The 57671-nt window shown below is 66.2% G+C and carries 43 protein-coding genes, 2 rRNA genes and 2 pseudogenes (1 of these 47 running past the window's edge); 26 read left to right on the forward strand and 21 right to left on the reverse strand.

Features of this window, described 5'->3' with window-relative positions; all coding sequences use genetic code 11:
• Positions 1 to 192: ribosomal RNA gene (locus tag ACIGKL_RS23890) — 23S ribosomal RNA — on the forward strand; the annotation flags it as partial.
• A 169-nt stretch (positions 193 to 361) separates the two neighbouring features.
• Positions 362 to 477: ribosomal RNA gene (rrf, locus tag ACIGKL_RS23895) — 5S ribosomal RNA — on the forward strand.
• Between the two features lie 183 nt (positions 478 to 660).
• On the opposite strand, the gene queD is transcribed toward rrf, so the two are convergent.
• The 3 genes from queD to ACIGKL_RS23910 are packed head-to-tail and all read right to left on the reverse strand — an operon-like array spanning position 661 to position 3038.
• The gene (gene queD, locus ACIGKL_RS23900; protein WP_021444059.1) at positions 661 to 1017 is read right to left on the reverse strand and encodes a 6-carboxytetrahydropterin synthase QueD; all 357 of its coding nucleotides are present in this window, start codon (positions 1015 to 1017) and stop codon (positions 661 to 663) included.
• Between the two features lie 54 nt (positions 1018 to 1071).
• Positions 1072 to 1908, reverse strand: coding sequence for a hypothetical protein (locus ACIGKL_RS23905; RefSeq protein ID WP_397488842.1), 837 nt, complete (start codon positions 1906 to 1908; stop codon positions 1072 to 1074).
• Between the two features lie 50 nt (positions 1909 to 1958).
• Positions 1959 to 3038, reverse strand: a complete 1080-nt coding sequence (locus ACIGKL_RS23910) for a patatin-like phospholipase family protein (protein WP_397488843.1) — start codon at positions 3036 to 3038, stop codon at positions 1959 to 1961.
• Positions 3039 to 3188: 150 nt separating this feature from the next.
• Between ACIGKL_RS23910 and ACIGKL_RS23915 the strand changes: the two genes are divergently transcribed.
• From ACIGKL_RS23915 to ACIGKL_RS23930, 4 genes are read left to right on the forward strand one after another with little or no spacing between them, the layout of a single operon-like run.
• A complete protein-coding gene (locus ACIGKL_RS23915) occupies positions 3189 to 3497 on the forward strand; it encodes a PepSY domain-containing protein (RefSeq protein ID WP_397488844.1) in 309 nt (102 codons plus the stop codon).
• Positions 3497 to 3811 (forward strand): PepSY domain-containing protein, encoded by a 315-nt coding sequence (locus ACIGKL_RS23920; protein ID WP_122110239.1) that lies wholly within the window; start codon positions 3497 to 3499, stop codon positions 3809 to 3811. Before ACIGKL_RS23915 ends, ACIGKL_RS23920 begins: the two co-directional genes overlap by 1 nt.
• Entirely contained in the window at positions 3811 to 4479 is a 669-nt protein-coding gene (locus tag ACIGKL_RS23925) for a response regulator transcription factor (RefSeq protein ID WP_397488845.1), read from the forward strand. Before ACIGKL_RS23920 ends, ACIGKL_RS23925 begins: the two co-directional genes overlap by 1 nt.
• A complete protein-coding gene (locus ACIGKL_RS23930) occupies positions 4476 to 5789 on the forward strand; it encodes a sensor histidine kinase (protein ID WP_397488846.1) in 1314 nt (437 codons plus the stop codon). The genes ACIGKL_RS23925 and ACIGKL_RS23930 overlap by 4 nt, the downstream gene beginning before the upstream one ends.
• A gap of 207 nt (positions 5790 to 5996) precedes the next feature.
• Here the strand turns inward: ACIGKL_RS23930 and ACIGKL_RS23935 are convergent, their stop codons facing one another.
• The 3 genes and pseudogenes from ACIGKL_RS23935 to ACIGKL_RS23945 all read right to left on the reverse strand — a co-directional run.
• On the reverse strand, positions 5997 to 6593 hold the full coding sequence (locus ACIGKL_RS23935) for an NADPH-dependent FMN reductase (protein ID WP_397488847.1): 597 nt from the start codon (positions 6591 to 6593) through the stop codon (positions 5997 to 5999).
• Between the two features lie 174 nt (positions 6594 to 6767).
• A complete protein-coding gene (locus ACIGKL_RS23940; protein WP_397488883.1) occupies positions 6768 to 7523 on the reverse strand; it encodes a methyl-accepting chemotaxis protein in 756 nt (251 codons plus the stop codon).
• Between the two features lie 150 nt (positions 7524 to 7673).
• Positions 7674 to 8912 (reverse strand): annotated as a pseudogene (locus ACIGKL_RS23945) (cache domain-containing protein); the annotation flags it as partial.
• 207 nt (positions 8913 to 9119) lie between these two features.
• On the opposite strand from ACIGKL_RS23945, the gene ACIGKL_RS23950 reads away from it, so the two are divergent.
• From ACIGKL_RS23950 to ACIGKL_RS23960, 3 genes and pseudogenes are all read left to right on the forward strand, one after another.
• Positions 9120 to 10439: a Na+/H+ antiporter family protein gene (locus ACIGKL_RS23950; protein ID WP_397488848.1), complete on the forward strand. Its 1320-nt coding sequence runs from the start codon at positions 9120 to 9122 to the stop codon at positions 10437 to 10439.
• Positions 10440 to 10558: 119 nt separating this feature from the next.
• Positions 10559 to 11080, forward strand: a pseudogene (locus ACIGKL_RS23955) (cache domain-containing protein); the annotation flags it as partial.
• A gap of 63 nt (positions 11081 to 11143) precedes the next feature.
• A complete protein-coding gene (locus ACIGKL_RS23960) occupies positions 11144 to 12238 on the forward strand; it encodes a methyl-accepting chemotaxis protein (protein ID WP_397488884.1) in 1095 nt (364 codons plus the stop codon).
• Positions 12239 to 12290: 52 nt separating this feature from the next.
• Here ACIGKL_RS23960 and ACIGKL_RS23965 read toward each other — a convergent pair whose 3' ends face one another.
• Complete coding sequence (locus tag ACIGKL_RS23965; RefSeq protein ID WP_397488849.1) at positions 12291 to 13877, reverse strand: ABC-F family ATPase; 1587 nt, start codon at positions 13875 to 13877, stop codon at positions 12291 to 12293.
• Positions 13878 to 14523: 646 nt separating this feature from the next.
• Between ACIGKL_RS23965 and ACIGKL_RS23970 the strand changes: the two genes are divergently transcribed.
• Complete coding sequence (locus ACIGKL_RS23970; protein WP_397488850.1) at positions 14524 to 15930, forward strand: DUF1254 domain-containing protein; 1407 nt, start codon at positions 14524 to 14526, stop codon at positions 15928 to 15930.
• A 194-nt stretch (positions 15931 to 16124) separates the two neighbouring features.
• Here ACIGKL_RS23970 and ACIGKL_RS23975 read toward each other — a convergent pair whose 3' ends face one another.
• The 5 genes from ACIGKL_RS23975 to ACIGKL_RS23995 form a co-directional block, all read right to left on the reverse strand.
• Complete coding sequence (locus ACIGKL_RS23975; protein ID WP_397488851.1) at positions 16125 to 17357, reverse strand: AraC family transcriptional regulator; 1233 nt, start codon at positions 17355 to 17357, stop codon at positions 16125 to 16127.
• 86 nt (positions 17358 to 17443) lie between these two features.
• Positions 17444 to 19828, reverse strand: a complete 2385-nt coding sequence (locus tag ACIGKL_RS23980) for an arylsulfatase (RefSeq protein ID WP_397488852.1) — start codon at positions 19826 to 19828, stop codon at positions 17444 to 17446.
• An 11-nt stretch (positions 19829 to 19839) separates the two neighbouring features.
• Positions 19840 to 20802 carry a formylglycine-generating enzyme family protein gene (locus ACIGKL_RS23985; protein ID WP_397488853.1) on the reverse strand — a complete coding sequence of 321 codons (963 nt, stop codon included), beginning with the start codon at positions 20800 to 20802 and terminating at the stop codon, positions 19840 to 19842.
• A gap of 125 nt (positions 20803 to 20927) precedes the next feature.
• Positions 20928 to 21587, reverse strand: a complete 660-nt coding sequence (locus ACIGKL_RS23990) for a DUF3313 domain-containing protein (RefSeq protein ID WP_397488854.1) — start codon at positions 21585 to 21587, stop codon at positions 20928 to 20930.
• A gap of 101 nt (positions 21588 to 21688) precedes the next feature.
• Positions 21689 to 22975, reverse strand: coding sequence for an OmpP1/FadL family transporter (locus tag ACIGKL_RS23995; RefSeq protein WP_397488855.1), 1287 nt, complete (start codon positions 22973 to 22975; stop codon positions 21689 to 21691).
• 429 nt (positions 22976 to 23404) lie between these two features.
• Here ACIGKL_RS23995 and ACIGKL_RS24000 point away from each other — a divergent pair, with 429 nt between their 5' ends.
• Both ACIGKL_RS24000 and ACIGKL_RS24005 read left to right on the forward strand, forming a co-directional pair.
• Positions 23405 to 23662 (forward strand): helix-turn-helix transcriptional regulator, encoded by a 258-nt coding sequence (locus ACIGKL_RS24000; RefSeq protein WP_397488885.1) that lies wholly within the window; start codon positions 23405 to 23407, stop codon positions 23660 to 23662.
• Between the two features lie 231 nt (positions 23663 to 23893).
• A complete protein-coding gene (locus tag ACIGKL_RS24005) occupies positions 23894 to 25591 on the forward strand; it encodes a DUF1254 domain-containing protein (RefSeq protein WP_397488886.1) in 1698 nt (565 codons plus the stop codon).
• 119 nt (positions 25592 to 25710) lie between these two features.
• On the opposite strand, the gene ACIGKL_RS24010 is transcribed toward ACIGKL_RS24005, so the two are convergent.
• Entirely contained in the window at positions 25711 to 26583 is an 873-nt protein-coding gene (locus tag ACIGKL_RS24010; RefSeq protein WP_397488856.1) for a helix-turn-helix domain-containing protein, read from the reverse strand.
• A gap of 120 nt (positions 26584 to 26703) precedes the next feature.
• Here ACIGKL_RS24010 and ACIGKL_RS24015 point away from each other — a divergent pair, with 120 nt between their 5' ends.
• From ACIGKL_RS24015 to ACIGKL_RS24080, 14 genes are all read left to right on the forward strand, one after another.
• Entirely contained in the window at positions 26704 to 27984 is a 1281-nt protein-coding gene (locus tag ACIGKL_RS24015) for an acyl-CoA dehydrogenase family protein (protein WP_397488857.1), read from the forward strand.
• A 36-nt stretch (positions 27985 to 28020) separates the two neighbouring features.
• Positions 28021 to 29154 (forward strand): saccharopine dehydrogenase family protein, encoded by a 1134-nt coding sequence (locus ACIGKL_RS24020; protein ID WP_397488858.1) that lies wholly within the window; start codon positions 28021 to 28023, stop codon positions 29152 to 29154.
• Positions 29155 to 29210: 56 nt separating this feature from the next.
• Positions 29211 to 30782 (forward strand): class I adenylate-forming enzyme family protein, encoded by a 1572-nt coding sequence (locus ACIGKL_RS24025; RefSeq protein WP_397488859.1) that lies wholly within the window; start codon positions 29211 to 29213, stop codon positions 30780 to 30782.
• Between the two features lie 9 nt (positions 30783 to 30791).
• Complete coding sequence (locus ACIGKL_RS24030; protein WP_397488860.1) at positions 30792 to 32030, forward strand: thiolase family protein; 1239 nt, start codon at positions 30792 to 30794, stop codon at positions 32028 to 32030.
• 14 nt (positions 32031 to 32044) lie between these two features.
• Entirely contained in the window at positions 32045 to 32293 is a 249-nt protein-coding gene (locus ACIGKL_RS24035) for a hypothetical protein (RefSeq protein WP_397488861.1), read from the forward strand.
• Positions 32294 to 32330: 37 nt separating this feature from the next.
• A complete protein-coding gene (locus ACIGKL_RS24040; RefSeq protein WP_397488862.1) occupies positions 32331 to 33125 on the forward strand; it encodes an SDR family NAD(P)-dependent oxidoreductase in 795 nt (264 codons plus the stop codon).
• Between the two features lie 152 nt (positions 33126 to 33277).
• Positions 33278 to 34912 carry a 3-(methylthio)propionyl-CoA ligase gene (locus tag ACIGKL_RS24045; protein ID WP_397488863.1) on the forward strand — a complete coding sequence of 545 codons (1635 nt, stop codon included), beginning with the start codon at positions 33278 to 33280 and terminating at the stop codon, positions 34910 to 34912.
• 91 nt (positions 34913 to 35003) lie between these two features.
• A complete protein-coding gene (locus ACIGKL_RS24050) occupies positions 35004 to 37658 on the forward strand; it encodes a LuxR C-terminal-related transcriptional regulator (protein WP_397488864.1) in 2655 nt (884 codons plus the stop codon).
• A gap of 165 nt (positions 37659 to 37823) precedes the next feature.
• Entirely contained in the window at positions 37824 to 38972 is a 1149-nt protein-coding gene (locus tag ACIGKL_RS24055; protein WP_397488865.1) for a thiolase C-terminal domain-containing protein, read from the forward strand.
• A gap of 42 nt (positions 38973 to 39014) precedes the next feature.
• Positions 39015 to 40823: a DUF1302 domain-containing protein gene (locus ACIGKL_RS24060; protein WP_397488866.1), complete on the forward strand. Its 1809-nt coding sequence runs from the start codon at positions 39015 to 39017 to the stop codon at positions 40821 to 40823.
• Positions 40824 to 40845: 22 nt separating this feature from the next.
• The gene (locus ACIGKL_RS24065; RefSeq protein ID WP_397488867.1) at positions 40846 to 42210 is read left to right on the forward strand and encodes a DUF1329 domain-containing protein; all 1365 of its coding nucleotides are present in this window, start codon (positions 40846 to 40848) and stop codon (positions 42208 to 42210) included.
• A gap of 57 nt (positions 42211 to 42267) precedes the next feature.
• Positions 42268 to 43344, forward strand: coding sequence for a YCF48-related protein (locus tag ACIGKL_RS24070; RefSeq protein WP_397488868.1), 1077 nt, complete (start codon positions 42268 to 42270; stop codon positions 43342 to 43344).
• A 15-nt stretch (positions 43345 to 43359) separates the two neighbouring features.
• Positions 43360 to 45762, forward strand: coding sequence for an RND family transporter (locus tag ACIGKL_RS24075; RefSeq protein WP_397488869.1), 2403 nt, complete (start codon positions 43360 to 43362; stop codon positions 45760 to 45762).
• 184 nt (positions 45763 to 45946) lie between these two features.
• On the forward strand, positions 45947 to 46696 hold the full coding sequence (locus ACIGKL_RS24080) for a hypothetical protein (protein ID WP_397488870.1): 750 nt from the start codon (positions 45947 to 45949) through the stop codon (positions 46694 to 46696).
• Positions 46697 to 46773: 77 nt separating this feature from the next.
• Here ACIGKL_RS24080 and ACIGKL_RS24085 read toward each other — a convergent pair whose 3' ends face one another.
• From ACIGKL_RS24085 to ACIGKL_RS24120, 8 genes are all read right to left on the reverse strand, one after another.
• Positions 46774 to 47499 (reverse strand): substrate-binding periplasmic protein, encoded by a 726-nt coding sequence (locus tag ACIGKL_RS24085; protein WP_397488871.1) that lies wholly within the window; start codon positions 47497 to 47499, stop codon positions 46774 to 46776.
• Between the two features lie 13 nt (positions 47500 to 47512).
• Positions 47513 to 49135 (reverse strand): methyl-accepting chemotaxis protein, encoded by a 1623-nt coding sequence (locus ACIGKL_RS24090; RefSeq protein WP_397488872.1) that lies wholly within the window; start codon positions 49133 to 49135, stop codon positions 47513 to 47515.
• 25 nt (positions 49136 to 49160) lie between these two features.
• A complete protein-coding gene (locus tag ACIGKL_RS24095; protein ID WP_397488873.1) occupies positions 49161 to 50420 on the reverse strand; it encodes an anaerobic sulfatase maturase in 1260 nt (419 codons plus the stop codon).
• A 9-nt stretch (positions 50421 to 50429) separates the two neighbouring features.
• Positions 50430 to 51263, reverse strand: coding sequence for an SDR family NAD(P)-dependent oxidoreductase (locus ACIGKL_RS24100; RefSeq protein ID WP_397488874.1), 834 nt, complete (start codon positions 51261 to 51263; stop codon positions 50430 to 50432).
• Between the two features lie 43 nt (positions 51264 to 51306).
• Complete coding sequence (locus ACIGKL_RS24105) at positions 51307 to 53667, reverse strand: arylsulfatase (RefSeq protein ID WP_397488875.1); 2361 nt, start codon at positions 53665 to 53667, stop codon at positions 51307 to 51309.
• A 62-nt stretch (positions 53668 to 53729) separates the two neighbouring features.
• Complete coding sequence (locus ACIGKL_RS24110; RefSeq protein WP_397488876.1) at positions 53730 to 54206, reverse strand: 2,4'-dihydroxyacetophenone dioxygenase family protein; 477 nt, start codon at positions 54204 to 54206, stop codon at positions 53730 to 53732.
• Positions 54207 to 54356: 150 nt separating this feature from the next.
• Positions 54357 to 57437, reverse strand: a complete 3081-nt coding sequence (locus ACIGKL_RS24115; RefSeq protein ID WP_397488877.1) for an error-prone DNA polymerase — start codon at positions 57435 to 57437, stop codon at positions 54357 to 54359.
• Positions 57434 to 57671, reverse strand: partial view of a Y-family DNA polymerase gene (locus tag ACIGKL_RS24120; RefSeq protein WP_397488878.1) — the final stretch only. 1181 nt of this gene lie beyond the right edge of the window; the window shows 238 of its 1419 coding nt (coding positions 1182-1419); its start codon lies off the right edge, out of view; it ends in the stop codon at positions 57434 to 57436. Before ACIGKL_RS24120 ends, ACIGKL_RS24115 begins: the two co-directional genes overlap by 4 nt.

Raw genomic sequence — 57671 nt, forward strand, 5'->3', positions numbered from 1 at the left:
TGCCGGGTAGCTATGTTCGGAAAAGATAACCGCTGAAAGCATCTAAGCGGGAAACTTGCCTCAAGATGAGATCTCACTGGAGCCTTGAGCTCCCTAAAGGGCCGTCGAAGACTACGACGTTGATAGGCAGGGTGTGTAAGCGCTGTGAGGCGTTGAGCTAACCTGTACTAATTGCCCGTGAGGCTTGACCATATAACACCCAAACAATCTGCGAAGGCATAGGCCGGAGACAGAGGGTGTCGATGGTGAAGTCGACAGAAAGCCGAAGATTTGCGAGAGCTACAGGCCCAAGGGCCAGCCAAACGACTGTCACATACCCAATATGGGGTCGCGTCTAAACCACGATACCCCAACCGAATTGCTTGACGACCATAGAGCGTTGGAACCACCTGATCCCATCCCGAACTCAGTAGTGAAACGACGCATCGCCGATGGTAGTGTGGTGCTTCACCATGTGAGAGTAGGTCATCGTCAAGCTCCTATACGAAACCCCAGATCGCATCAGCGGTCTGGGGTTTCTTCTTTGTGCCGGGAAAAACAGTGGCGAGGGCATCGCGGCGCCTGCCGGGGCATCGTCAAGCTTCTCTTCCATCAACGTATCCTCACAGGCATCAATAAAAAGGCCACCTTGAGGTGGCCTTTGGTGTTTATGGACAACCATCAATCGCCGCGGTACTCGCAGCCGCTGGTGCAGGTCTCGTGGATGCGCACGCGCGACAACTCCGGCAGCAGCGGTTTGACCTGTTGCCAGATCCACTTGGCCAGCACTTCGCTGGTGGGGTTTTCCAGGCCGGGGATGTCGTTCAGGTAGTTGTGGTCGAGTTGCTCGTAGATCGGTTTGAAGATCGCCTTGATCTCGGAGAAGTCACGAATCCAGCCGGTATAGGGGTCGACCTCGCCCTCGATATGCAGGGCGACGCGGAAGGAGTGGCCGTGCAGGCGGCCGCATTTGTGGCCTTCTGGCACATGGGGCAGGCGGTGGGCCGCCTCGAAGATGAACTCTTTGAACAATTCCACAGTACAGCGCTCGCGTGAGATGGCCTGCGATCAGGCCCTGAGCCGCGCAGTTTATCAGGTCTGTCCAGACGCCTGGGCGTTCAGCAGTCGGCGTATCTGCTGCACCAGGTAACGGTGGAAGCGCCGATCATGCCAGTAGGCCATATGGCTCAGTGGCGTATGGCGCTTGTACCAGGGGCCGACGGGCAGGGCGCGATCTTCATGCACCAGGGCGGCGTAGGCGGGGATGGCGCGCAGCGGGTAACCGAGCGGGTCGGCCGGTGCGTAGACATTCAACCAGCGCGCCTGCTGGCGTACCGCGTCGCTCAGGCAGTGGCCGGGAAAGCGGATCGGCTGTACCGGGTCGTAAGCGAAGGTGAACAACGGGATGTTGCAGCCGAAGGTGACGATGCCGGCCAGGGTTTCCAGGGCCAGAAAGGGGTCGTGCGGGCAGCTGGGGGTGGCGTTGAGCTTCTGCTGGTCCCAGGTGAAGTTGGAGAAGATGTGCCCGCCCAGGGAGTGGGTCAGCACCAGCAGCGGGGTCTGCGGATCGACCTGGGCGCGCAGGGCATTGAGGCCGCTGCGCAGGCACTGGTGCACTTCCTGATAGGTGGTGTCGTAGGCCTCGCTGACCTTGCGGTAGCCGGCAGCGTCGCCGAGAAACAGGGTGACGATACGGCGCAACCAGCGCCAGCGCACGGGTTCGCGCTCGATGCGGGCGAGGAAGGCGTGTTCGCGTTTATCCAGCACGCTGGCCCAGTACAGGGTCTGAAAGGCGACATGCCGGGCGTCGTCGCCCAACTGGCGGCGCAGGCCGCGGATCAAGCCCTGGGCGAACTGGTGTTGCCCCTCGTGGTCGCGGCTGTCGGGCTGGTTGCCGATGCCGTGGATGATTGCGACTGCCAGCTTCATACATCCTCCCTGATGTGCAGCAGCCTACCCAGTGGTGCTGGCCGCGTCCATCACAAGGGCAGCAGGCGTTCGCCCAGGCGACCTTTGTCGACCAGTTCGAGGAATTCGTCGCCGAGTCGCACGCTTTCCGCCATCGCCTGACGCCAGTAGCGTTCGCGGCCGGCATCGTCGCCCAGATAACGCTTGAAGTCGCTGCGGTCGGGCAGCTTGCCGTTGGGCAGGCGCGCCAGGTACTCGCGTGAGGGCGCGAGCAGCAGCACGTCCTGCAGGCGGGTGCGGTCGCCGCGGCGCCAGGGCATGCTCTTGTCGAACCAGCCAGGGATCACCCGGTCGGTGAAGTGCGGGTAGAGGACGATGTCCTCGCCGCTGTAGGGCAGGTCGAGGTGGTAGTCGAGCAGCCCGCCGTCGCGGTAGGCGCCGGGCGCAAGCCCGGGAATCTCGCGGATTGCCTCCATCACCATGGGGATCGAACCGGACGCCAGCAGGGCGTGGCGCAGGTTCTCCGCGCTGAGGGCGTGGAAGTGCGAGCGGAAGTCGTGCAGTGGCGCCAGCGGCGGCAATTGCCGGGCGTCGTGTAGGATCACCCGGTCGAAGTGGCGGGCCAGGCGCTGGCGGGCCAGCAGGTTGTTGCCTATCACCGAGGACAATCCCAGGCTCAGCTTGCCGCGGTGGTCGTGCTGCAGCAGGCCGTGGCTCTTCACCACCACGATATGCAGGCGATGGTGCGGGTTGGCGACGATGGCGGCGTCCTGACCGGCGAGCAGTTCGTGCAGCATCTGGCGGCAGCTGCCGGACACCTCGGCCATGCTCACGCCCTTGGCGAAGCGCTGTGCGGTGTACAACTCGCCGAGGCGCCGGATGCCGGCGGCGGCGTCCGGCAGGCAGGCGCTGGCGAAACGCCAGGAACCGATGGAGGCGCCGATCAGCGCGCGTTCGCGCGGCGCGCGCGGCAGCCAGTCGCCGAACAGCGCCAGATCCAGGCCCTGGATGCCGAGGCCCTTGGGCCCACCCGCGGCGCCGGGCAGGATGCCGACATCCGCCGGGCTCAGGCCCTGCTGGCGAATCCGCGCCAGGGCTCTGGGGCCTGCCCTGAGGGTCAGGGCAGGGGACTTGATATGGATCGCGCTCATCGCTGCCTCCGTCACGCAAGCTGGCGATTATAGGGCCATGGACGCGCAGGCCAAGTGACTTCAGCGGCTGAATGACGCCGGCAATTCAGCTTGAATTAAGTGCCTGGGCCTAGAGTGGCAGGCATCGAATCACTCGCCGGAGGATGCCCCATGAACCTGTTGACCCGCCTGCTGGCCATCACTGCACTTGCTAGTGCCAGCCTCATTGCCCATGCTCGCGACCTGGGCCCGGACGAAGCGCTGCGCTTGCGCGACGCCGGCACCATCAAATCCTTCGAGCTGCTCAACCAAGCCGCGTTGGCCCAGCACCCGGGTTCGCGCATCGAGGAAACCGAGCTGGAGGACGAATACGGTCGCTACATTTACCAGATCGAGCTGCGCGATCCGCAAGGCGTGCAGTGGGACCTGGAACTGGATGCCAGCACCGGCGAAATTCTCAAGAACCACCAGGACGATTGATGAGCTTGCGTAGCACCACGGCATTTTTGTTGCTCCTGGCCGCCAGCCTTGCCGCCGCCCCGGGCGTGGCCCGCGATCTCGATCAGGACGAGGCCCTGCGCCTGCGCCGCGAGGGCGTGATCATGCCCTTCGAGCAGCTGATGCAGCGCCTGGAACAGCAGTATCCGGGCGCCACCCTGCTCGAGGCGGAGCTGGAGGAGGAGGACGGCGTGCTGGTCTACGAGGTGGAAATCCTCACCACCCAGGGCGTGGTACGCGAGCTGGAGCTGGATGCCCGCGACGGCAACATTCTGAAGGACGAGGAAGACGACTGATGCGCCTGTTGCTGGTGGAAGATCATGTGCCCCTGGCCGACGAATTGACGGCCAGCCTGAGTCGCCAGGGCTATGCCGTGGATTGGCTGGCCGACGGCCGCGACGCCGCCTACCAGGGCGCCAGCGAGCCCTACGACCTGATCATTCTCGACCTCGGTCTGCCGGGCAAGCCGGGGCTGGAGGTATTGCAGGAGTGGCGCGCCGGCGGCCTGGCCACGCCGGTGCTGGTGCTGACCGCGCGCGGCTCCTGGGCCGAGCGCATCGAAGGCCTCAAGGCCGGCGCCGATGATTACCTGACTAAACCTTTTCATCCTGAGGAATTGGCCCTGCGTATCCAGGCGCTGCTGCGTCGCGCCCATGGCCTGGCCAACCAGCCGCAACTGGAGGCCGCCGGCCTGCAACTGGACGAGAGCCGCCAGTGCGTCACGGTCGGCGGCGAGGCCGTCGATCTGACCGCCGCCGAGTTCCGCCTGCTGCGTTATTTCATGCTGCATCCGGGGCAGATCCTGTCCAAGAGCCATCTGGCCGATCACCTGTACGACGGCGAGACCGAGCGCGACTCCAACGTCATCGAGGTGCACGTCAACCGCCTGCGCGGCAAGCTGGGGCGCAACGTGATCGAGACGCGCCGCGGCCAGGGCTACCGTTTCACCGGGGAACAGGCTTGAGGTCGATCCAGCGCCGGCTCAGCCTCGGCCTGGCCGGCGCCCTGCTGCTGGTGGGGCTGATGTTGGCGCAGGCCAGCCTCTGGGTGTTCGACCGCGGCCTGCGCGCCTACCTGGAGGAGGATCTGCGCGACGAGGCGCAGGGCCTGCTCGCCGCTCTGGTGCGCGGTCCGGCCGGCTTGCAACTGGACGAGCGGCGCCTCGATCCGTCGTTCCAGCGGCAGTTTTCCGGGCATTACTTTCGCATCGACTTTGCCGACCGCAGCTGGCGCTCGCGCTCGCTGTGGGACCGCGAACTGCTCAAGCCGCACGGCCCGGGCATGCAGGCGGAACTCGGCGATGGCCCGCAGGGCCAGCGCCTGCTGGTCTACCGCGCCGATTACCGACGTTATGGCGAAGACCTGTCGATCAGCGTGGGGCAGGACTACGAGCCGGTGCTGCAGAGCTTCCGGCGCATGCAGTGGCTGGGCCTGGGCATGGGCGGGGCGGCGCTGCTGCTGATCCTGGTTGCCCAGCGCTACACCGTGCGCCGCGCGCTGCGCCCGCTGGAACAGGTGCGCCGGCAGATTGCCCAACTGCAACAGGGCCAGCGCAGCGAACTGGACGCCGAGGTGCCGGAGGAGCTGGAGCCGCTGGTGGCGCAGATCAACCACCTGCTGGCGCATACCGAAGACACCCTGAAACGCTCGCGCAACGCCCTGGGCAACCTAGGTCATGCGCTGAAGACGCCGCTGGCGGTGCTGATCAGCCTGGCCGGACGCGACGAACTGGCGGCCTACCCGGCGTTGCGCGCCAGCCTGCGCGAGCAACTCACGCAGATCGAACAACGCCTGAGCCGCGAGCTCGGCCGCGCCCGCCTGGCCGGCGAGGCGCTGCCGGGGGCGCGTTTCGACTGCGCGCAGGAGCTGCCCGGGCTGTTCGCTACCCTGGCGATGATCCACGACCGCGGCCTCGACCTGGATTGGCAGGCGCCCGCCGGTCTGGTGCTACCGCGCGATCGCGAGGACCTGCTGGAGCTGCTCGGCAACCTGCTGGACAACGCCTGCAAATGGGCCGAGCGGCGGGTACGGCTGTCGATCGAAGAGGGCGCCGCGGGCTATCTGCTGTGCGTCGACGACGACGGCCCGGGCATCGACGCCGAACGCCGCGAGGCGGTGCTCGGCCGTGGCACCCGCCTGGACGAGCAGGTCGCCGGGCACGGCCTGGGCCTGGGCATAGTGCGCGACATAGTCGAGGCCTGGGATGGCCGCATCGAGCTGCAGGACAGCCCGCTGGGCGGGCTGCGGGTGGCGGTCAGTCTGCAGAAGCGCTAGGGCCGGGTGGATGACGCTTTTTTCATCCACCACAGACCCCGTGGGAGGCGCTTCAGCGGCGACAGTTCGCGGCTAAAGCCCCTCCCACAAGCGCTGCGGTCGGTGCTGCGGCGTATGACCATGGTGATGGGGTATGGCACAACGCGATCCAGCGTCTGCAAGGGCTGCGTCCAGCGCTGCTAACCCACGCAAGCGCACCTCTGCCCATCACATACCGTTGGCGAAGGCCGGGTTGTCGAAGCCGATGGCCTCGCGTACCGGTTGCAGGGCGCGGGCGTAACGCACCAGTACGTCGAGGGCGTAGTCGATGCGGGCGCGGATGCGCTCGTCGGCCTCATCGACCGGCTGCGGGCCGTTCAACAGCTTCTCCACCTGGCGCACGATCAGGTGCTCCGGCAGGTAGCACAGGCGGCAGTTCTTGTAGCTGGAGGCGCGCAGCTCGCTGATCGGGTAGGCGCCGCCGACGCCGGAGGACACGCCCACCAGCAGCCCCGGCTTGTGCGCCAGTTCGGCCTTGCTGGCGTAGATGAAGAAGTTCTTGATCGCCGGGCAGGCCATGCCGTTCCACTCCGGGGCGAGGATCACCACCGCGTCGGCGGCGGCCAGTTGCTGCCGGTACAGATCCCAGGGACCGGTATCCTCGGCCGGCCACAACGGCAGCGGGGCCAGGCCCAGGTCGATGACGTTGCTGCGCTCCGGCGTGGTCTGCTCCAGTTCGATCAGGCGCTGGCGCAGAAAGCGCGCGACCTTGCCCGACTGGCTGTTGTTGCGGCTGGAGCCGGCGACTAAGGCGATATTGAGCATGCTGTTTCTCCCTTGGTAAGCATGGATGAGGCGATGCACCGCGCGCGGCGCGAATAGATCCGCCGCTGCAGGTGCGCACGATTGGCGGCGGCATGGCGCAAAAGAACGCGCAGGCTAGGCCATTGCCCGCCTGCGCGGCAAGGGAGCGGCCGCCAGAATGACGGCCGTTTCGCGTCACACGCGGAACTGGTCCATCAGGCCCTGCTGGTGGTTGGCCAGGCGATTGAGGTTCTGGCTGACCTGCGCCGATTCCGCGGCCTGGCTGCTGATGGCCTCGGTGACGTCGCGGATCGAGGCGACGTTGCGGTTGATTTCCTCGGCCACCGAACTCTGCTCCTCGGCGGCGCTGGCGATCTGCAGGTTCATGTCGGTGATCAGGCCGACCGCCTGGCCGATGCGCTGCAGCGCCGCCACCGCCTGCTGCACCTGCTCGACACTGCCCTGGGCCTGGCGATGGCTGCTGTGCATGCTGCTGACCACTTCGCGGGTGCCGTTTTGCAGGCCCTCGATCACCTGGCGAATTTCCTCCACCGAGTCCTGGGTGCGCTTGGCCAGGTTGCGCACTTCGTCGGCGACCACGGCGAAACCGCGCCCGGCTTCGCCGGCGCGAGCGGCCTCGATGGCGGCGTTGAGCGCCAGCAGGTTGGTCTGCTCGGCGATGGAACGGATCACCTCGAGCACCGAGCCGATCTGCTCGCTGCTGCTGGCCAGGCCTTCGACCTCCTGCATGGCCAGGTTCATCTCGTTGGCCAGCAGCTCGATGGTGCTGGTGGTCTTGTCGATCACCTGCAGGCCCTCGCGGCTGGCCTGGTCGGCGTTGCGCGCGGCCTCGGCAGCTTGCGCTGCGTTGTGCGCGACGTCCTGGGCGGTGGCGCTCATTTCCTGGAAGGCGGTGGCCACCTGATCCACCTCGCGGTATTGCTGCTGCATGCCGGCACTGGTCTGGCTGGCGATGGCGGCGGACTGGTCGGCGGTGCTGCGGGCGTCGAGTACGCTGCTTTTGACGTCGGCGATGATCGGCTGCAGCTTGTCGAGGAAGCGGTTGAACCAGCCGGCCAGCTCGCCCAGTTCGTCCTGCTTGGCATATTGCAGGCGGCGGGTGAGGTCGCCTTCGCCGCTGGCGATGTCCTTGAGCATGGCGGCCACGCCGAGGATCGGCCGGGTCACGCCGCGGGCGGTCAGCCACATCAGCAGCAGGCCGGCGAGCACCGCCAGCAGGCCGAGCAGCAGCGCCGCCAGGCTGTCGCCGGCGCGGCGTTGGTCGAGCTGCTCACCGAGCTCGATGGCACGCTCCAGCAGCACCTGCTCCGGCACCTCCACCAGCACGCTCCAGGGTTGCGCCTCGGGGATCGGCTGGAACGGGCTGAGCACCCGCAACATCTCGCCGTGGTCCAGCTCCGCGGCGCGGCCGGCCTGGATCAGTCCGCGCAGCTCGCCGGCATGCTCGGCGTAGGCCTTGTCCACCGCCTGGCTGAGCAGCGCGCCGTCGCGGCTGTGGCCGGCGAGCAGGGCCGCGGGGCTGAAGATGCTGATATGGCCCTGGCCGTCGTAGAGCTCGCGATTGGCCTCCTGGCTGATCTGCTGCAGGCTGGCCAGGCTGATGTCGACGCCCATCACGCCGATCACCTTGCCGTCCAGCTCCAGCGGGAAGGCGATGCTGGTCATCAGCGTCTGCTGGCCGCCGACCTCGTCGTAATAGGGCTCCAGCACGCAGGCCTGGCGAGTGTCGCGCGGGCAGGTGTACCAGGCGTTGTAGGGCACGCCGTTGGCGCCGGGCGTGGTGTCGCCGAGCAGCTCCTCGGTCATCGACTCGGACTCGAGCGCGCCTGGGGTGGGCTGCGCCCAGTACAGCGAGAAGCGCCCGGCGTCGTTGCTGCCCAGTTCGGCCTGGTCGGCGAACAGTTCGTCCTTGCCGTCCAGCGCGTTGGGCTCGAACACCAGGTACAGGCCGAGCAGCGCGGGGTTGGCCTCCAGGCTGGTGCGCACCTGGCGGGTCAGGTCCTCGCGCAGGTCGAAGGCATCGAGAAAGCGCTGTTCCGCCTGCTCACGGAGGAACAGGATCTGTCGCGAGAAGCCCTTGCCGTACTGATAGGCGTCCATGAAGTAGCGCTGGATGCGGATCGCCTGCAGTTCGCCGCGCGCCTGCAGGCGCAGCTTGGCGCTTTCCTCCAGCATGCCGTACGAGGCCTCGCGCACCAGGCCGGCGCTGCGGCTGGACTGGTACTGCGAGGCGCCCACCAGCAGGGTGACGATGGCGAGCAGGCAGAGGCCGGCGAGCAGGGTGATCTTCCACTGGATCGAAAGACGGCTGAACAGCATGGTGCGTTCCTTTCTTCGATGGACTAAAGCTGGTTATCGGTACGCCGGCGGCTTTCTTGATCGGCGCGCGTGCGGGATCGGGATTATGCACGTTTTGCTCGAAATTCTGAACGTTTGCATTTTTGACAGCCTTGGCCGCATGCGGCAGAGTACGCGGCTTTTTTCGGCCCGGCGCCCGCGCCGGCATTTCTGTAGGTGGAGCGGTTTATGAACGCAGTAATAGCGGCGGTCGGCATCATGCTGATCCTCAGCCTGTGCCGGGTGCACGTGGTGGTGGCGCTGATCGTCGGCGCGCTGGCCGGCGGCCTGCTCGGCGGCCTGGGCGTGGAGGGCACGCTGAGCGCCTTCAACCAGGGCCTCGGCGGCGGCGCCACGGTGGCGCTGTCCTATGCGCTGCTCGGCGCCTTCGCCGTGGCCATCGCCAAGTCCGGCCTGGCCCATGCCCTGGCGGACAAGGCGTTGGCGTTGGTCGGCCAGCAGGACGCGGCCGGCGGCGGCCTGCTCAAGTGGCTGCTGATCGCCCTGCTGCTGGCGGTGGCGATTTCCTCGCAGAACATCCTGCCGATCCATATCGCCTTCATCCCGCTGCTGGTGCCGCCGCTGCTCTACGTGCTGAGCAAGCTGCAGCTGGATCGCCGGCTGATCGCCTGCGTGCTGACCTTCGGCCTGATCACCCCCTACATGTTCCTGCCGGTGGGCTTCGGCGGCATCTTCCTCAACGACATCCTGCTGGCCAACGTGGCCAAGTCCGGGGTGGACGTCAGCGGCGTGAACATCACCCAGGCCATGGCCATTCCGGCGCTGGGCATGCTCTTCGGCCTGCTCGTGGCGGTGCTGTTCAGCTACCGCGGCAAGCGCGTCTACGACCTGGCGAAGATCGAGCAGGCCGAGCGCGTCGACGTGCAGTACAACCCGCTGAGCCTGCTGGTGGCCGGCGTGGCCATCGCCGCGGCGTTCGTCGTGCAGCTGTGGCTGGACTCGATGATCATCGGCGCCCTGGCCGGCTTCGTGATCTTCTCGGTGTCCGGCGTGGTGCGCTGGAAGGAGGCCGACGGGCTGTTCACCGAGGGCATGAAGATGATGGCGATGATCGGCTTCATCATGATCGCCGCCGCCGGTTTCGCCGAGGTGATGAAGGCCACCGGCGAGGTCAAGACCCTGGTCGATGGCGCCGCCGCGCTGATCGGCCACGACAAGGCGATCGGCGCGCTGCTGATGCTGCTGGTCGGCCTGCTGGTGACCATGGGCATCGGCTCGTCCTTCTCCACCATCCCGATCATCGCGGCGATCTTCGTGCCGCTGGGCGTGCAGCTGGGCTTCAGCCCGCTGGCCATCGTCTGCATCGTCGGCACCGCCGGCGCTCTCGGCGATGCCGGCTCGCCGGCCTCCGACTCGACCCTCGGGCCGACCGCCGGGCTCAACGTCGACGGCCAGCACAACCATATCTGGGACAGCGTGGTACCCACCTTCCTGCATTACAACCTGCCGCTGCTGGCGTTCGGTTGGGCCGCCGCCATGCTGCTGTGACGGTTTGAGTGCGCGCCGGCTTAAGTGTTCGGCGTCACGGGTCGCTTAACTCCTGCACGGGGCTGCCGATACATCGGTAGCCCCGTTTTCGTTCAGCCCGGCCCTCGAGGACAATAACAATGCGCCTGACATTGAAAACCAAGGTGATACTGCTGGCCCTGATTCCGGTGATCCTGTTCGCCCTGGTGCTCAGCGGCACCGCTGCCCGGGTGCTGCAAAACCTGGCAGCGGACGAGGTAGCCGAGACCCGCGAGCGCCTGCTGCAGGAAAAGCGCAGCGAACTGCAGCATTACATCCAGATCGCCCAGGGGGCGGTGCAGCACCTCTACGACGGCGCCAGCCAGGGCGATATGGCCAGCCGCGAGCAGGCCATCGCCATCCTCTCGAAGATCAAGTTCGGCGCCGACGGCTACTTCTTCGGCCACGACTCCAACGTGGTGCGCCTGTTCCGCGGCGACAGCCCGGTGGACGTCGGCAAGAGCCTGGCCGACCGGCGCGATCCCAACGGCGTGTATATCAACCGCGAACTGGTCAACGTGGCGAAGAACAACAGCTACTTCGTCAACTACTCCTCGCCGCTGCCGGGCAACGAGACGGTGCTGGTGCCCAAGCTGGCCTACAGCTATTACCTGCCGAAGTGGGACATGGCCCTGGGCACCGCGCTCAATCTCGACGGCGTCGAGACGCAGATTGCCGAGGTCGAGGTGGAGATAGAGCGGCGCATCGGCACCATCATCACCAGCATCCTGGTGGTGGCGGCGGTGCTGCTGGTGTTCGGCGTGGTCGGGGTGTGGCTGGGTAACGCCTTCCTGCGCCCGCTGCAGCAGATCAAGGCCAACCTCGACGACATCGCCGCGGGCGAGGGCGACCTGACCCGCCGCCTGCCGATCACCAGCGAGGACGAGCTGGGCCAGCTGGCGGGCTCGTTCAACCGCTTCGTCGAGAAAGTCCACGGCCTGGTGCGGCAGATCGTCGAGATGACCGGCCAGCTCACCGAACTGGTCGGCCAGGTCTCGGCCCAGGCGCAGCGTTCCGAACAGGCCATGGAACAGCAGCGTCACGAGACCGATCAGGTGGCCACGGCGATCAACGAAATGTCGGCGGCCGCCCACGAGGTAGCCAAGAGTGCGCAGAACGCCGCCGAGGCGGCGCAGCAGACCGACCACGAGGGCCAGGCGGCGAAGCGCGTGGTGGACGGCAGCATCCAGCGCATCCACGCCCTGGTCGAGGACATCCGCAGCAGCGGCGTGTCGCTCGACAGCCTGCAGCAGGACGTGCAGTCCATCGTCAGCGTGCTCGACGTGATCCGCTCCATCGCCGAGCAGACCAACCTGCTGGCGCTCAACGCGGCCATCGAGGCGGCCCGTGCCGGCGAGGCCGGGCGCGGTTTCGCCGTGGTCGCCGACGAGGTGCGCGCGCTGGCCAGTCGCACCCAGCAGAGCACCCAGGAAATCCAGGGCATGATCGACCGCCTGCAGCAGGGCACCCAGGATTCGGTGACCGCCATGCGCCGCTCCAGCGACGCCGGCGAAGTCACCAGCGAGCAGGCCAACAAGGCCGGCGCCTCGCTGGATGCCATCGCCCAGTTGATCGCCACCATCAACGCGATGAACGCGCAGATCGCCAGCGCCGCCGAGGAGCAGACCGCGGTGGCCGAGGAGATCAACCGCAGCGTGCACCAGATCGCCGTGGCGGTGGACAGCGTCGCCGACGAGACCCAGCAGGGCGCGCAGACCGCTCGCAGCCTGGCCGGCCTCGGCGAGCGTCTGGGCGCACTGGTGCGGCAGTTCCGGATCTGAGGCGCCCCGCGCATCGAGCGATGCGCGGGCCGGGTTCAGCTGCGGCTGGGGTTCAGACGATCACGCCCTGGCTGCGCAGGTAATCGTCGTAGGTGCCGCTGAAGTCGGTCACGCCGTTGTCGCTCAGTTCGATGATGCGGGTGGCCAGGGAGCCGACGAACTCGCGGTCGTGGCTGACGAAGATCAGCGTGCCCGGGTAGTTCTCCAGCGCGAGGTTGAGCGCCTCGATGGATTCCATGTCGAGGTGGTTGGTCGGCTCGTCCATTACCAGCACGTTGGGCTTTTGCAGGATCAGCTTGCCGAACAGCATGCGGCCCTGCTCGCCGCCGGAGATGACCTTGACCGATTTGAGGATCTCGTCGTTGGAGAACAGCATGCGCCCCAGGGTGCCGCGGATGGTCTGCTCGCCGGTGGTCCACTGGCCCATCCAGTCGAACAGGCTGACGTCGTCCTCGAAGTCGTGGGCGTGATCCTGGGCGTAGTAGCCGACGTCGGCGCTCTCGGTCCACTTCACCGCGCCGGCATCCGGCGCCATCTCGCCGACCAGGGTGCGCAGCAGGGTGGTCTTGCCGATGCCGTTGGGGCCGATGATGGCCACGCGCTCGCCGGCTTCGACGGTGAAGCTGAAGTTCTTGAACAGCACCTTGTCGTCGAAGGCCTTGGACAGCTTCTCGACGGTCACCGCCTGGCGGTGCAGCTTCTTGGTCTGATCGAAACGGATGAACGGGCTGACCCGGCTGGACGGCTTGACCTCGGCCAGCTGGATCTTGTCGATCTGCTTGGCGCGGCTGGTGGCCTGCTTGGCCTTGGAAGCGTTGGCCGAGAAGCGGCTGACGAAGGTCTGCAGTTCGGCGATCTGTGCCTTCTTCTTGGCGTTGTCGGCCAACAGCTGCTCGCGCGACTGGGTCGCGGCGGTCATGTACTCGTCGTAGTTGCCGGGGAACAGGCGCAGTTCGCCGTAATCCAGGTCGGCCATATGGGTGCAGACCGAGTTGAGGAAGTGACGGTCGTGGGAAATGATGATCATGGTGCTGTTACGCGCCGTGAGGATGTTTTCCAGCCAGCGGATGGTGTTGATATCCAGGTGGTTGGTCGGCTCGTCGAGCAGCAGCACGTCCGGATCGGAGAACAGCGCCTGGGCCAGCAGCACGCGCAGTTTCCAGCCCGGCGCCACTTCGCTCATCGGGCCGAAGTGCTGCTCCAGCGGAATGCCCAGGCCCAGCAGCAGTTCGCCGGCGCGGGATTCGGCGGTGTAGCCGTCCATCTCGGCGAACTCGCCCTCCAACTCGCCGACCTTCATGCCGTCTTCTTCGCTCATTTCCGCCAGCGAGTAGATACGGTCGCGCTCGGCCTTGACCTTCCACAGCTCCTCGTGGCCCATGATCACCGTGTCGATCACGTTGAATTCTTCGTAGGCGAACTGGTCCTGGCGCAGCTTGCCCAGGCGCACGTTGGGTTCGAGCATCACCTGGCCGGCGGACGGCTCCAGATCGCCGCCGAGGATCTTCATGAAGGTCGACTTGCCGCAGCCGTTGGCGCCGATCAGGCCGTAGCGGTTGCCGTTGCCGAACTTGACGGAAACGTTCTCGAACAGCGGCTTGGCGCCGAACTGCATGGTGATATTAGCGGTGGAGATCAATTGCTTGTCCTGCGGGGGCTGCGGTGGTTAATCGCCTTTCCCGGTTCCTGCACCCCGTGCCTGCGACGTCGATTGTGGCAGGCAGCTGGGCGAACTCGTTCCTGTCGAAGGCCGAGTTCAGCCGCTGGGTATGGGTCGAGGGCAACATCCACACGCGCTGCCCCGGGCCGGCTTGCGCTGAAGCCATGGGGGCCGGCCTGTCGTCAGGCATGTGTTGGCGTGGTCTGTCGGGCGTCGTATCGCCGGCGCTTGGGGATGCCCTGGGCAGCCAGCGCGGCGTGAAAGCGCGCAATGGTACCACTTGGCGGCATGATCCACAGCCCGCGCTTGCGCCACGGGAAGACGAAAGGGCGTTCGCGTCTGGTCGGCATCCAGTGCCGAATCATGTACCCGCTGCCTATTGTGAGTTCTGTGACGTCGTCCCACCCGCTGTGGGGGGGGATAGGGTGCGCTCGCCAGCCTAGGATTAGGTTTGGCTGGCTGCCCGGCACGCAGATCAGCCACGGCGCTTGGGGGCACGGCCATCTCGAGTTCGAGGCCGAGCCGCCTATGTCGCCGATGCCTATGGCGGCTATGCGATGGGGTGGCGCCCAGTGGCAGCCGTTCTTACCACTTGCCGAGCGCACACCCACACTGGAGAACGCATATGAGAGTCGCGCCAACGGCCTTGCTGGCCGCCATCGGTCTGGGGCTGGCAGCCCCTGCATCGGCTGCCGATACGCAGCAACTGGCACAGATCGCCAAGGAGGCCTACGTCTACGGTTACTCGCTGATCACCACGGAAGTCACCCGCGTGCAGATGACCAACGTGACCGAGGTGGACAACGAGCATGCGCCCATGGGGCAGTTCATCAATGTCAGGCGCTACCCGCCGGCCGAGTACCGCGGCGTGTCGGCGCCCAACGCCGATACGCTCTACTCGGTCGCCTGGGCGGACCTGAGTGAGCCGCAGGTGTTCAGCCAGCCCGACATGGGCAAGCGCTACTACCTGATGCCGATGTACAGCCTGTGGATGGGCATCTTCCATTCGCCCGGCGCCCGCACCGACAGCGGCGCCGCGACCCACTATCTGCTCACCGGTCCCGGCTGGAAGGGCGAGGTGCCCGAGGGCATGCTGCACATCGAGTCGCCCAGCCGCAAGATGCTGATCCTCGGGCGCACCTACGCCGATGGCAGCGAGCAGGACTACCAGGCGGTCAACGCCCTGCAGGCGCAGCTCAAGCTCACCCCGCTGTCGGCCTGGGGTAAGCCCTATGAGCCCAAGACGCCGGTGGTCGACCCGAACCCGGGCTTCAGCATGACCGCCAAGCCGCAGGAGGTGATCCTCGGCATGAGCACCGAGACCTACTTCAACAAGCTCGCCGCGCTGATGTGCGAGGAGGCGCCACCGGCCGCCGAGGACGGCCCTATCCTGGCGCGCATGGCCAAGCTGGGCATCGAGCCCTGCAAGCGCTTCGCGATGGACAAGCTGGACCCGGCACTGCAGAAGGCCCTGGCGAACCTGCCGGCGGAAGCGCTGAAGGAGATCGGCGCCAATCAACACTCCCTGGGCAGCAAGGTCGACGGCTGGACCTACACCAAGGGGCTCGGCGTCTACGGCACGCACTACATGAAGCGCGCGGTGGTCGCCGCCTTCGGCTGGCCGGCGAACGTCGAGCAGGACGCCGTCTACCCCTACACCACGGTCGACAGCGAGGGCCAGACGCTCAACGGTGCCAACCGCTACAGCCTGACCTTCGCCAAGGGGCAGACGCCGCCGGTCAACGGCTTCTGGTCGATCACCATGTACCAGGTCGACAAGGGCTGGTGGTTCGTGCCCAACGCGCTGAACAAGTTCACCGTCAGCCCGCGCGACGATTTGCAGTACAACGCCGACGGCTCGCTGACCCTGTACTTCCAGCACGAGTCGCCCGGCAAGGACAAGGAGGCCAACTGGCTACCGGCGCCTAAGGGGGACTTCCTGCCGATGCTGCGCATGTACTGGCCGAAAGCAGGGACGCCTTCGATTCTTGACGGAAGTTGGAGCCCTCCGCAGGTCATGCGAGTCGACTGATGATCTGCCGTGAGCGGTCGATATTTGCCGCACGAGGCGTGCGCATGCCTTGAGGTCAGTTGCTTCGGCGATGCGGAATCCATTCAGCCTGCAAATCATTTAAAGATGCGAGTTTGAGCTGGGGGTGTTTCGTAAGTCATGCTGGCAGGGTGCTGCTGCCCCAAGTTTGAGGCGGTGACACCCCATCCACGCCCTCATTTCCTGTCGCTGTTTCTCCAGCTCTGTGGCGATGTGCCCATCCAGGCCCTGAACGCACGAGAGAATGCGTTCGGGTCCCGATACTGCAAGGTTTGGGCAATGGCGGATATGGGCAGGATCGTATGCCTGAGTAGTTGCAGAGCCAGATTCCGTCTGGACTCGGAGATCAGCTGCTGCAAATGGGTGCCTTCGACTTCCAGGCGGCGTCGTAGCGTGCGCTCATGCAGTGCGACTTGAGTGGCTATATCCCCGGTGCGCGCTTTCCCTTCGAACAGCAAGGGATAGAGCAGCCGCCGGACCTGCTCGGAGATCGTCAGGCTGGCGGTGGTCGACGTTATGGCTCGCTGCAGTAACTGGTGCATGTGCGGCGCAGCCGAGGCTTGTCTTCGATGCAGGTGTTGATTGTTGATGACTAACCCTGAAACGGGTGCATCGAACTGGACCGGGCAGCGGAAGGCTTGCTCATGGTAGGCGGCATTGGTGGGTTGGCGGTAGGCCAACTGCACCCGAATAGGGGCCCAGCCAGGGCCAAGGAGTTCCCGAAGTACTTGGAGGCCTATCATGATCACGCAGTCTATGACGCGGGCAGGATTGGTCAGGTCGTGACGGTGAATCACATAGCCGAGCAGACTGAATTGACCTGACAGGGGGAGCAGCAGAGGGGTGCCTCCCCGATCATGCAGCTGGGTGTGCGCCGTTAGGTCATGCAGTGCTTCGTGAACGGTCTCGGCGAAGCGCATGAGCTGGCCTACCGGCCCCAGGTCTTCGAGTATGAAGCGTCTGCCCACTAGCAGCCCGATGTGGCCGCAATGGGTATGTTGAGCGGCCGTGTTGAAAAGCCGTGCAATGTCCTGGTAATCGAGGCAATGCTCGCCATCGTTGATGAACTGATCCAGATCCAGCCTTGCGTTTCTGAAGACTTGCCGCGGGCTTCCGCCTAACTGGGCGATGATTTGCGGTAGCGCATGCGCGGGGCCTGTACGCAGTTCTCCAGGGTTCTTGGCGAGTAGAGGGACCCTGGGATAATTGGCGATGAGGGGGGGCGAGTGTTGCAAGTCGGTTTTCCTGTGCCGCGGATGCGGAACCTCGTCGAAGGATAGACGTTGCACCGCAAGCAGCTCCACTGCCTTGACGGTACATTGGCGCGATGCCGCCGGATATACAAATGCAACCGCGCTAACGACAGGTGCAAAGGCAAAGCTTTGCTCGCTACTTGTGGGAGCGTCCATATAGGCTTGTTAGAGAGCGGTACGGCAGCGTGCAGACTGCTGTACCGTCTCGGGCTATTCGAGGGAGGTCCGAGTCCGTTCGAGTGTCATTTCAAGTACGCGACTTTCAAGCTGGAAATTTCGCCGTTGAACTTGAAGGGCTTGCGATCGAAATAGGCGAGTGACACAGGAGAGTAGCTGTCCTGGCCTACATCGAAGGCATCGTTGGCGGTAAAGGTCAGCGGCGCCGAGCGAGGCACCTGACCCTTGATCACTTCCTTGCCATCTATGCGGATGGCCACGGAGAGCGGGCCTGAATGCTTGTCGTCGATCTTCCGTGTTTCCACCTCGATCTTGACCTTGCCGGTGGGAAGAGGGCTGGAGGACTCCAGTAGCGTCCTTTCCACTTCGAACAGGTTGTACTCGTAGGACAGCTTGCCCTTGTCGACCCACAGTGCGAGCCCGCCGGAGAAGGCGCCCAGGGCATACAGTACGCCTTGGGAGTCCGCGCTCAGTTCGGTCTCGATGGTGACCAGGTTGCTTCTCGCCCCTACTTTGGGAGCGGTGAATTCTGGAACGCCGAACACTTCCTGGGTGTAGTGAAACTCCGTCGCGGGGTTGTGCGGCGCATCCTCCGGGTGGAACACCACAGACCACAGGCCACCGCCAACGGGATAGACCTTGTTGGCTTCTGCGTCGGCGGAGAAGGCCTTTTTCAGTTCTTCAACCTTTTGCGGATGGTCTTTGGCCACGTTGTTGGCTTGCGAGAAATCCTTGCTCAGGTCGTGGAGTTCCCAGGCATCCTGATCCGGCGACCATTTCAGGATGGCCGGATCGATCCCCGGTACCCAGGGTACGCGAGGGCCGAACACCGAGGCGATCCAGTCATCCTTGTAGTAGCTGCGGCTGCCCATCACCTCGAAATACTGGCCATTCTTCTGGCCCTTGGCATCGGGGGCATTGAAGGAGTAGGCCATGCTGACGCCGTCGATGGGGTCCTGGCTGATGCCGTCGACCAGCTTGGGCGGCTGGATGTCCAGCACGTCGTAGATGGTCGGGACGATGTCGTTGACATGGTGGAACTGCGAACGTGGCTGCTGGTCGGGCTTGATCTGCTTCGGCCAGGACACCACCAGCGGCGTGCGGGTACCGCCGAAGTGCGCGGCCACGAGCTTGGTGGAACGATGCGGCGTGGAGCCTGCCCAGGCCCAGCCCGCGTGGTACATGTTGTCGGCTTTGGGGGAACCCAGCACGTCCATGCCGCCGAGTTCGTTCATGGTGCGGATATGGTCCTTGATCTCGGTGGCGATGCCGTTCTGTGCCAGCAGCTCGCTGATGGTGCCGTTCTGGCCCTCGGCGCTGGAGCCGTTGTCGCCCCACACGTAGAAGATCAAGGTGTTGTCGCGGATACCGAGCTCGTCGAGGGTCTCCAGCAGGCGGCCGGCCTGGGTGTCGGCATGCTCGGTGTAGCCTGCGAACACTTCCATGAGGCGGCGTTGGAACGGCTTTTCGTCGTCCGGGATATCTTTCCAGGCGGCGAGGGAGTCGGGACGGGGCGTCAACTCGGTGTCCTGGGGAATCCAGCCGAGCTGCTTCTGCCGGGCGTAGATGGCCTCGCGCATGGCATCCCAGCCACCGTCGAAGCGGCCTTTGTACTTGTCGGCCCACTCCTTGAAGATGTGGTGTGGCCCGTGTGAGGCCCCCGGCGCCCAATAGACGAAGAAGGGGCGGTCCGGTGTGAGCGCGCGCACCTGCTTGATCCAGGATACGGCCTTGTCGGTCATGTCCTCGGTGAAATGATAACCCTCCTTACCGCGGGACGGGTCGAGGCGAACGGTGTTCTCGACGACGGCGGGCTCCCATTGCGACGACTCGCCGGCGAGGAAACCGTAGAAGTAATCGAAACCCACCCCCTCGCCAGCCGGCCAGTCGGTGTAGGGGCCTACCGCCGTGGTCTCGTTGGCCGGGGTGTTGTGCCATTTGCCGAAGGCTGCGGTCGCGTAGCCGTAGTAGCCCAGTACCTTGGCCACAGTGGCCGAGGTGCGGGGAATGCGGCCGGTATAGCCATCCCAGTCGTTGGCCAGTTCGGCGATCTGGCCATAGCCTACGCGGTGATGGTTGCGCCCCGTGAGCAGAGCCGCTCGAGTGGGTGAGCACATGGCTGCGTTATGGAAGCGGTTGTAGGAAACCCCTTCCTTGGCCAGACGATCCAGCGTGGGTGTCTGGATCACGCCGCCAAAGGTGTGCGGCAGAGCCGGCCCCACGTCGTCCAGCATGACCACGACGATGTTGGGGGCGTTAGCGGGGATGTGCGACTGTTTCGGCAGCGGGCTGTAGGTCGAGGTGGCGATGGTCGGGCCGGCCTTGCTCCCCGAGGGCGTGGGAGGAAAGGGCAGCGAGTCCTGAGCGTGGACCGGGACGCTCATGGTCATGGCGGTGCTCACCGCCAATGCCATGAGGCTGCACTTGAAGCAAAACGTGGAGCTTTTCATGGTGACTCTCCTTATCTGCTGACACACCTGAAGCCCACATGACATGTGGAGGTGTCGATGGCTTCCGCGTGTCGTGCTGCGGGGCGATAGCGGCGGCAGTAGTTGGGCGCGCATAGGTGCGAGCCGCCCTTCAGTACCTTGCGGGGGATCCTGATTTCGGGTTGGCAAGGGTCGTAGCTTTCTGCTTCCCGGCCGCCGCGTGGGTTCTTGGGAATGCAGCAGGGCTTCAAGGCATCGGTTGCGTGTTCGGGCGCATACCAATCCGAGGTCCATTCCCAGACGTTGCCGATCATGTCGAACAGACCATGGCCGTTGGCCGGGAAGGCCCGAACCGGGGACGTCCTCAGGTAGCCGTCCTGCAGTTCGTTAACGCTAGGGAAGCTGCCCTGCCAGGTGTTGGCCATATGCCGCCCTTCAGGGGTGAATTCATGACCCCAGGCATATTCGGCTCGATCCAGTCCGCCCCGGGCAGCCAGTTCCCACTCCGCCTCGGTGGGCAGATCCTTGCCTTGCCAGCGGGCATAGGCCAGCGCATCCTGGTAGGTAATGTGCACCACAGGGTGGTCGTCCAGTCCTGCCAGGTCGCTGCCGAGGCCATAGGGGCGGTACCAGCAGGCACCCTCCAGAAAACTCCACCATTGCGTCCAGTCGCGCAGGTCGAGCACCCCGCGGCGGGGCTGGAATACCAGGGATCCCGCATACAGCATGTCTGGCTGGATGCCAGGGTAATCGGCGGGGTCAGGGGGCTGCTCGGCGAATGTCCGATAGCCTGTGGCCGCGACGAAACTGGCAAACTGCGCGTTTGTCACCGGGGTCTCGTCGATGAAGAAATCATCGACGGCGACGCGATGTGCCGGCGCCTCCTCGGGGTAATGTTCGTCCGAGCCCATCCAGAAGGTTTGTCCGCGGACGAGGATCATGCCCTCACGCGAGTGAGTGGCGATATCCGTGTTCCTTATGGTTTCCAGCACCATGTCGTTTCCTTGCTGTTGGATAAGTTGCTGGAGCAGGTGCGGCCAGCTCGGGAGCGGCCGGCTTAATCGGCAGGCCGAGGCGCTACGGCGACTATAGGCGTCTCCTGCCTGCCGGGCGCGTTGCCTTAGTGGAACTTCAATACGTCGGTGGTCAGCTCATCGATGATCGGCTTGAGGTCGGCAAAGGTGATGGCCTGTTTGTCGTTGCTCAGCGTCTTGCCGAAACCCTTGCGTACGACGCGCATCACCGGTTTACCGGTGCTGGTGTCGATGAACTCGCCTTCCAGGAACAGCTCGGAGTTCTGGTCGCGCTCACCGCTGGCTGCCATGGCGCCGGCGATCACCAGCGCGACGGGGATGACCTCGTAAGGCTTGAGCCCCTCGGTGCTGCTGCTGACGCCGGTGATGGCACCACGGAATTCAAGGGTGCTGGGGCCGGAGGAAAAGCCCACCAGCTGGAAACGCTCGGCAAATGCCTGGGTTAGCCGGTTGTTGGAATATTTCAGCAGTTCAGCATAGGTCTGCTGGCCGATACGGTCGGTGGTCTGTGGGGTGGGATGGAAGCGTACCGACTGATAGATCAGCTTGTCGTAGTCGGCGACATTGAAGCCAGGGGCCACCCAGCGCAGAACTTTCTGACCGCTTGCCGTTTCAACCGGCGTCAATCCTTCGTAACTGGGAAGGAACCCGGAGTATTGTGTCTGGCTTACGGTCTTGCTGGTGCAGCCGCTCAGTAGCAGCGTGGCGGCCAGTGCGCCGCCGACAATCACTGTCTTCACCTTCATGGATCAATTTCCTTGTTGGGTAAAATCGGGCTATGGCAGGGGCAGAGGTAGCCTGCCGGAACGTGCATTTCTGACGCGGCACCAGGGCAGGGCGAGGGCACTCAAAAGCGCCAGCTCGCACTGGCGCTGAGCGCCTGGATCCAGGCGTCTTCGAATTCACCGGAAATCCGTTTGGGTGCGTTCGGTGGCAGCGGTTTCGCCTGGTCTATCGGCATGTCGCCGAGCCAGACCAGTTCATAGCTCAGGTTCAGGTCGGTCTGGCTGTCCAGGGCATAGGTCAGCCCAGTGCCGAAGCGCCAGGCCTCCCCCATTGGCACGGTGAGGGTGCGATCATCGTCATCCACCGACGAACTGTCGTAACCGACACCGAAGCTCCACAGCCACCGCGGGTCGAATCGGAACTGTGTACCGAGGGACAGGTGCCAGGTATCGCGGTAGTTCGCCTTGACGGTGGCGGAACGGGGGGTATCGCTGTCCAGATCGATCCCCACTTCACCAAACCTGGACCAGTCCTGCCAGTTGGCGCTGGCCAACAATGCCCAGCGCTCATCGAGCTGATGATAGAGGCTGAGCGTCAGGGTCTGGGGTACGTGCATCTCGATGCGCGTATCGGCGCCGAGCACGCCGCGCTCACGCAGACGGTCGCTGACGAAGGGGCCGACGCCTTCGAGGTCCAGGCCATCTTCGAACTTGACGTCGATTTCGCTGGTATAGCTCAAGCCAAGGCGTGTTCCAGGGCGCGGGGCATAGATGAGCCCAAGGTTGGCGCCGTAGCCCCAATCGTGATCACGATACTTCAGCCGGCCATCCGGACGGTCGAGCACGCCCAGCGGGTCGTTGTCCACTGCGATCCGGGTATCGAGCATCCCGTAGAAGGCCCGCAGGCCGATGCCCACGGCCCATTGTTCGTCGATGCGGTAGGCCAGCGTCGGCAGCAGCGTCATGCCGAGGATTTCCCCCTCCTGCATGAAGTAGCGGCCGCTCCAGTCGTTGGTATAGTCGAGGCTGAGGCCGAAGTCGCCGTAGCTGGCAAAACCCACCGACCAACCATCGCCCAGCTCGTGACTGACAAAGAAACTGCCGCCCGGCGACCACTCCATGGCGTTGCCGCTGTCGCCGCCAGCGATGTTGGTGCCAGCGTCGGTCTTGAAATCAAGATTGCTGTGCAGCACCTGAAGACCGGCGCTGATCTGAGTGCCCGGCAGCCAGGCGATGCCGGCCACGTTGCTGGCCAGGGTGGCGGGGCCTTGAGCCCGGGCCGCGGCACCCGCATTGGCCAGGCCTACGTTGTCCGTGGCGGTTTCGTAGAGCATCAGCCCACCCGCGAGCAATTGGCCTGGTAGCGCCAGAAGGGCGGCTGTAAGGGCCGTATGAAGATGTAGGTTCATCTCGTTATCCTTGGCCGGATGGGTCCGTGCGAGCGCTGGTGCAGCCCTTCACCATACAAGTGTCCTACACCGGACAGGGCGAGGATCGGCCCCGCACTGGCAGCAGTACAGGAGTGATAGGTTGGCAGCGGTACGAGTGCCCACTCTACTGTAGCTTTCGAAAATCCATCTTGCATTTTTGGACAGGCCTAGGGGTTCACCGGGGCAGCGGGCCTGGCCTCATGCGTTGCCCAGCGTGCTTGCGCATTGCGCCCCGATCATCCAGGCCCCCTCGTCGCCGGGAGGCTACCCCATTAACACGGACACTTTCGAGTAAGCTCGGTACTGCTGGATACCCGCCCCGCTGCTGGCGCGCTGGAGCCAGGAGGCAATCGAGCCGCAGGCTGCGGCGGAGCCCGTTACTCGTGCCGCGCAGGCCACGGTGGCCTGCTGACACTCAAGGAACAGGATGTCCTGCAGTTGCTGGCGCGCAACATCTCCAACAAGCAGATCGCTCTTGCCCTCAACGTCGGCGAGGAGAGGGTCAAGTGGCACCTGAAAAACCTCTTCGGCAAGTTCCGGGCCGGCACCCGGCGGCACGTGGTGGATCGTACCTACCTGCTCGGCATTCTCGAGACGGAGCGCTGGCTCACGGAGTATGAAGAACCTGTCATTTCCTCAATGATTCCGGAGGTGCCAGGCGTTTGAGGGCTAGATTGCAGAGGATAGGTTCAAGCCACGCCAGCGATGCTGCAGGCTTTCGAGTACCGACCAGTACGGGGATATGCGGCCTCCGGGAATCGGGGCTGGTTCGGCCAAGTCCTTGCCCGCCCCGATGAGCGTATTTTGATAAAAATAAGCGCAATTGCTGAAAGGCACCTGCGTGACGTCGGGCCAAGATGCTGCCGTGAAACATTCGGAACCGATGAGCAAGTGCCGATGCAGATCTGTTTGCTCGGACATCCCGATGTTCTATATTCGCAGCGGATGGGCCGCAGCCAGTGCAATGGTGTGCCTGTTACGCGATACCTCCCGGTCGATAACAATCAAGCGCATGCAAAGGAACAGCTTCCAATGAAACCCAAACATAGGATGTGCCTGGCCGTCCTGGCCCTGCTGAGTTGCGGATCGGTTGCGGCGGCCGAGGATAAGACGCCGGGCTACAACTATCGGATTCCCGACAAGGTCATGACCCCGGACTCGGTCGAAACCCGGCTCGGTACGTTGCGCTTCTTCGACGGCATGCCGGATGCGCCGACGGTCGAGGCGCTATACGACAACCTCGATCTGATGCGAGGCGTGGAGACCTTCCTCAGCGGTATTCCCGCCACCTCCATCGAGGGGTTGCGCCTCGGTCACCTCAGCATGGGGGTGGATGCGTCGAACAAGGCACTGATCATGGACAAGTTGCTGGATTCGGCGCCGCTGATGCTGACCGGCAACACCGATACGGTCTATTTGTCGGTGTTCCTGAATCTCGAGAAGGACGGCGCAACCGTTGTCGAGATACCGCCAGGCTCGGGCCCGGGCACCGTCAACGACGCCTACTTTCGCTTCGTCGCGGACATGGGCGCGCCTGGCCTCGACCGCGGCAAGGGCGGCAAGTACCTGATCCTGCCGCCGGACTACCAAGGCGATCTGGAGCCGCCGGTTGGCGGCATGGAAGCGGTCGTCGAAGGCGAGAAGTACTTCGTGTCCAAGTCGACCAGCTACGTCAACTGGCTGATCCTGCGCGGCTTCCTGGTGGACGGCAAACCCGATGCCGCCACCCGGATGTTCGAGAGCGGGGTCAAGGTCTATCCGCTCGCCAGCAAGGGCAATCCTCCCAAGATGGAGTTCGTCAGCGCCTCGCGAAAGTTCTTCAACACCATCCACGCCAACAACTTCAACTTCTACGAAGAACTGCATACGGTGATCGATCGCGAGCCGGTGTCGATGCTCGACCCGGAGCTGCGCGGCCTGTTCGCCGCTGTCGGCATCGAGAAGGGCAAGCCTTTCGCCCCGGACGCGCGGATGCAGAAGCTCCTTACCGAGGCGGTCGCCATCGGTAACGCCACCGCCCGGGCAATCAGCTTCCGGCCGCGTTTTGCTGACGCCCCTCTGTATCCGGGGAGCGCATGGACCCATGCCTTCATCGGCGGCGACTATCAGTGGCTGGCGAATAAGGGCCTGGGCGGCCGTAACCTGGATGCGCGGACGTTGTTCTTCTACCAGGCCACGGTCAATACCCCGGCCATGGTGCTGAAGATGGTCGGGGTGGGCTCGCAGTACGCCTATGCGGCGACCGACAGCCAGGGCGCCTATCTGGACGGTAGCAAGCCCTACAAGTTGAACATTCCCGCCGATGCGCCGGCCAAGAACTTCTGGTCCGTGGTGATCTACGACCCGCAGACCCGCTCCGAGCTGCAGACCGGCCAGACGTTTCCCAGCAAGAACAACAAGCGCGACGAGCTGATCGCCAACGCCGATGGCTCCGTTGACCTGTATTTCGGTCCGCAGGCGCCTGAAGGCAAGCAGGCGAACTGGATCCAGACCGTACCCGGAAAAGCCTGGTACACGCTGTTCCGGCTGTACGGCCCGCTCGAGCCCTGGTTCGACCAGACCTGGCGCCTCGGTGAAATCGAAGAAGTGAAATAGCGGCGCCGGTAGACGTTGCCAGATACGCAGGATGGGGGGTAGGTCTTCGCAAGGCCTGCCCCCTTTCTTGTGGGCCGGCATCTCTCCCGGCAGACTCGCAGAGCGCAAGGCGCAGGCCACTACTGCTGGCGGCTGGCGAGTCGGGCGCGAAACTGCGCAGGTGTCACCGCATGGATCGTCCTGAAGCTGACGGTCAGATGGCTCTGGCTGCTGAAGCCGCACTCCTGAGCGATATGGGCGATAGGCATTTCCGAGAGGGTCAGCAGCCTCCTGGCTTGCTCTAGGCGGGTCGCCAGCACATAGCGGTGCACCGGCATGCCCACGGCTTCCTGAAACAGACGCCGGAAATGCGCCGAGCTGACACCGGCATAACTGGCCAGGGCATCCACCGACAGATCGCCCGCAAGATTCTGATGGATCTGGTTGAGCACCGCCTGCAGGCGGGAGAAGTGTGCGTAGCGCGGGCTGATATTGACGCTGCAGGGCGTGGTCAGCAGTCGATAGCTCTGCTCCAGCATCAATGCCGCCAGGCGCGCCACATAGCCCTGGTCGGCTCCTTGACCTTTATAGAGTTCGCTCACCAATTGTTGCGCCGCGGCGCCGGTCAGCTGATCGCTGAACGAGAGCGGCTGCCCGCGCGATTCGGCCAGCAGCGTGAGGTTGGCGGCGATGTCGCTGCCGCCCTCGAGAAAGTAGAAGACCACGAAGTCCACCGGGCCGGTGTAGTGCCAGTGCGTGGCAACCCCCCGCGGCACCAGGATCGACTGGGTCGGCAGGTTCTGGCTGCGCCGCCGGTTCTGCTCGCCTTCGTCCACCGGGCCGCCGCCGAACTGGTTGATCAGCGCCGTGCAGTCGAGCCCGGAAACCACGCGCTCGCCGGTCTGGTACATGTAGCGCTCGACGAACAGGGGGATATCGCCGTGGATATGTCCTTCGAGGATGGGCGTCTGGCCCAGTTGCTCGCGCACGGAAAGCCAGCTTGGACGTGACAAACCTCGGTACTCCTCAATGAGCGGATTTTGACAAATATAGGGGCATTTGCTGAAAGGCACCATCGCGCAGCAGGGGCAAGATGAGAGCCGTGAGAACAAGAGCGCGAGGCGCCGAAGAAAATGCAACTGAAAACCCAACTGACCCTGCCAAGCGTGGGCCTGAGCGGCTTCGAGACTCCTCTCGCTGAGGAGGAAGCCGCCATCCAGGCCTCGGTTCATCGATTTGCCCGCGAGGTCCTGCGACCCCTGGGCGTCGAGCTGGACAAGATGAGCGCCGATGAGGTGGTCGCACCCGGCTCCCCTTACTACGCGGTTTTCGCCGAGTACGCCAAGCTGGGCTTGAGCCCCGAACTGCTGGGCGAGCTACCGCCGGAAATGGCCGTGCGCCTGGAGTCGCTGATCGGTGAGGAGCTGGGCTGGGGCGACGCCGGTCTGGGCGTGTCCCTCGGCGCGGCCGGCTTTCCGCTGCAGATGGCGGTGGCGAGCGGTAATCGGGAGCTGGTGGAGCTGTGTGCCGACAAGATCGGCTGCTGGGTGATTACCCAACCGGACAAGGGCAGCGATGTGCAGGTGTTCGATATGGCCCGCGAGTGGGTCCCCGGTCAGCCCGGCAACAAGGGCAACCTGTGGGGGCAACTGCGTGGCGACGACCTAGTGATCAACGGCCAGTGTTCCGCCTGGGTGTCGAACGGCGCGGTGGCCCAGGTGGCTCTGTGCTACATCGGCGCCGATTATGGCGACGGCTTCTTCGCGGCGGATGGCCGCCCCCACGGCATGGCGGTGATAGTCCCGCTGGATCTGCCGGGGGTGACCCGCGGCAGGGCGTTGGACAAGATCGGCCAGCGTGCCCTACCGCAGGGCGAGATCTACTTCGACAACGTACGGATACCCAAGCGCTATGCGGTGGCATTGCGCGACGAGTACTACGGCAACATGGCCTCGGCCTGGTCCTTCGCCGGGACCCACATGTCCCAGGTGTTCACCGGCCTGGCGCGCGCGGCCTTCGAGATGGCGCTGCAGTACTGCCACGAACGCAAGCAGGGCGGCCGCCTACTGATCGACCATCAACTGACCCGCTATCGCCTCGGCGACATGTTGCGCCGGGTCGAGCTGGCGCGTGCCACGGCACGTCGCTCGCTGGCCTTCGCGCGTCTATCCCCCAGCAGCCATCCCTACGCAACCGCTTCGGCCAAGGTGACGGTCACCGAAGAGGCCATGCGGGTGGCCGACGAGGCGCTGCAGCTGTTCGGCGGGGCAGGCACCTCGCGTGAATACCCCATCGAAAAACTGTTCCGCGATGCCCGCGCCGCGCTGATCGAAGACGGCGAGAACCGAGTACTCACCATGCGCCTGGGGCTGCTGGCTCAGCAGCTGTATGCCGAAGGCTGGGCGCAGAACTGACTTCCTTCTCCAACAAGAATTACGAGGAAACACACAATGGCCAAGTATCCAGTAGTTGTTTATGGCGCCAGTGGCTACACCGGCATGCTGATCATGGACTGGTTGATCGACCAGAACATTCCCTTCACGGCCGTGGCCCGCAGCGCTGCTCGCGTCAAGGAAATGATGGCGCAGCGCGTGGTGCGTCTGGAGTCGGCGACCTACGAGATCATCGAGTGCGAGCACAATGTGGAGGCGCTGACCAAGGCCTTCACCGGCGCCAGGGTGGTGTGCAACACCGTGGGGCCCTTCGTCAACTTCGGCCTGGTGGGCGTCGAGGCCGCGCTCAAGGCTGGCTGCCACCACATCGATACCACCGGTGAGCAGAGCTATATCCGCGCGGTGCGCGACCAGTTCGGCGAGCTGTATCGCCAGGCCGGCCTGCTGGTGTCGCCGTCCCTGTCCTACATGTACAGCTATGCGGAAATCGCCGCCGAACTGGCCCTGGAGCACCCGGGCATCGATGCGCTGGAAACCAGCACCCTATGCCGCGGCCCACGTGAGGGCGTCGCCGGGGTGACCGTGGGTTCTACCGCGTCGATCTTCGAGATGCTGCGCGTGCAGCAGTGCTACCTGTGGGACGGCAAGTTGAAGGAGCATGCGGCCCACGCCTCGTTCCAGATCAACTCGCCGCACTTCATGCAGTCGGTCTTCGCCTTGCCGTGGGGCGGTACCTCGCTGCCGGTCTATTTCGAGAACGACTCCCGCGTGCGTAGCTGCGTTTCCTGCGTCGGTTTCTACGACAACGACGTGATGCAGAAGGTGCACCAGCTGGGCTACAAGTGGGAGCAGGAGTACAAGGATCTGCCCAGCGAGCATCAGGACGTGGTGATCAAGCAGGTCGTCGACTCCACCACGCCGAGCATGCCGCCGCGCGAACGCACCACCCAGGTGCGCATGGTCGATACCGCCATCGGCCGCGGCCAGCTTTCCGCCGTGCGCGCCGAGGTGTTCGGCACCACCGCCTATATCGCCACCGGCGCGCTGCAGACCGCCGGCGTGATCAAGCTGCTCGACGGCGAAACCAGCAAGGTCGGCTTCGCCTCCGGCTCCAAGGCCTTCGGTCACCGCTACCTGCTGGGCTTCCTGGAAGAACGCGGCCTGGCCCGCGCCACCGTCACCCAGCTGTAACCATCTGTCTGGGGTATGGCTCTCGCGACAGGGCCGTGCCCATTGCGAGGAGCCTCATGGCCATCATCGACTTCTTTGACCGCGGCTGGCGCGGCAATCCGCAGGGCAGCGCCTATATCCAGGACGACCGCCACCACAGCTTCGACGAGGTGGGAGCGCTGTCCTGCCGTATCGCCAATGCGTTGCTGGCGGAGGGCCTGCCCAAGGAGACCAAGGGCGCCATCTGGGCCGGCAACGACGTCACCGCCTGGACCTGCACCCTGGGGCTGTGGCGCGCCAACATGTGCTGGATTCCGGTGGGCGCGCGCAACTCGGTGGAGGAGAATCACCATGTGCTGGACAGCTTCGATTGCGAGGTACTGTTCTTCCAGCAGGCCTTCGCCGACACCATCGCCGGGCTGCAGCCGCGCCTGCCGAAGATCAGGCGCTGGATCTGCATAGACGGCGAGGCGCCGGCGGTAGCCGGCAGCCTCTCGCTGCAGCACTGGGTCGAGCATCAGTCGGCCGACAGACCCGTGGTGGCGGTGGAGCTGGACGACGTGATCATGCTCTCCGCCACCGGCGGCACTACCGGTGCGCCCAAGGGGGTAATGAACACCCACCGCAGCGCGCAGACCTTCTGCGCGCACTTCATGATGCGTTGCAGCTACGGCGGCAACGAGCGCCCGGTCAACCTGGCGGCGGCGCCCATGACCCATACCGCCGGGCTGCTGTCGCTACCCTGCACCGCGCTGGGCGGCACCGTGGTGGTGGTGACCAAGCCCGATCCGGCGCTGCTGCTCGGCGGCATTGCCAAATACCGGGTCACGGAGTTCTTCCTGCCGCCTACGGTGATCTATCGCCTGCTCGATATTCCGGGGCTGAAGGAGAAGGTGGATTTCTCCTCCCTGCGCTACTTCATGTACGGCGCCGCGCCCATGTCGGTGGACAAGCTCAAGCTGGCGATCGAGACCTTCGGCCCGGTGATGATGGGCGGCTATGGCCAGACCGAAGCGCCGGCCTCCATTGCCTTCCTGCGCCCGGACGAACACTTCGACGGCGCCGGCAATATCGCCTCGGACGAGCGCCTGTCCTCGGTAGGGCGCCCCAACCCGTTGATCGGCTGCGAGATCATGAGCGACGACGGCGCCATCCTGCCGCAGGGCGAGACCGGCGAAATCTGCGTGCGCGGCGATCTGGTAATGAAGGGCTATTACCAGGCTCCGGAGAAGACCGCCGAAACCCTAGTCGACGGTTGGCTGCGCACCGGCGATATCGGCCATGTCGACGCCGAGGGCTACCTGCACATCACCGATCGCAAGAAGGACATGATCATTTCCGGCGGATTCAACGTCTATCCGAGCGAAGTGGAACAGGTGCTGTGGAGCCATCCGGCGGTACAGGACTGTGCGGTGATCGGCGTGCCCGACGCGCAGTGGGGCGAAGCGGTGAAGGCGGTGGTGGAACTCAACGCCGGCCAGGAGGTGGCTGCCGAAGCGCTGATCGCGCTGTGCAAGGAAAAACTCGGTTCGGTGAAGGCGCCCAAGACTGTCGACTTCGTTGAAGTGTTGCCGCGTAGCCCGGCGGGCAAGGTGCTGAAGAAGGACCTGCGCGCCCGTTACTGGAACGCCAGCGCGCGCAAGATCTAGGAGGCCGCCATGAGCACTATCTATATCGCCGGTATCGCCATGACCGTGTTCGGCCGCCATCTGCAGCGCAGTCTCGAAGACCTGGCCGGCGAGGCCCTGCATGGCGCCCTGAGGGATGCCCGTTGCAGTGCTGCGGATGTAGGCGTGGCCTACTACTCGGGCATGACCAACGGCCTTTTGCAGGGCCAGATATCCATTCCCGGTCAGGTGGTTTTCAGCAAGATCGGCATTCACAGCATTCCGATCTTCAACGTGGAGAACGCTTGTGCCTCCGGCAGCTCGGCCGTGCACCTGGCGGTGCAGAGCCTCAAGGCCGGGGCCACGGATGTGGCACTGGCACTGGGTGCGGAAAAGATGAACATCAGCGACAAGGCCAAAGCCTTCGCCGTGTTCGAGGGCGGCTGGGATGTCGTGCGGGCCGAGGAAAACTATCGGACCCTGGTGAGGATGGGCGAGGGCGTGGAGATTCCCGAGGGTTCGGAATCGGATCGCCCCTACAGCAAGTTCATGGCCATCTATGCTGCCATGTGCCGTTTCCATATGCGTACTTTCGGCACTACCCAACGGCAGATCGCCGCGGTATCTGCCAAGAACCATGGGCATTCGGTGTACAACCCCCATTCCCAGTTCCGCCGGCCATTCACCATCGAAGAGATCCTGGCGGCGCCCCCCATCACCTATCCCATCACCCTGCCGATGTGTGCGCCCCTCTCCGACGGCGCCGCGGCCGCGATCCTCTGCACCGAGGAGGGGCTCAGGCGCATCGGCGCCGACCGCAGCCGTTGCATCAAGGTGGCCGCCAGCGTGATCCAGAGTTTCAGCCATCGGCCGCTGGAACGGCCCGAACTGCACCTGGGCCGGCGCGCCGCCGACCTGGCCTATGAGATGGCCGGCCTGGGGCCGCAGGACATGCACGTAGCCGAGGTGCACGACGCCTCCGCCATGGGCGAGATCATCCAGGCGGAAAACCTGGGGCTGGCGCCCCTGGGCGAAGGCGGGCCGGCAGCCGAACGCGGCGACTTCACCCTCGGCGGACGCATCCCCATCAATACCTCCGGTGGCCTGGAATCCAAGGGCCATCCGTTGGGCGCCACCGGCATCGGCCAACTGTACGAGCTGGTGACGCAGTTGCGCGGCGAGGCAGGTGAGCGCCAGGTCGAGGGCGCGCGCCATGCCATCCAGGAGAACGGCGGCGGCCTGCAGGGCGTAGAAGAAGCCGCGCTGGCCATCCACATTCTGAGCAAATAGAGAACGACAAGAAGATGAACGCACTCCTGAAAATCGGTTGCCTGGCCATCTACCTGCTGGCGTTGGTCGGCCTCTTCATGCCGCTGCCTTTCGGCGCCGAAACGGCCCTGCGCTATGTGGCCGCCATGCTGCTCTCGGCCCATCTGCTGGAGGCATTGGTCATGTTCCGCCATGTGCGCCGCTACCCAGGGCCGCTGGCAATCAGCCTGCTGCTGACATTGCTGTTCGGCTTCCTGCACTGGTGGCCGCTGCGTCAGCGCTGAGGTGCCAGTCATTGTGGTCTGCTCTGGAGAGATGAAGATGTTCGAGAACAAAGTCGTGGTGATCACCGGAGCCGGCTCCGGCATCGGCCGGGCGCTGGCCGTACAGCTTGCCGAGGCGGGCGCGCGCCTTGCGTTGTCCGACATCAATGAGGCGGATCTGCAGGACACCCTGCAGCAGCTCGCGCCAGGCACCGATGCGCGCGCCTACCGCGTGGACGTGGCGGCCCGGGACCAGATGTTCGCCCATTCCGACGAGGTGCTGCGCGACTTCGGCGCCGTCCATTACCTGATCAACAATGCCGGCGCCACGCTGGTCGGCTCCGTGGCCAATACCGATATCGACGAGTACGAGTGGCTGCTGAACATCAACCTGTACGGCGTGCTATACGGCACCAAGGCGTTCCTGCCGATCATGCAGCGCCAGGACGAAGGCTGCATCGTCAATATTTCCAGCATCTTCGGCCTGTTCGCCTACCCCTGCCAGAGCGCCTATAACATCTCCAAGTTCGCGGTGCGCGGTCTTACCGAGTGCCTGTGGCAGGAACTACGGGGGACGGGGGTGCGTGCAGTGTGCGTACACCCGGGCGGCATCAAGACCAATATCGAGCGCGCGGGTCGCCGCGTGAAGCTGGCCGGGGACGTGGAAGGGGCGTTTGCCGACAGGGCCGAAAAACTGCTGGTGACGCCGCCGGAAAAGTGCGCGGCCGAGATCATCGACGGCCTGCGCAAGCGCAGGAAGCGCATCCTCACCGGGCATCTGTCGCGCACGACCCATTGGCTCGTAAGGCTGCTACCCAACAGCTATCCGGCTGTTCTGCGCTGGATCGGCTGACGCGGCTCGCGTATCAAGCAGTGAAGGGTTCCCCCCCGTCGAAGGGGGCGCTCGATCAGGCCGAATCGCCGTACTTTGCCTTGCGCCGCGAGGCGGGGCAGGGCTTCGTCAGTCATGCCCCGCACGCCTAACAAGAACAATGGAGCGAAGCCATGCTGGGTTTGATGCAGGACCACCCCCTACTTATTTCCTCGGTGCTCGAACATGCCCTGAGATGCCATCCGACCGGGCAGATTGCCTCGCGGACGGTCGAAGGCCCCATGCACCACTGCACCTACGCCGATATAGGGCGCCGCGCCAAGCAGATGGCCAACGCCCTGACCCGGCTCGGCGTCGAACCGGGCGAGCGCGTCGGCACCCTGGCATGGAACGGCTATCGGCACCTGGAGCTGTACTTCGCCGTGTCCGGCATGGGCGCGGTGCTGCACACCATCAATCCCAGACTGTTTCCGGAGCAGATCGAGTTCATCGTCCGCCATGCCGAAGACCGCGTGCTGTTCTTCGACCTCAGCTTCGCCGCGCTGGTCGAACAGCTGGCGCCGCAGCTACCCGGCGTGAAGGCTTTCGTGGCGATGACCGAGCGCAGCCACATGCCCGATATCCGGGTGCCCAACCTGCTGTGCTTCGAGGAACTGATCGCCGACCAGAGCGAGGACTTCGCCTGGCCGAGTTTCGACGAGCGCCTGGCGTCCTCCATGTGCTACACCTCCGGCACCACTGGCAACCCCAAGGGCGTGCTGTACTCCCACCGCTCCTCGCTGCTGCACTCGCTGGCGCTGTGCACCCGCGAGGGCTTCGGCTTGTCTTCGCTGGACTCGGCGCTGCTGGTGGTGCCGATGTTCCATGTCAACGCCTGGGGCATGCCCTACGCCTGCGCCATGAGCGGCGCCAAGCTGGTGCTGCCGGGGCCGGCTCTGGACGGCGAAAGCATCTACGAGCTGATGCGCAGCGAGCGGGTGACCCTGGCCCTGGGCGTACCCACGGTGTGGATGATGCTGCAGCAGCATGTCGAGGCCGAGCAGCTGAAGCCTGCCAAGGAGCTGTGCCTGGAGCGGGTGGTGATCGGCGGCGCGGCGGCGCCGCGCAGCCAGGTCGAGCGCTTCGAGCGCGACTTCGACACCCGGGTCATGCACGCCTGGGGCATGACCGAGATGTCGCCGCTGGGCACCCTCTGCGCGCCCCTGCCCAAGCATGCCGGCGCCGATCTCGAGGCGCGCCTGGATCTGCAGGCCAAGCAGGGCAGGGCGCTGTTCGGCGTGGCGATGAAGGTGGTCGACGACGAAGGCGTCGAGCTGCCTCATGACGGCCGCTCGGCCGGGCACCTGCTGGTGAAGGGGCCGTGGATCGCCAGTCACTACTACCGCCAGGCCGAGACCATCCTCGACGCCGAGGGCTGGTTCGATACCGGCGACGTCGCCACCATCGATGCCGACGGCTACATGCAGATCACCGACCGCGCCAAGGACGTGATCAAGTCGGGGGGCGAATGGATTTCCTCCATCGACCTGGAGAACGCCGCCATGGGCCACCCGGCGGTGGCCGAGGCGGCGGTGATCGGTATCCCCCATGAGAAGTGGCAGGAGCGTCCGCTGCTGGTGGTAGTGCTCAAGCCGGGCAGGTCGGCGAGCAAGGCGCAATTGCGCGACTTCCTCGCCGGGCGCGTGGCCCGCTGGTGGCTGCCGGACGACGTGGCCTTCGTCGACCAACTGCCGCACACCGCGACGGGCAAGCTGCAGAAGATGAAGCTGCGCGAACAGTTTCGCGACCATGTGCTCGACGGAGACTGAGAGCAGAACCCGGTTTGCCGACTGGCGCAGCAGCGGAATCTGCACCAATACTGGTGGGCACTGACGTTCTTCCCTGTCCGAGGCGCCGTAAGTGGAAAGGATCGAGCCAGAGCTGGTACTCAAGACCACCCCGCCGAGAAGCCAGAAGACCGCCTACCGCCGCGAGCGCCTGAGCCTGGAGGTGGACGGGCTGGCTTCGCGCACGGCCATTTCAGTGCATGCGCCGGCTGGGTTCGGCAAGACCTGGCTGCTGACGCAATGGCGCCGCGAGCTGCTGGCGCGGGGGGCTGTCGTCGGTTGGCTGACGCTGGACAGTCGCGACGACGGTGTGCGTTTCGTTCAAGGACTGACGGCCGCCATGCTGGTGGCCAGTGGTCGGCAGGTGTTCGCCAGCTCGGCCAACCAGATCATGAGCAGGCATGACGCCCTGGGCGATATGACCGAGTGGTTGGCCGAGGTGGCCGACATGGGCGGCCAAGTGGCGCTGCTGCTCGATGAGGTCGATGCGCTACCCGATGCCACCATCCGCGGCGCACTGACCTACCTCTTGCACAATGCTCCGGCGAATCTGCGTGTATTGATGGCCTCGCGCCGCCGCCTCAACCTGCAAGCCGCCGAGTTGCAGGCGCGCGGCGCCTTTCTCGGGCTCGGCCTGGAGGTCCTGCGCTTCCGTGTCGAGGAAACCATCGCGGTGCTGGCCAGCCGCTTCGGCGAGGGCCTCGACATCGACCTGCGGGTGGAACTGCACGAGCTCACCGAGGGCTGGCCGCTGGGGTTGCAACTGGCCGTGGCGGCCATCGAAAGAAGCACGGGCCCCGAGCGGGCCATTCACGAGCTCAAGGCCTGCACCGGGGATATCCGTCGCTATTTCGTCGACAGCCTGGTGGCAAAACTCAAGCCGGAGCAGATCGACTTCCTCACCTGTATCGCCCTGCCGGAAAACCTCCACCCCGAGCTGTGCAGCGCGCTGAGCGCCGACCCGCGGGCAGGCGAGCGGATGGCCGAACTCTGTGTCAGTACGCCGATCTTTGCCGAGGGCCTGGGCAGCGATTGGGTGCGCATCCATCCGCTGGCCCGCGAGTTCCTCCTGCAACGCGTGGCGCTGCTGCCGCAGATGCGGCGCAACGAACTGCACCAGCGGGCCGCTGCCTGGCTGGAGGCGCGCGGCTTCTTCGAGGAGGCCGCACGGCACTACCTGAGCGCCGATCTGCCGGCCCAGGCCTACGACATGATCGAGCAGTGTCTCTACGAGATCATGCTGCGCGGCCAGTTCAGCCGGGTCATCGAGTGGGTCGGCGAACTGCCCGCCGAGGAGGTCGAGTCACGTCCGCGCATGTGCCTGGCGGCGGCCTGGGCATTGGCCATGAGCGATCATCCGGAGCAGGCCACGCGTCTGATCGTCAAGCTGCAATCCGACCCCTCGATCGACGAGGAAGCCGGTTGCGAGGCCGCTGCCATTGCCTCCGCGGCGGCCTATTTTTCCGATCGCCCGGACGAGTCGCAGGCCATCATCGGGCGCTGGATCGAATCCCCGCCCACGTCTTCGGTAAAGGCGCTTGCCTTGCTGGCCAACCAGCAGTCGCGACTGGCGTTGTTTCGTGGCCAGGCGGAGATAGCGCGACGCGTTTGCCGTCGAGCGCCCCAGTACAGCTGGACGGATGGTCTGGACGCGATCCGTGGTTTCGCCGAGTGGGTAATCGGCGCCAGCTACCTGTGGGAGGGGCGCATGCTGCCTGCCGCGGAGAGCCTGCGCCGCACCTTGCAGCAGGCCGAGCATGACATAGGCCGACGCAGCACGGTGGCGACCTTCCTCGCCAGCTCGCTGGCAGCGGTTCTGCTGGAAAGCAACGAGCTCGACGAGGCTGCCACCATATTGGCGAACCGTCTGGACGTGATCGAGCGCCTGGCCAGCCCCGATGCGATCGTATTCGGTTTCGTCACGGCGGCGCGGTTGGCCAGCCTCAACGGGCAGGCGCACCGCAGTCACGACCTGCTCGAGGCGCTGTACGCGCTCGGCGACGAACGGGAGGTGCCGCGGTTCCAGGTCGTATCGCTGGGCGAGCAGATTCGCCTGCATGCGCTGCAGGGCCGGGTGGATACCTGCCAGGTGCTCTGGCAGCGGCTCGAGGAGGTGATTCCGCCCTGTTTCCACGACCCCGACAGCCTGCTGGCGCCGGAGCTGCGCCTGCACGTCGGGGTCGCCCGCGCCTACGTGCTGCTGGCGCAGCGCGGCTGGGCCGAGTTGCTGGCGGTCGCCGCCGAACTGCATGAACTCGCCAGCAGGGTGCGGCGCGGTCGGGAGCTGGTCCAGGCGCTGCTGTTCAAGGCCCTGGCGTTGCGCGAGACGGGACGCGACGGCCAGGCCAGCCTGCAGGAGGCGCACAGCCTGGCGAGCGAGTACGGCATGCGTCGGGTGCTGCTGGATACCCACCCGCTGCTGGTGCGCTGGAGCCAGGAGGCAATCGAGCCGCAGCCTGCGGCTGGGCCAACGCCAGCGGCGGAACCCGTTACCCGTGCCGCGCCGGCCAAGGTGGCGCCGAGTCGCCTGTTGACGCCCAAGGAGCAGGAGGTCCTGCAACTGCTGGCGCGCAATCTCTCCAACAAGCAGATCGCGCTCGCCCTCAACGTCGGCGAAGAGACGGTCAAGTGGCACCTGAAGAACCTGTTCGGCAAGTTCCAGGCCGGCACCCGCCGGCATGTCGTGGATCGCGCCTACATGCTCGGCATCCTCGAGGCGGATCGCTAGGGCGCGTTGCGCGCGACGCTGGCGCCACGCCTAGCCCCCCGTTGCGCCCGCACGGCCCCCCAGACGCAGGGGGGGGCACAAGTGGCGAACGGGCATACCTTCTTCTCCATCGATTTCATGGCCCGCAGTCGTGCTCCGGCGGGCGCCGAACCATGGGGAAGCATCATGTCGCAACGAGTGCTGATCGCAGGAGTAGGGGTCACCCCCTTCACCCCGTTGACCACGCGAAGCCCGCTGCCCGAGCTCGTCGGGCAGGCGGTGCGCATGGCGCTCGACGATGCGCGCATCGACTACGACCTGGTCGATCAGGTGTTCATGGCCAGCGTCAACTGCGGCGTCGGCGTCAGCGAGCAGTTGCTGATGCAGGTCGGCCTGTCCGGCGTGCCGATGTTCTGCATGCGCGACGGCGGCGTGTCGGCCAGCAGCGCAGTGCACCTGGCGCGCAACAGCATCCTGGCCGGCGAGGCCGAGGCGATCCTGGTGCTCGGTTTCGAAGACATGCGCGCCGGCATCAGCAAGCGGACCCTGTTCGGCCTGGACGACTTTCCCAGTGAAGACCTGGGCGATGCGCTGTTGCCCGCCAACCCCTTGAGCATGATCGCCCAGCGCGACCATCCGGCCGCGCTGTATGCGGCGCAAATGGCCTGGCTGAAGGACCGGCTGGGCGTCACCGACGCCTGCTTCGAGGCGGTGGTCGAGCGGGCCCGGAAACAGGCCCGACAGCACGGCGCGGCCCTGGCCGATGCGCTCCAGCAGGACGGCTGGCTACCCCCCTACCTGTGTCCGCCTGCCTCTGGCGCGGCGGCGCTGCTGCTCTGTTCGCAGGCCTTCGCCGCGCGCTACGGCGCGCGCGGCGGGGTGGCCCTGCTCGGCAGCGCGCGGGCCGGCGAGACGCTCAGCGAGCTGGCGGCCGGCAACCTGCTCGACGTTCTGGGCCGCGCGGCCACCCGCAGGGCCTGCGCCCAGGCCTGCGCCCAAGCCGGGGTCGGCGTCGAGGATCTGGACGTCGTCGAGCTGCACGACCAGAGCGTGGGCGACTTCCTGATGTTCAGCGCCGCGCTCGGGCTTTGCGAGGAGGAGGGCGTCGGCGAGTTCGCACTGCGCGCCGCGGCGAAGCCCGCAGTCTGCCCCTCGGGAGGGCTGCTCGGATGCGGCCTGGTGCCGGGGGCCAGCGCCCTGGCGCAACTGGCGGAGCTGGTTCGCCAGCTGCGCGGCGAGGCGGGCGCCCGACAGGTGGCGGGAGCCCGCACCGGCCTCCAGCACAGTGCCGCCGTCGGGCGTTCGGTCACGGTTGCGATTCTCCAGCGGCTCTGAGGCCGCGACCGCAGCATTCATCACCACACAGCGAGTACCACGATGAAGAACAACAACAATAAAAACTGCCACCCCTTGCGTCCGAGCCTGCTGGCCTCGGCCGTGCTGGTCGGCCTGGGCAGCCTGCCCGTGCACGCCTTCGAGCTGGATACCGGCATCGACGACCTGCAGGTACGCTTCGACAACACGGTCAAGCTCAACTACGCCCAGCGTGTGGAGAGCGCCAACTCCAAGCTGGCCAATGCCTGGAACAACAACGACGGCAACCGCAACTTCTCGGCCGGCAGCGCGGTGTCGCAGCGCATCGACGTGCTGCACGAGCTGGACGTGGTCTACCGCCGCCAGTTCGGCTTTCGCATCAGCGGCAACAGCTGGTACGACCATGCCTACGACAAGGTCGGCAGCGTCAACGCCGCGACCAACCAGTACGAGGGTGGCGTCGCCGATTCGCGCGGGCTGAGCAGCTACGCCGAGCGCTATTTCAACGGGCCGTCCTCGGAGGTGCTGGACGCCTTCGTCTTCGCCAGCGTGGAGCTCGGCGAGGAGTCGCTGCTCAGCGCCAAGCTCGGCAGCCATACCCAGTACTGGGGTGAGAGCATCCTGGCCTTCGCCCATGGCAACAGCTACGGCCAGTCCGGCCTGGACATCGCCAAGGCCCTGGCGGTGCCGGGTACCGAGGCCAAGGAGCTGTTCATCCCGCGCAATCAGATCTCGATGAACCTCAACCTGACCCCGGAGCTGTCGTTCGGCGCCCAGTACTTCCTCGACTGGGACGCCTCGCGCCTACCCGAGTCCGGCACCTACCTGGGCTTCAACGACGCGATCCAGCATGGCAGCGACGACCTGGCGCTGATCGCCCAGCCCAATCCGGGCTTCGGCCTGCTACCCGGCGCGCCGCAGTTTCTCTACCTGACCGGCGGGCACACCCATACCCCGGACAAGCGCGGCGACTTCGGCCTGATGGTCAAGTGGAGCCCGGAGTGGCTAGACGGCACCCTCGGCCTGTACTACCGCAACACCTCCGACGTGCTGCCGAACCTGGCGCTGCAACCCGGGGCGGTCGGCATACCGCAGCTGATCTCCGGCGTGGTCGGCAGCTACAACCAGTTCTATGTCGACGACATCGACGTGTACGGCATCAGCCTGTCGAAGAACATCGCCGGCGTCAGCGTGGGCCTGGACCTCAACTATCGCGAGAACATGCCGCTGGCCAGCGTTCCGGCCAACGTCAACCCGGCCGCTGCGGCCATCGGCGCGCCGGGCTTCATCGCCGGCTTCGACGGCGACAACGGCGTGGCGCGCGGCAAGACGCTGCATGCGGTGGTCAACGGCCTGACCACCTTCGCCGACACCCCGGTGTGGGACGGCGCCTCGCTGCTGGTCGAACTGGCCTACAGCCGCTGGCTGGACGTGACGGAAAACCAGCAGCTGTTCAAGGGCGAGGACTGGTACCGCGGCGTCGACAAGGTCACCCGCGACAACTACGTGCTCGGCGTCAACTTCACCCCGACCTGGTACCAGGTCTTCCCCGGCGTCGATATCCACCTGCCGCTGACCTACAACGTCGGCCTCAACGGCCACTCGGCCGTGCAACTGGGCGGCAACGAGGACTCCGGCAGCTACTCGGTGGGGATCGCCGCCGACGTGCGCAACCAGTACCGCTTCGACCTCAAGTACGTGGACAACTTCGGCCCCTTCGATACCTGCGAGTCGCCGACCGACGGCGCGGCGCCAGGCAATCCGGCCAACCCCTATGCCTGTGTGCCGGGCCAGACCACCGCCTTCGCCGGCACCCCGGCTCAGCTGAAGGATCGCGGCATGGTCACCTTCACCTTCAAGACAACCTTCTGAGCAACGATCCGGGAGATCAGAGATGACCCTTATCCAATCCTTGATGGCCAGCGCGCTGTCGCTGGCCGTGGTCGCGGCCGCCCAGGGCGCGGTGTCGCCGGAGCAGGCCGCGCAGCTGGGGCAGAGCCTCACCGCGGTCGGTGCCGAGCAAGCCGGCAACGCCGACGGCAGCATCCCCGCCTACAATGGCGGCCTGACCACCGTGCCGGGCGGTTATCAGGCCGGCAGCTCCATGCGCCTGGACCCCTTCGCCGACGAGCAGCCGCGCCTGGTGATCGATGGCAAGAACGCCGCCGAGCATGCCGACAAGCTGACCGTCGCGACCCAGGAGCTGCTCAAGCGTTTCCCGTCCTACCGCCTGGACGTCTATCCGACCCATCGCACCGTTGCCTTGCCGCAGCGCCTGCTGGAAAACACCCGCAAGAACGCCACGGCGGCACGCACCGCGGGCGAGGGGTTGGCGCTGGAAAACGTCCTGCCGGGCGTGCCCTTCCCGATTCCCAACGATGGCCACGAGGCCATGTGGAACCACCTGCTGCGCTATCAGGGCCACGCGATCAACTCCAAGTACGATTCGTGGAACGTCGACGCCTCGGGCAACGCGTCCCTGGCCACCACCGGCGACGCCTATCTGGAGTACCCGTTGTTCGCCCCCGAGCGCAACGACGTGCCGGCCAAGCCGGAGGACCTGTACTTCAAGACCAAGCTCTACTACCAGGGCCCGGCGCGTCGCGCCGGCGAGGCGATCCTGCTGATCGACGCGGTGAACCCGCTGAAGAAGCCGCGGCGCGGCTGGCAGTACCTGCCCGGGCAGCGCCGGGTGAAGCTGGCCCCCGACATCGCCTACGACACGCCGAACCCGGGTTCGGCCGGCAGCTCGACCTACGACGACGCCTGGGTATTCAACGGTGCGATGGACCGTTTCGACTTCAAGCTGGTGGGCAAGAAGGAGATGTACGTGCCGTACAACACCTACAAGCTCAACTACCACGAGAAGGCGGCCGACATCACCACGCCGAACCACGTCAATCCTGACCTGGTGCGCTGGGAGCTGCACCGCGTGTGGGTAGTCGAGGCGACTCTCAAGCCGGGCAAGCGCCATATCTACAGCAAGCGCACCTTCTACCTCGACGAGGATAGCTGGATCGCCCTGGCCTCCGATGCCTTCGATGCCCGTGGGCAGCTGTATCGCGGCGCCTTCGCCCATATGGCCTACAGCTACGACGTGCAGGCGCCGAACTCGGACAACCACATGTTCTACGACTTCGTCTCCGGCAGTTACAACATTACCGGCATCTACGGCCCGCACGGTGGCGTGAAGTACATCGAGCCGCTCTCCAAGATCCAGTGGGCGCCCGATTCCCTCGCCGGAACCGGTATCCGCTGATTCAGCGCCATGCCACCGGAGCCTGAAGGCGCCGGTGGCCCTCGACGAGATCGAAGCATGAATATTCTCAAGTGGGCCCAGTGGACCGCGCTGCTGGTAGCGCTGAGCGCGCCGTTCTGCCGCCCGGTGGTGGCGCAGGGCTTCGTCGACGTGCTGGATACGCCGGCACAGATCAGCCCGTTCGCCCAACACGGCCTATTGGTTGGCCTGGCCGGAGCCGGCGAGCGCCTGGTGGCGGTCGGTCAGCGCGGCCACATCCTCTATTCCGACGACCGTGGCCAGAGCTGGCGGCAGGCCAGCGTGCCGGTCAGCTCCGACCTGGTAGCGGTGCAGTTCCCCACCGCCAGCCACGGCTGGGCCGTCGGCCACGACGGCGTGGTGCTGCACAGCGCCGATGGCGGGGCGAGCTGGCAGCGTCAATTCGACGGCCGCCGGGTCGGCCCCGTCATGCTCCAACACTACCGCGAGCTGGCGCGCGCCAACCCGGACGACGAAACCCTGAACGCGCTGGTCGGCGAGGCCCAGCGCATGACCGAGGAGGGCGCCGACAAGCCGTTCCTGGATGTCTGGTTCGAGAGCGAGCGGGTCGGCTACATAGTCGGCGCCTTCAACCTGATCTTCCGCACCGAGGACGGCGGCCGTAGCTGGACGCCCTGGATGGAGCGCACGGACAACCCCAGCGCGCTCAACCTGCATGCCATCCGCCCGGCCGACGGCGAGCTGTATATCGCCGGCGAGCAGGGCCTGCTGCTGAAGCTCGATCGCGCCAGCGGGCGCTTCGAATCCAGCCCCACGGGCTACGCCGGTAGCTTCTTCGGCCTGCTCGGCAAGCCGGGCGTGGCCCTGGTGTTCGGCCTGCGCGGCAACGTCTTTCGCAGCGTCGACGCTGGCGCCAGCTGGGGCCAGGTCGAGACCGACCTGCCGGTGAGCATCACCGCGGGCACCCTGCTTGCCGACGGTCGCCTGGCGCTGCTCAGCCAGGCCGGCCATCTGCTGCTGAGCCGCGACGACGGCGCCAGCTTCCAGCTGCAACCCCAGGCCGCCATGGCGCCGGTGGCTGCCGCCCAGGCGTCCGGGCCGCAGGCTCTGCTGCTGGTCGGCACGCGCGGCGTGCGCCAGCTGCCCGTGCAATGACAGAGAGATAGAGAAATGGGTAACTACGAGCACGACGGCATGCCGGTGGTGCGGGAACTGCCGGGCTTCGATTCGCGCTCCGGCAGCCTGCTGGAACGCAGCATCTTCAACAACCGCCTGCTGGTGGTGCTGGCCTGCATGCTGGTCACCCTGGCGCTGGGTTATGCGGCGGCGACCCGCCTGAGCCTGACCGCCAGCTTCGAGAAGATGCTGCCGCAGAGCCAGCCGTTCATCAAAAACTACCTGGACAACCGCGACTCGTTGCGCGGCCTGGGCAACGCCGTGCGGGTGGTGGTGGAGAGCACTGAGGGCGACATCTTCGATCCCGCCTACCTGCAGGTGCTCAAGGAGGTCAACGACGAGCTGTTCGTCACCCCGGGCGTCGACCGCGCCTGGATGAAGTCGCTGTGGACCCCGGCGGTGCGCTGGACCGAGGTGACCGAGGAGGGCTTCCAGGGCGGGCCGGTGATGCCGGACTCCTACGACGGCTCGGCGGCCGGCGTCGAGCAGCTGCGCCTGAACATCGCCCGCTCCGGCATAGTCGGCAGCCTGGTGGGCAACAACTTCCGCTCCAGCATGATCTTCGTGCCGCTGCTGGACAAGGACCCGGTCAGCGGCCAGGCCATCGACTATCACGCCTTCTCCCGGGTGATCGAGGACAAGCTGCGGGCCAGGTACGAGAACCAGGACGGCACGGCGGTGAAGATCCGCGTGATCGGCTTCGCCAAGCTGATCGGCGACCTGCTCGACGGCCTGCTGCAGGTCATGGCCTATTTCGCCGCCGCGGCGGCGATCGCCACCGCCGTCATCTACGCCTACACCCGCTGCGTGCGCAGCACCGCCCTGGTGGTCAGCTGTTCGCTGATCGCCGTGGTCTGGCAGCTGGGCCTGGTGGCGCTGCTCGGCTACGCGCTGGACCCGTTCTCCATCCTGGTGCCTTTCCTGGTGTTCGCCATCGGCGTGTCCCATGGCGCGCAGAAGATGAACGGCATCATGCAGGACGTGGGGCGCGGCACCCATCAGCTGGTGGCCGCGCGCTACACCTTCCGCCGCCTGTTCCTCGCCGGCCTCACCGCGCTGCTGGCCGATGCCGTGGGCTTCGCCGTGCTGATGCTGATCGACATCCCGGTGATCCAGGACCTGGCGATCACCGCCAGCATCGGCGTGGCCGTGCTGATCTTCACCAACCTGGTGCTGCTGCCGGTGCTGCTGTCCTACCTGGGCGTCAGTGAGCGTGCCGCCGCGCGCAGCCTGCGCCACGAGCGCGAGGAGGAGCGCGGGCGCGGCCTGGGCGCCGTCTGGGGCTGGCTCGACCGCTTCACCGAGCGGCGCTGGGCGAGCGTCACCCTGGCGGTGGCGGCGATCCTGGCGGTGGCCGGCTTCGCCGTCAGCCTGCAGCTGAAGATCGGCGACCTCGACCCCGGCGCCCCCGAGCTGCGCGCCGATTCGCGCTACAACCTGGACAACGCCTACATCACCGCCAACTACTCGCTGTCCAGCGACCTGTTCGCGGTGATGCTGAAGACGCCCAGCGAAGGTTGCCTGAAGTACGAAAGCCTGGTCGAGGCCGACCGCCTGGGCTGGCTGCTGCAGCAGCAGAGCGGGGTGCAGACCACCGTGTCGCTGGTCAACGCGGTGCGCCAGATCACCGCCGGCTCCTACGAGGGCAACCCCAAGTGGCTGACCATCGCGCGCAACCAGAACGTGCTGAACTACGGCGCCCAGCAGGCCTCGGTGAACAACCCCGAGCTGTTCAACACCGACTGCTCGATGATGCCGGTGGTGGCCTACCTGAGCGACCACAAGGCCGAGACCCTGGATCATATGGTGCAGGTGGCGGAGAACTTCGCTCGTGAGCACAGCACCGACGAGCGCCAGTTCCTCCTGGTGGCCGGCAGCGCCGGGATCGAGGCCGCCACCAATATCGTGGTGCGCGAGGCCAACCGGATCATGCTGCTGTATGTCTACGCCGCGGTGACCCTGCTCTGTTTCGTGACCTTCCGTAGCTGGCGCGCGGTGCTGGTGGCCGTGCTGCCGCTGATGCTCACCTCGATCCTCTGCGAGGCGCTGATGGTCTGGCTGGACATGGGGGTGAAGGTGGCCACCTTGCCGGTGATCGCCCTCGGCGTCGGCATCGGTGTGGACTACGCGCTGTACCTGCTCAGCGTGCAACTGGCTCAGCAGCGCGCCGGAGTACCGCTGGCGGCGGCCTACCGCAACGCGGTGGCCTTCACCGGCAAGGTGGTCGCCCTGGTCGGCGTCACCCTGGCTGCCGGCGTGGTCACCTGGGCCTGGTCGCCGATCAAGTTCCAGGCCGACATGGGCATCCTGCTCACCTTCATGTTCCTCTGGAACATGATCGGCGCGCTGCTGCTGATCCCCGCACTGTCGCACTTCCTGCTCAGGAAGGCGTCCTGAGGTCAGTGCCGTGCGCTGCTGAGCTTTGCGCAGCCACACCTGCCAGGCCTCCGAGCGGTCTGGTAGGCCATCGCACGGAAACGCCGCTCGGCGCGGTGGTTGCGGCTGATGCGGCAGGTCTAACCCGCTGGCGCCGATAGGCGGTTACTTGCGACTCCATCATCGTTGGCAGGAGGGAACCGATATGCGCCTGGCTGGGCTGTTGTTGCTGGGATGGCTGTATGCGCTGAGCGCCTGTGCGGACGAACAGGCGCAGCACCTGCACGAGATCCGTACGCGTAGCGCGCTGCTGTGCTCCAGTGCCTTGCTTTATTTCAACCCGGCCCACAAAGAACCGGACTCGCGGGTGCTGGCGGCCAGCTACGACAGCCTGAACCTGCTGGCGACCCGCACGGTTCAGCTCGGCCAGCCGGAGCCGATGGCCACGCACCTGGGCGACATGCAGCGTCTGTTCAAGGACCTCGAGCGCCTGCCCCGGCAGGAGGCCGCCAGCTATCCGCTGTTGTTGCAGCAGATGCTGCGCCTGCAGCGAGCCATGGCGGCTTGGGCCACGGCGCAACTGCGGCGGGACGAGCGCGCAGTGGGTTCGCTGACCCAGGCGCTGCGCCAGCAGAGCCTGGACATGGCGCATTTGCTGCTCGACTACCAGGCGCGCAGCTATCCCCTGGCCGGAGAGGCCTTTGCGTGGCTGGCGGCGAGCGAGCGCCAGGCGTTGGACCAGCGCCTGAACCAGGGCTTTGTGTCGCTACGCGCGAGCGATGCGGCTCTGTCCGAGCCGCTCGATGCGGCGCGCAAGGGCTATCGCTTCGTGCGCACGCGGATACTGGCGAGCACGGTCGGGCAGTCTTCGGGTGGCGTGGAGTTCTACCTGGCGCGCAGCGTCATCGACATAGACGAGCTGGCTGCCCAGGCCGATGTGCCGATGGCGGAGTAGGGCGGCAAGCACTGCCCCGGCGAGTGTTGGTATGGCGAATGCGGCGGATTGGCCGAGCGAATCTCCGAGAGAACGGCTCACAGCCCGTAACGCTGGCGAATCTGCTCCACCTGCGCGGTCTGCTCCAGCAGGAAACGGTCGAATTCGGCGATCAGCTGCGGCCGCTCGGCGCTGGACAGGTAGTAATGATCCTCCACGTAGGCCAGCTGCGGGTCGAACACCAGCGCGTTGGGCGTGAGACCCAACTGCTGCAGTTGATGGGCAGCCACCCGTGGGCTGAGGTACACCGCGTCGACCCTGTCGCCCAGCGCCATGCGCAGCAGGGAGTCGATGCGGCTGTTCTGCACCAGGCGGATGCGCCCGGTGCGGATGTCCTCCAGGTAGGGCCAGGGGGTGAAGCCGTTCACCGTACCGAGCCGGCGGATGCGCCCCGAGCCCTGGTCGAGGTACGCCGGCTTGACCAGGATCCCGTCGAGGTAAGGCACCGTCGGCTGGCTGTAGTGGATGAGGCGACCGGCCTTCTCCTCGGCGTTCCATAGCGGGTGGTCGGGGTACCGCAGGTCGACGCGGCCGGCAAGAAAGTCGCGATCCAGGCGCCGCACCGGCAGCGCCGTGTAGACGAAGCGGTAGCCGCGCTCGGCGGCGAAGGCGTCCAGCAGCTCGCGGGCGTAGCCGCGGTACTCGCCGTCCTGCACCTCGTAGTAGGGCAGATAGGGTTGCAGCTCGACGCCGACGCGGATCGTCTCTCGGGCCTGGGCATGCAGGCACAGGCAGAGCAGGGGCAGGCAGAGCAGAGTCTTCATCGCAGCCGCCGCCTCAGGTGCGAAAGCGTACCGCCTGTTGTTGCAGGCCGCTGGCCAGTTGCGCCAGTTCGCGGCTGGCTGCGGAGTTCTGTTGGGCGGCGCTGACGACCTCCTGAATGCTGTCGTTGAGGTTGGTGATGTTCAGGCTGATGTCGCCGGCCACTGCGGTCTGTTCCTCGGTGGCGGTGGAGATCTGCACGCTGCCGTCGGCGATGCAGTCGACCGCCGCGGCGATATGCTGCAGCACTTCGCCCGAGCGTCTGGCGTGGCCAACGCTTTCGTCGGCCTGGGTGCAGGACTGGCGCATGGCGTCGACCGCCTGGCGGGCACCTTCCTGCAGGGCGGCGATCATGCTGTGGATGGACTCGGTGGCTTGCTGGGTGTTGCTCGCCAGGCTGCGCACCTCGTCCGCGACCACGGCGAATCCGCGTCCGGCCTCGCCGGCTCGGGCGGCCTCGATGGCTGCATTGAGGGCCAGCAGATTGGTCTGTCCGGCGATGTTCTGAATGACCGTCAGCACGCTGCCGATCTCCTCGCTCTTGGCATGCAGGCGGTCGATCACGCCGGCGCCTTGCTGGACCCGTGCGCTGAGCTGTTCGATGGCCTGCACGTTGGACTGCACCAGGCCACTGCCCAGATGGGCTTCCCGCCGGGCGTCGCCGGCATTGCCGGAGGTGTTCTGCGCGCTGCCGGCCACCTCCTGGATGGCCGCGCTCATCTCGTGTACCGCCGTGGCAACCAGGGCCGCCTGCTGGCCCTGCTGGGCGGTGGCGTCGCTGACCTGGATGCTGATCGTGCTCATCTGCTCGGAGGCCGCTGCCAACTGGCTGGCCGTGTCGCCGAGGTGGCGGATCAGGCCGTGGAAGTGCTCGAGCAGGGCATTGAGCTCCTGCGCGGTGGTGGCCAGCTCGTCGCGACCCTCGACCGGTGCGCGCAGGGTCAGGTCGGAGTTGCGGCGAACCTCGCCGATAAGGCTGCACAGGCGGCGCAGGGGGCGGATGATCGAGAGGGCGATGATCCAGGAAGCGGCGAGCACCAGCAGTAGGGCGAGCAGGCCCACCGCGACGAAGAGGTTGCGCGTTTGCAGGTAATCGCCGTGCGTCGACTCGCTCAGTTTCCGACCCTCGTCCAGTTGCAGTTGCACCAGGCTATCCAGCTCGCTGCTCAGCGGGTCGAAAACCCGGTAGAGCTGGCGGTTGAAGCTGCCGGCATCCTGCGCGCGCAGTGGCTCGCCGAGCTGGCGCAGATAGCCTGCGGCCAGGCCGTCGGCCTCCTGCAGCAGCGCCCGGATGCGCTGCAGGCGCTGGCGCTCATCGCTGGTCAGGCGCGTTGCGGCATAGCTGCTCAGGGCCTTGCCGGTCTCCTGCCGGGACGTGGCGAAAGTCTGGCGCAGCTGTTCGTCGGCGATCAGCCCGGCGCGGTACTTGTGCAGGGCATCGACCATGTCCACCGCATAGGCGTCGGCCATGGTCTTGATCTGGCTGATCGGCTGCATGCGGTCGACGAACAGCTCCTCGAAGTGCCGGTTGAGCCGGCTGGCGATGTCGAGGGCCAGGGCCATCACCAGCAGCAGGGCCGCGAGCGGCGCCAGGGTCAGGATCAGCAGGCGACGCTGGATGGAGAGGCTGGCCAGCATGGTGGGTTTCTCCTTGGGCTGGGGGCTACAACTTGATCAGCAGCGGGCCGCGGAAGGCCTGCATGATCAGCTCGGCGGGCTGGCCATGGGCGACGAGCTTGGCCATGGCGTTGAGGTAGGGGGTGAGGTGGCGGAAGTAGCGCTGGTAGCCGGCGCACAGGTAGTTGAGCCCGGGTTTGCCGTCCGGTGTGTCGATGAAGCGGTTCTTCGGGCACTCGCCGTGGCAGGCGAACAGGTAGTCGCAGCTGCGGCAGTAGTCCGGTAACGTCTCTTCCTTGGCCGCGCCGAAGGCCTGCTGCGCGGGGGAGGCGAGCAGCTCGGCCGGGTCCTGCTGGCGGATGTCGCCGAGGCGGTACTCGGGGTACATGTAGTGATCGCAGGAGTACAGGCTGCCGTCGTGCTCGACTATCGCCGCCTTGCCGCAGCGCGGGGCGAACAGGCAGACACTGGGCGGCAGCTGGCACCAGGCGGCCAGGGCCCACTCGAAGTTCATCACGTGCACGCTGCCGACGTCCTGGCGCACCCATTCGTCGAAGATGGCGTTGAGAAATTCGCCGTAGGCCTCGGCCTCGACGCTCTGCGCCGTCACCGTCGCAGTGGTTGCCTGCACGTCGCGCAGACGCAGCTCGGGCGGGGTGGCGAACTGTTGACCGCGTGCAGCGTCGGGTAGGCTCGGCGCGCGCTCGACCACCGGGTTGAACTGGATATGGCGCACGCCGGCCTCCTTGAGGAAGCGATAGACCTCCAGCGGTTGCTGCGTGGTCTCGCGCGTCACGGTGACCAGCACGTTGTAGGGCACCGCGTGCTGCTGCAGCAGCGCCAGGCCGCGCATGACGTCGTCGAAACTGGAGCGGCCGCGTTTGTCCGGGCGGTGCAGGTCGTGCAGCTGGCGTGGCCCGTCGAGGCTGATGCCGACGGTGAAACCCTCGCGGGCGAGGAAGGCGCACCAGGCGTCGTCGAGCAGGGTGCCGTTGGTCTGCAGGGTGTTGCGGATGCGCTTGCCGCCGGCGAACTGGCGCTGGTAGTCCATGGCGCGCTGGAAGAACTCCAGGCCGAGCAGGGTGGGCTCGCCGCCCTGCCAGGTGAACTCCACTTCCGCGCTGCGCTGCGCCGCGATATAGCGCTGCACGTAGGCGCGCAGCACCTCGTCGGACATGCGGAAGCGGTTGCCCGCAGGGTGCAGCCGCTCCTTCTCCAGGTAGAAGCAGTAGTCGCAGTCGAGGTTGCAGATCGGCCCGACGGGTTTGGCCATCAGGTGCAGGCCTTGCGGCTGAAGGTCGCTCATGGCGCAGGCTCAGAGATAGCCGATCTTGCGCGCATCCTTGAGCATGAGGCTGCGCAGCAGGCCCAGCGACAGTCGCTTGAGCTGGAAGATCAGGCGGGCGAAGGGGCCGACCAGGATCAGGTCGCGGCCCTCCTTCACCGCGCGCAGCATGCTCTCGGCCACCAAATCCGGGCTGCAGCCCTTGCGCAGGTAGTAGTCCTGCAGGCGGCCGAGCTGCTCGTCGCTGACCGAGGCGGCGATATTGCTGCGGTTGGCCACGATCGGCGTGTTGATCACGCCCGGGCACAGGGTGGTGACCTGCACCTGGGTGTCGTGCAGTTCCATCTTCAACACCTCGCCGAGGCCGTAGACCGCATGCTTGGACGCCGCATAGGCGGCCATGCTGGGGGAGGGGAACAGCGCTGCCGCCGAGGCCACGTTGATCACCTGGCGCGGCCCGCCGGCCTCGATCATGCGCGGGATAAAGCAGTAGCAGCCATGCACCACGCCCATCAGGTTGATATCCAGCACCCGCTGCCAGTGTTTCAGGTCGCTGTCGAGGAAGCGCCCCAGGTAGCCGACGCCGGCATTGTTGACCAGCACGTCGAGCGCGCCCTGGGCCACATGGATGCGCGCCGCCACTTCCGCCATGGCGGTGGCGTCGCTGACATCCACCGTGTAGGCGAAGCATTCGCTGCCGGCATCGGCGATCTGCTGGCGCAGCGACTCCAGGGTCGCCGCATCGATATCGCACAGCAGCAGGGTGGCGCCCTGGCGGGCGAAGGCCAGTGCGGCGGCGCGGCCGATGCCGGAGGCGGCACCGGTGATCAGGACTTTCTTGTGCTTGAGGTCGGCGATGGCCATCTGTGCTCCTCGGGGCCACGCCAGGCGCGGCCCTGCAGTTGGGTCAGGGGGTGTAGCGGACGAGCAGGTCCTGCACCTTGCCCTCGAAGGCGAAGGGCGCGCGCTCGAAGTAGTCCAGGGCCACCGGCGAGCCGAGGTCCTCGGCGACGTCGAAGGTCTCGCTGGCGGTAAAGGTCAGCGGCGGGGCGAAGGGCGTCACCCCGCTGGCCACTTCCTCGCCATCGACCAGCAGGCTCAGTTGCACCGGCGCGCCGGGCTTGGCGGCAGTGGGCTGGGTGCGCACCTCGATGGTCGCGCTGCCGGCGCCCAGCGGACGCTCGGCACGCAGCTTGATGCGCGCCACGGCCATGGCGTTGTACTCGTAGACCACATGCCCTTCATCGAGATAGAGGGTCACGCCGCCGCTGATGCCGCCCAGCGCGTAGATCACCCCGTTGGCCTTTTCCGGCAGTTCGACCTCGGCGCGCACCAGGCTGCCGCGGCTGCGCAGGTTGGGCGCGGCGAACTCCGGCAGGCGCTTGGTGCGCGCGTCGAAGCGCCACTCCCGGCGACCGTCGCCGGCCAGCACCGTCGGGTCGAGGAAGGGATACAGCCCGGCGCCTATGGGGTAGACGTGGTTGGCCTTGGCCTGCGCGTCGAACTCGGCCTGCAGCTCGGCGAGCTTCTCGGGGTGTTTGTCCGCCAGGTCGGTGGCCTGCGAATAGTCGCTGCGCAGGTCGTACAGCGCCCAGCGGTCGTTCTGCGGCTGCCAGCCCATGAACTGGGCGAAGCCCTGCACCCAGGGCTTGCGCGGGCCGAACACCGAGGCCATCCAGCCGTCCTTGTAGAGGCCGCGGCTGCCGAGCACCTCGAAGTACTGCGGCGGCTTGCGCGACTCGGCCTGCGCCTCGGCGAAGCTGTAGCGCATGCTCACGCCGTCCAGCGGATCCTGGGCGACGCCGTTGACCGATTGCGGCGACGCGATGTCGAGGAGGTCGTAGACGGTCGGGGCGATGTCGTTGACATGGTGAAACTGGTTGCGCACCCGCTGGTCCGCGGCGATGCCCTTGGGCCAGGACACCGCCAGCGGCGTGCGGGTGCCGCCGAAGTAGCCGGCCACCAGCTTGGTGCCGGGGAAGGGACCGGAGCCGGCCCAGGCCCAGGCGGCGTTGTACATGCTCTCCAGCTTGGCCCCGCCCAGCGCCGGCAGGCCGCCGTACATGCTGTCGAGCACCTGCAGTTGCTGTTCCTTGGGGAAGGGGATGCCGTTCTGCGCCAGCAGCTCGCTGATGCTGCCTTCCATGCCTTCGGCAGAGGCGCCGTTGTCGCCGAACACGTAGAAGATCAGGGTGTTGTCGCGTTCGCCCTGGCGTTCCAGCTCGTCGAGAATCTTGCCGGCCTGGGTGTCGGCATGCTCCATGAAACCGGCATACACCTCCATCAGGCGGGCCTGGTAGCGCTGCTGCTCGGCGCTGAGGCTGTCCCAGGCCGGCAGCTCGGCCGGGCGCGGGGTCAGCCGGGCGTTCTGCGGAATGAAGCCGAGGTCCTTCTGGCGGGCGAAGGTTGCTTCGCGGTAGCGATCCCAGCCGCCATCGAACTGGCCCTTGTACTTGTCCGCCCAGCTCGCGTTGACCTGGTGCGGGCCGTGCACGGCGCCTGGGGTCCAGTAGAGGAAGAACGGCTTGTCCGGCGCCAGGGTCTGCTGTTCGTGCAGCCAGTTCACCGCCTGCTCGGCGAGGTCCTCGCTGAGGTGGTAGCCCGGCTCGCGGGGCGGTTCGATGGGGCTGGTGTTGCGGTACAGACGCGGCTCGTACTGGGAGGTCTCGCCGGCGAGGAAACCGTAGAAGTAGTCGAAGCCGTAGCCGGTGGGCCAGGTATCGAAGGGGCCGGCCGCCGTGGTGTCGTGGGTCGGGGTGTTGTGCCACTTGCCGAAGGCCGCAGTGCTGTAGCCATACTGCTTGAGCACTTCGGCCATGGTCGCCGAGCTCTTGGGGATTTCTCCGGTGTAGCCGTCCCAGTCGGTGGCCAGTTCGGATATCACGCCGTTGCCCACCCGATGATGGTTGCGCCCGGTGAGCAGCGCGGCGCGCGTCGCCGAGCTGATGGCGGTGGTGTGGAAGGCGTTGTAGCGGATGCCGCTGTCGGCGACCCGGCTGAGGGTCGGCGTATGGATGCCGCCACCAACGGTATCGGCTTGGGCGAAGCCGGCATCGTCGAGCATGATCACCAGAATATTCGGCGCATCGGCCGGCAGCTTTGCCTGGGCCTGACGCTTCTGGTGGCGGGACTCCTGCAGGGTCGGGCCGGCATCGCTGGCGGACGGGGTGGGAGGAAAGGGCAGGCGATCCTGCGCCGCGGCAACCGAGGTACCGAGGAGCGTGCCGACCGCCAGGGCGATCTCTCCCGCACGAGGCTTGTTGATCATGAGGGCTTCCGTCTGGTTGTGCTATGACGAGACCCGCCGGCTCCGGCGGGTGGGGAGGGGCGTCAGACCGAGAAACTGGTGATGTCCTTGGCCTCGATGCCGCTGGCCTTGCAGTAGGCCAGGTAGCGCTCGACGCCCGACTTCCAGTTCTCGATGGCGCAGAGGTTGTCGTTCTCGTCGAAATACAGCAGGTCGCCCTGGACGATATTCAGGGTGATGATCTCGTCGCCGTACTCGGCCAGGGCAACGGGGGTGTGGCTGGTGCCGGCGGTCTCGAAGACCACGCCGCCTTCCTTGGAGATCCAGTCGTGCTCGAGGTACTTCCAGGCGCCCTTGATGGTGTAGACGATCACCGTGCCGGAGTGGTGGTGCTTGGGCATGGTGACGCCGGCGGGCGACTTGAGCAGGGTGATGGTTTCCCCGCGCACCGGGTCGCACTTGATGTATTTGACGAGTACCTCGTCGCTGTAGGGCGCGAAGGGCACCCAGGGCAGGTCTTCGGCGTTGATGGCGGCGGTGTCGATCGATTCGTACAGCATGGGCGGCTCCTTGGCTCAAACAGGGTGGGATTCACACCTCGCCGATTCTGAGCGGCAGCCCGCTGCCTTCCACCCCCCTTGTCAGGGGGTGGCTCCTGGCGATCTGCCGGTAGCGCGTTCTCGCCTATGTCGGGCCGGGGCCCGCGACCGCTACTGGAAATCCCGACTCTTCACCTCGAGCCCGATCAGCAGCGGGCTCAGGTCGACCAGGCGCCCGGCGATCACGTGGCGCACGCCGTCGGCGCTTTCCAGGTGGCCGTCGATGCGCAGCAGGCGTGACTGCAGCAGCACCCGGCGCTGGCGCTCGGCCAGGTCGTGCCAGACCACCACGTTGATCATGCCGAACTCGTCTTCCAGGGTGACGAAGATCACCCCGCTGGCGGTCTGCGGGCGCTGGCGGCCGATCACCAGGCCGGCGACGCTGACCGGGCGGCCGTGCTCGACCGCGCCCAGTTCGCGCGAGCTGCGGCAGCGTTTGGCCTTCAGCCGCTGCCGCAGCAGCGCCAGCGGATGCGGGCCGAGGGTGGTGCCGAGGGTGGCGTAGTCCGTCAGCAGATCCTCGCCGACCGTCGGCTGCGGCAGCGCCACGGGGTCCTCGCGGCTGGAATGGCCGGCGAACAGCGGCAGCTGCGGCTCCACCCCGGCCACTGCCCAGCGGGCGCGGTAACGGTCGCCGGCCAGACCGCGGAGGGCGCCGGCGTCGGCCAGGCACTCGCGGGCGCGGGCATCCAGTGCGGCGCGTCGGCACAGGTCGTCCACATCATTGAAGGGCGCCGTCTGCCGCGCCGCCTCGATGCGCAGGGCATCCTCCTCGCGCAAGCCGCGCAGCATGCACAGCCCCAGGCGGATTGCCGGCTGATCGCCGCCGCTTGGCTCCAGGCTGCAGTCCCAGGCGCTGTGGCGCACGTCCGCCGGGCGCACCTCGATGCCGTGGCGGCGGGCGTCCTGCAGCACCTGGTCGGGGCTGTAGAAACCCATCGGCCAGCTGTTGACCAGGGCGCAGGCGTAGGCGGCCGGCTCGTGGCATTTCAGCCAGCAGCTGGCGTAGGTGAGCAGGGCGAAGCTGGCGGCATGGGATTCGGGAAAACCGTAGCTGCCGAAACCCTCGATCTGGCGGAAGATGCGCGCGGTGTACTCGGCCGTGTAGCCTTTTTCCAGCATGCGCGAGGTCAGCCGCTGGCGATGCGGTTCCAGCCCGCCGTGGCGCTTCCAGGCGGCCATCGAGCGGCGCAGCTCGTCGGCCTCGCCGGGGCTGTAGTCGGCGGCGACCATGGCCAGTTCCATCACCTGTTCCTGAAACAGCGGCACGCCGAGGGTGCGTTCGAACACCGGAATCAGCTCTGCGGAGGGGTATTGCACCGGCTCCTCGCCGTTGCGCCGGCGCAGGTAGGGATGGACCATGTCGCCCTGGATCGGCCCGGGGCGGACGATGGCGACCTGGATCACCAGGTCGTAGAAGGTCTTTGGGCGCAGGCGCGGCAGCATGGCCATCTGCGCCCGCGACTCGATCTGGAACACGCCGAGGGTGTCGGCGCGGCTGATCATCGCGTAGGTCGCCGCATCCTCCTGCGGCAGGCCGGCCAGGGTCCAGCGCGTGCCGCGGTAGCGCTCGATCAGGGCGAAGCAGCGGCGCAGCGCGCTGAGCATGCCGAGGGCGAGGATATCGACCTTGAGCAGGCCGACCAGGTCGAGGTCGTCCTTGTCCCACTGGATTACGGTGCGCTCGGCCATGCTGGCGTTCTCCACCGGCACCAGGGTCTGCAGCGGGTGCTCGGAGATGACGAAGCCGCCCGGGTGCTGCGACAGGTGGCGGGGAAAGCCGACCAGCTCGCCGCTCAGGGTCAGGATGCGGTGCAGCGACGGGCTGTCCGGGTCGAAGCCGGCCTCGCGCAGGCGCTCGGCGTCCGGCATGCGGTTGCTCCAGCGTCCGCAGCAGTCGGCCAGGGCGCCGACCTGGTCGGGCGGCAGGCCGAGCGCCTTGGCTACGTCGCGCAGCGCGCCGGCGCCATGGTAGGTGCTGGCTACCGCGGTCAGCGCGGCGCGCTGGCGGCCATAGCGGCGAAACACGTACTGGATGACTTCCTCGCGGCGCTCGTGCTCGAAGTCGACGTCGATATCCGGCGGCTCGTTGCGCTCGCGCGAGAGAAAACGCTCGAACAGCAGCCGGCTGCCCGAGCCGTCCGGGTTCAGTTCGGTGATGCCGAGGGCGAAGCACACCGTGGAGTTGGCCGCCGAGCCGCGGCCCTGGCAGAGGATGTGCTGCTCGCGGGCCCAACTGACGATATCGTGCACGGTGAGAAAGTAGCTTTCGTATCTCAGCTCGGCGATCAGCGCCAGCTCGTGCTCGACCTGCGCCCGTACCTGGGCGCTGGCGCCGTTCGGCCAGCGCCAGCGCAGGCCTTCTTCGACCCGATGACGCAGCCAGGAGCTGGCATTGTGCCCGGCCGGCACCAGCTCGTGGGGGTACTGGTACTGCAGCTGGCCCAGATCGAAGCGGCAGCGCTCGGCCAGCCGTAGCGTTTCGTCGAGCAATTCCGGTGGATACAGCTCGGCCAGCTCCTCGCGCCGGCGCAGGTGGCGCTCGCCGTTAGGGAATAGCCAGGCGCCGGCTTCGGCCACCGGCAGGTGCTGGCGGATGGCGCTCATGCAGTCCTGCAGGGCGCGGCGGCCACGGGCGTGCATATGCACGTCGCCGCAGGCCAGGGCGGGAATCTGCAGGCGCGCGGCCAGGGCCTGCAACTGGCGCAGGCGGGCGCCGTCGTCGGCGCCGCGGTGCAGTTCGATGCCCAGCCACAGGCGGTCGGCAAAACGCTGGCGCAACCAGCTGCCCTCGCTATCGCTGGCCTGCGGCGCGGCCAGCCAGATGGCCAGCAGGCCGGCCAGCGGCGTGTCGAAGTCCTCGCGCAGCAGGCGGTAGCGGCCCTTCTCGGCGCGGCGCCGGGCGACGGTGATCAGCCGGCACAGCGCCTGGTAGCCGGCCAGGTCCTCGGCCAGCAGCACCAGCTTGGGACCGCCCTCGATGGGCATCTCGCTGCCGACGATCAGCGCCAGGCCGGTCTCCTTGGCCGCCTGCCAGGCGCGCACGATGCCGGCGAGCGTGCATTCGTCGGTGATCGCCAGGGCCCGGTAGCCGAGCCGTGCGGCACGCTCGAACAGCTCGCGGGCGCTGGAGGCTCCACGTTGAAAGCTGAAATTGGACAGACAGTGCAGCTCGGCGTAGGCGGGCGTCATGCGAACCAGCCATGCAACAGCAGCGGGCCGCCGCCGACCGGGCGAAAGGCCCAGGCGCGCTGGCCGCTGCGGGTTTGCACCAGGTAATAGTCGCGGCGCAGGTCGCCGCCGTCCCACCAGCCGGATTCGATGCGCTCGGGCCCGGCGAGGATCAGCAGGCCGGCCTCGGCCAGCGGCTGCGGCTCGCCCAGCAGCCAGGCGGGACGCGGCCCGACGCTGGGCAGCGGCGGCGTG

The organism is Pseudomonas sp. NPDC077186, assembly GCF_044543505.1.
Classification (GTDB): domain Bacteria; phylum Pseudomonadota; class Gammaproteobacteria; order Pseudomonadales; family Pseudomonadaceae; genus Aquipseudomonas.

What these genes read in the sequence shown, in the direction of transcription:
- ACIGKL_RS23905 (WP_397488842.1), bottom strand. Translation starts at nt 1,908, where the DNA reads ATGAAGCTGGCAGTCGCAATCATCCACGGCATCGGCAACCAGCCCGAC.
- ACIGKL_RS24020 (WP_397488858.1), top strand. Translation starts at nt 28,021, where the DNA reads ATGGCCAAGTATCCAGTAGTTGTTTATGGCGCCAGTGGCTACACCGGC.
- ACIGKL_RS23990 (WP_397488854.1), bottom strand. Translation starts at nt 21,587, where the DNA reads ATGAAGGTGAAGACAGTGATTGTCGGCGGCGCACTGGCCGCCACGCTG.
- ACIGKL_RS23975 (WP_397488851.1), bottom strand. Translation starts at nt 17,357, where the DNA reads ATGGACGCTCCCACAAGTAGCGAGCAAAGCTTTGCCTTTGCACCTGTC.
- ACIGKL_RS24015 (WP_397488857.1), top strand. Translation starts at nt 26,704, where the DNA reads ATGCAACTGAAAACCCAACTGACCCTGCCAAGCGTGGGCCTGAGCGGC.
- ACIGKL_RS24005 (WP_397488886.1), top strand. Translation starts at nt 23,894, where the DNA reads ATGCAGATCTGTTTGCTCGGACATCCCGATGTTCTATATTCGCAGCGG.
- ACIGKL_RS24115 (WP_397488877.1), bottom strand. Translation starts at nt 57,437, where the DNA reads ATGACGCCCGCCTACGCCGAGCTGCACTGTCTGTCCAATTTCAGCTTT.
- ACIGKL_RS23950 (WP_397488848.1), top strand. Translation starts at nt 9,120, where the DNA reads ATGAACGCAGTAATAGCGGCGGTCGGCATCATGCTGATCCTCAGCCTG.
- ACIGKL_RS24060 (WP_397488866.1), top strand. Translation starts at nt 39,015, where the DNA reads ATGAAGAACAACAACAATAAAAACTGCCACCCCTTGCGTCCGAGCCTG.
- ACIGKL_RS24055 (WP_397488865.1), top strand. Translation starts at nt 37,824, where the DNA reads ATGTCGCAACGAGTGCTGATCGCAGGAGTAGGGGTCACCCCCTTCACC.
- ACIGKL_RS24025 (WP_397488859.1), top strand. Translation starts at nt 29,211, where the DNA reads ATGGCCATCATCGACTTCTTTGACCGCGGCTGGCGCGGCAATCCGCAG.
- ACIGKL_RS24075 (WP_397488869.1), top strand. Translation starts at nt 43,360, where the DNA reads ATGGGTAACTACGAGCACGACGGCATGCCGGTGGTGCGGGAACTGCCG.
- ACIGKL_RS23920 (WP_122110239.1), top strand. Translation starts at nt 3,497, where the DNA reads ATGAGCTTGCGTAGCACCACGGCATTTTTGTTGCTCCTGGCCGCCAGC.
- ACIGKL_RS23925 (WP_397488845.1), top strand. Translation starts at nt 3,811, where the DNA reads ATGCGCCTGTTGCTGGTGGAAGATCATGTGCCCCTGGCCGACGAATTG.
- ACIGKL_RS24090 (WP_397488872.1), bottom strand. Translation starts at nt 49,135, where the DNA reads ATGCTGGCCAGCCTCTCCATCCAGCGTCGCCTGCTGATCCTGACCCTG.
- ACIGKL_RS24085 (WP_397488871.1), bottom strand. Translation starts at nt 47,499, where the DNA reads ATGAAGACTCTGCTCTGCCTGCCCCTGCTCTGCCTGTGCCTGCATGCC.
- ACIGKL_RS24100 (WP_397488874.1), bottom strand. Translation starts at nt 51,263, where the DNA reads ATGGCCATCGCCGACCTCAAGCACAAGAAAGTCCTGATCACCGGTGCC.
- ACIGKL_RS24045 (WP_397488863.1), top strand. Translation starts at nt 33,278, where the DNA reads ATGCTGGGTTTGATGCAGGACCACCCCCTACTTATTTCCTCGGTGCTC.
- ACIGKL_RS23940 (WP_397488883.1), bottom strand. Translation starts at nt 7,523, where the DNA reads ATGCAGCAGCAATACCGCGAGGTGGATCAGGTGGCCACCGCCTTCCAG.
- ACIGKL_RS23915 (WP_397488844.1), top strand. Translation starts at nt 3,189, where the DNA reads ATGAACCTGTTGACCCGCCTGCTGGCCATCACTGCACTTGCTAGTGCC.
- ACIGKL_RS24030 (WP_397488860.1), top strand. Translation starts at nt 30,792, where the DNA reads ATGAGCACTATCTATATCGCCGGTATCGCCATGACCGTGTTCGGCCGC.
- ACIGKL_RS24105 (WP_397488875.1), bottom strand. Translation starts at nt 53,667, where the DNA reads ATGATCAACAAGCCTCGTGCGGGAGAGATCGCCCTGGCGGTCGGCACG.
- ACIGKL_RS23985 (WP_397488853.1), bottom strand. Translation starts at nt 20,802, where the DNA reads ATGGTGCTGGAAACCATAAGGAACACGGATATCGCCACTCACTCGCGT.
- ACIGKL_RS24095 (WP_397488873.1), bottom strand. Translation starts at nt 50,420, where the DNA reads ATGAGCGACCTTCAGCCGCAAGGCCTGCACCTGATGGCCAAACCCGTC.
- ACIGKL_RS23995 (WP_397488855.1), bottom strand. Translation starts at nt 22,975, where the DNA reads ATGAACCTACATCTTCATACGGCCCTTACAGCCGCCCTTCTGGCGCTA.
- ACIGKL_RS24070 (WP_397488868.1), top strand. Translation starts at nt 42,268, where the DNA reads ATGAATATTCTCAAGTGGGCCCAGTGGACCGCGCTGCTGGTAGCGCTG.
- ACIGKL_RS24110 (WP_397488876.1), bottom strand. Translation starts at nt 54,206, where the DNA reads ATGCTGTACGAATCGATCGACACCGCCGCCATCAACGCCGAAGACCTG.
- ACIGKL_RS24035 (WP_397488861.1), top strand. Translation starts at nt 32,045, where the DNA reads ATGAACGCACTCCTGAAAATCGGTTGCCTGGCCATCTACCTGCTGGCG.
- ACIGKL_RS24065 (WP_397488867.1), top strand. Translation starts at nt 40,846, where the DNA reads ATGACCCTTATCCAATCCTTGATGGCCAGCGCGCTGTCGCTGGCCGTG.
- ACIGKL_RS23980 (WP_397488852.1), bottom strand. Translation starts at nt 19,828, where the DNA reads ATGAAAAGCTCCACGTTTTGCTTCAAGTGCAGCCTCATGGCATTGGCG.
- ACIGKL_RS24080 (WP_397488870.1), top strand. Translation starts at nt 45,947, where the DNA reads ATGCGCCTGGCTGGGCTGTTGTTGCTGGGATGGCTGTATGCGCTGAGC.
- ACIGKL_RS24040 (WP_397488862.1), top strand. Translation starts at nt 32,331, where the DNA reads ATGTTCGAGAACAAAGTCGTGGTGATCACCGGAGCCGGCTCCGGCATC.
- ACIGKL_RS23970 (WP_397488850.1), top strand. Translation starts at nt 14,524, where the DNA reads ATGAGAGTCGCGCCAACGGCCTTGCTGGCCGCCATCGGTCTGGGGCTG.
- ACIGKL_RS23935 (WP_397488847.1), bottom strand. Translation starts at nt 6,593, where the DNA reads ATGCTCAATATCGCCTTAGTCGCCGGCTCCAGCCGCAACAACAGCCAG.
- ACIGKL_RS23910 (WP_397488843.1), bottom strand. Translation starts at nt 3,038, where the DNA reads ATGAGCGCGATCCATATCAAGTCCCCTGCCCTGACCCTCAGGGCAGGC.